Below are 55550 nucleotides of genomic sequence, written 5' to 3'. Positions count from 1 at the left end.
ATTGATGCTGGTCTTGTTGCGGAACAGAAGCACCAGGATCGCCAGACCGATGGCCGACTCGGCGGCTGCCACTGTCAGGATGAAGAACACGAACACCTGGCCGTGCATGTCACCCAGATAGCTGGAGAACGCCACGAAGTTGGTGTTGACGGCCAGGAGCATCAGCTCGATGGCCATCAGCAGCACGATCAGGTTCTTGCGGTTCAGAAAAATGCCCACGACGGAGAGCGCGAACAGCATGGCGCCCAGCGTCAGATAATGGCCCAAAGTCAACGTCATGCTTTTGTCTCCACGGCGGGGGTTGCCTCGGCGGCCGGTGCCTGCGGCGCCTGGGTGACCGGCACCTTGACCAGCTCGAGGCGATCCTTTGCGCGCACGCGGATCTGCTGGGCCGGGTTCACTGCCTTGCTGTCCTTGCGCTTGCGCAGGGTCAGGGCGATGGCGGCAATCATGGCCACCAGCAGGATCACGGCAGCGATCTCGACGGGGTACAGGTATTCGGTGTACAGCAGCTTGCCCAGGGCCTGGGTGTTGGAGTACTGCACGGTCTGGCCGGCAGCGTTGACCGTGGCCGCAATGGCCTTGGGCTCCTCGACGCCGCTGAAGCCGCCCATCAGCACCATGCCCATTTCAAAGGCAATCAGGGCGCCGATCAGGGCAGCGAAGGGGAAATGCTTCCAGAACCCCTGGCGCACGGCGTCGATGCGGATGTCCAGCATCATCACCACGAACAGGAACAGCACCATCACGGCGCCCAGGTAGACCAGCACCAGGGTCACGCCCAGGAACTCGGCCTTGAGCAGGAGCCAGATGCCGGCAGCCTGCGAGAAGGCCAGGATCAGGTTGAGCACGGCATGCACGGGGTTGCGCGCCGTGACGACCCGGAAGGCTGCAAAAAGCAGCACGACCGAGAACAGATAGAAGAAACCAGTTTTGGCGTCCATGGATCGAATCTTTTCAAGTGATCAAGGAGCCGCTTCAGCGGTACTTGGCGTCCGCAGCCTTGGCCGCGGCAATCTCGGGTTCGTAGCGATCGCCAACGGCCAGCAGCATGTCCTTGGTGAAGTACAGGTCGCCGCGCTTTTCTCCGTGGTATTCGAAGATATGCGTCTCGACGATCGAGTCCACCGGGCAGCTTTCCTCGCAGAAGCCGCAGAAGATGCACTTGGTCAGGTCGATGTCGTAGCGCGTGGTGCGGCGCGAGCCGTCGTCACGCACATCGGACTCGATAGTGATGGCCATGGCCGGGCACACCGCCTCGCACAGCTTGCAGGCAATGCAGCGCTCTTCGCCGTTGTCATAACGGCGCAGGGCGTGCAGTCCGCGAAAACGCGGCGACAGGGGTGTCTTTTCCTCGGGGAACTGCACCGTGACCTTGCGGCGGAAGGTGTAGCGGCCAGTCAGGGCCATGCCCTTGGCCAGTTCCCAGAGCATGAAGCTCTTGAGGAAATCTTTGATCGAAAATGGGGTAGCAGCAACCGCAGACATTCTTGCTCCGCTCAGTTCCAGATGTTCCAAGGCGAGTGCATCCAGCCACCCACGACGACCAGCCACACCAGGGTGACGGGAATGAAGATCTTCCAGCCCAGACGCATGATCTGGTCATAGCGAAAGCGCGGGAAGGTGGCACGGATCCAGATGAACATGGACACGACCAGGAAAGTCTTCGCCGCCAGCCAGATCCATCCGGGGATGAACGACAGGAAGTCGAACGGAGGCAGCCAGCCGCCCAAGAACATCACCACGGCCAGGATGGACACCAGCCACATGCTGGCGTATTCGGCCAGGAAGAAGATGGCAAAGCCCATGCCCGAGTACTCGACCATGTGGCCGGCCACGATTTCGGCTTCGCCTTCGACCACGTCGAAGGGGTGGCGGTTGGTCTCGGCCACGGCCGAGATCAGGTAGACCACGAAGATCGGCAGCAGCGGCAGCCAGTTCCACGACAGGACGCTGGCACCCATGCTGGCGAATTGGCCCTGGCCCTGGCTCAGCACGATCTGCGTCAGATTCATGCTGCCCGTGACCATGATCACCACCAGGAAGCAGAAGCCCAGCGCGATTTCATAGCTGACCATCTGCGCCGAGGCGCGCAGCGCGCCCAGGAAGGCGTACTTGGAGTTGGAGGCCCAGCCCGCAATGATCACGCCATAGACTTCGATGGACGTGATGGCCATGATCAGCAGCAGGCCGGCGTTGACGTTGGCCAGGGCCACGTCGGGACCGAAGGGGATCGCCACCCATGCCGCCAGGGCGGGCATGATGGCCATCACCGGGCCCACGTAGAACAGGCCCTTGGCAGCAGCCGTGGGCTGGATCAGTTCCTTGGTCAGCAGCTTCAGGCCGTCGGCCAGGGGCTGCAGCAGGCCGAAGGGACCCACGCGGTTGGGACCCATGCGAACCTGCATGAAGCCCAGCAGCTTGCGCTCCCACAGCGTCAGGTAGGCCACGGCGCCCATCAGCGGGGCGACGATGGCAACGATGCCCAGCAGGATCCAGAGCACGGGCCAGGCCACGTCGGTCCACCAGGGTGCAGCGATCAGGCCGGCACCGGCCGTCTTGAGTGCGTCAATCATGCGGCGCCTCCCTCACGAGCCTGACGTGCATCTGCCGTCAGTTGCAGCGATGTCGCGCGGCGCACGATGCTGTCGAGCTGATAAATGCTGGCCACCACGGGCGCGGCATGGCCGGCACCGTTGGCGATGGAATTCACGGCAGGCGCACCGTTGCCCAGCAGGTTGGCCGGCACGCCGGTGGCACCGGCGGTGGCGGCTGCGAGCACGTCCTGCGACGTCTCGTAGTCCACGCCCTGCACGCCCAGCAGGTTGGCCAGCACGCGCAGCACCTTCCAGCCCGGACGGGCTTCGGCCAGCGGCTTGACCACGGCGTGGAAGCTTTGCAGGCGGCCTTCGGCGTTGACGAAGCTGCCCGAGGTTTCCGTGAACGGGGCGATGGGCAGCAGCACGTCGCTGAATTCCATGTTGGCCTTGAAGGGGCTCAGGGTCACGACCATCTCGGCCTTGCCCAGTGCCTCTGCGGCGCGGGCGCCGGCAGCGGAGTCGAACACGGGCTCGTTGTTCAGCAGCAGCACGGCCTTGAGGCCGCCTGCCAGCATCTGGCCTGCATTCAGGCCCGAGGCGGCAGGCTGTGCGCCCACCCATTGCGCGCCCACCGTGTTGGCGGCTTCGGTCAGGTAGCCGACCGAGGCGCCGGTCTGCTCGGCAATCCAGTTGGCCAGCGACAGCAGGGTCGATGCCTGTGCGTGGTGCGCAGCGGCATTGCCCAGCAAGATGGCCTTGCGCTCGCCGCGCAGCAGCGCGGCAGCGATGGCCTGGGCCTCGGCATGCACGTTGGCGGCGGCCACGGGAGCGGCAACGCCCTTTTCCTGCGCCACGGCGGCGGCCACATCGGCCAGCGCCTGGGCCCAGTCCGGGGCAGCCACAATGGACGCCGTCACCGGCATGGCCCAGTCGTAGACACGCTCATTGATGGCGAGCACGGCGCAGCCCTGCTTGGCAGCCTGGCGGATGCGCTGCGCGAACAGCGGATGGTCCTTGCGCAGGTTCGAGCCCAGCACCAGGACGCCTTGCAGCTTGGACAGCGACGCGATGGGCGTGCCCAGCCACTGCACGCCCTGGGCGGCGATGAACTCGGCATTGCGCAGGCGGTAGTCGATGTTCTCGCTGCCCAGGCCGCGCACCAGCTTGCCGGCCAGGTACAGCTCTTCCAGCGTGCTGTGCGGGCTCACCAGCGAACCGATGGCGGAGGCGCCATGGTCGTTCTTGATCTGGCGCAGGCCGTTGGCCACGTATTCGAGGGCGGTCTGCCAATCGACTTCCTTCCACTCGCCGCCTTGCTTGAGCATGGGGCGGGTCAGGCGTTCGTCGCTGTTCAGGGCTTCGTAGGAGAAGCGATCGCGGTCGGCGATCCAGCACTCGTTGACCTCTTCGTTCTCGAAGGGCACGACGCGCAGAACCTTGTGGTTCTTGACCTGGACGATGAGGTTGGCACCCGTGGAATCATGGGGCGAGACCGACTTGCGGCGCGACAGCTCCCAGGTGCGGGCGCTGTAGCGGAAGGGCTTGCTGGTCAACGCGCCCACAGGGCAGATGTCGATCATATTGCCCGACAGCTCGGAGTCCACCGTATCGCCCACCACCGTGGTGATCTCGGAGTGCTCGCCGCGGTTGATCATGCCCAGCTCCATCACGCCGGACACTTCCTGTCCGAAGCGCACGCAGCGGGTGCAGTGGATGCAACGGCTCATCTCCTGCATGGAGATCAGCGGGCCCACGTCCTTGTGAAAGACCACGCGCTTTTCTTCCTCGTAGCGCGAGGCGGAGCTTCCGTAGCCCACGGCCAGATCCTGCAGCTGGCATTCGCCGCCCTGGTCGCAGATCGGGCAGTCCAGCGGGTGATTGATGAGCAGGAACTCCATCACCGATTGCTGTGCCTTGATTGCCTTCTCGCTCTTGGTGCGCACGATCATGCCCTGCGTCACGGGCGTGGCGCAGGCGGGCATGGGCTTGGGGGCTTTTTCCACATCCACCAGGCACATGCGGCAGTTGGCGGCGATGGAAAGTTTCTTGTGATAGCAGAAATGCGGGATGTAGGTGCCTGCCTTCTCGGCTGCATGCATGACCATGCAGCCTTCGGCGACCTCCACCTTTTTTCCGTCCAGTTCAATTTCAACCATATGCTTTTCTCGCGATCAGGCGGCGTGGACCGTCTGCTTGGAAGCGTTCTGGATCTTCGCTTCAAACTCGTGGCGGAAGTGCTTGATCATGGCGCGTACCGGCATGGCTGCCGCGTCGCCCAGCGCACAGATCGTGCGCCCCATGATGTTCACGGACACCGAGTCCAACAGCTCGATGTCTTCAGGACGGCCCTCGCCGTGCTCGATTCGGTTGACCACGCGCCACAGCCAGCCCGTGCCTTCGCGGCAAGGGGTGCACTGGCCGCAGGACTCGTGCTGGTAGAAGTAGGACAGGCGCAGCAGGCTCTCGACCATGTCGCGCGAGTCGTCCATCACGATCACGGCGCCCGAGCCCAGCATGGAGCCGGCCTTGGCGATGGAATCGTAGTCCATCGTGCATTCCATGATGATGTCGGCCGGCAGCACGGGCGAGGACGATCCGCCGGGGATCACCGCCTTGAGCTTGCGGCCCGTGCGCACACCACCGGCCAGCTCCAGCAGCTTGCTGAAGGGCGTGCCCAGCGGCACTTCGTAGTTGCCGGGCAGGTTCACGTCACCGCTGACCGAGAAGATCTTGGTGCCACCGTTGTTGGGCTTGCCGCACTCCAGGTACGCAGCGCCGCCGTTGCGGATGATCCAGGGAACGGCCGCAAAGGTTTCGGTGTTGTTGATGGTGGTCGGCTTGCCGTACAGGCCGAAGCTGGCCGGGAACGGCGGCTTGAAGCGCGGCTGGCCCTTCTTGCCTTCCAGCGACTCCAGCAGCGCAGTCTCTTCGCCGCAGATGTAGGCGCCGAAGCCATGGTGCGCGTGCAGCTGGAAGCTGAAGCTGCTGCCCATGATGCTGTCACCCAGGTAGCCGGCGGCACGGGCTTCCTCCAGCGCGGCCTCGAAGCGCTCATAGGCCTCGAAGATTTCGCCGTGGATGTAGTTGTAGCCCAGGGAGATGCCCATCGCGTAGGCGGCGATGATCATGCCCTCGATCACGATGTGCGGGTTGTGCACCAGGATGTCGCGGTCCTTGCAGGTGCCCGGCTCGCCTTCATCCGAGTTGCAGACCAGGTGCTTCTGGCCCGGGAACTGGCGGGGCATGAAGCTCCACTTCAGGCCCGTGGGGAAACCTGCGCCGCCGCGCCCGCGCAGTCCCGATTCCTTGACGGTGGCGATCACCTGGTCCTGGGTCAGGCCCTCGCTGCCATCCTTGCCCAGGATCTTGCGCAGCGCCTGGTAGCCGCCGCGTGCCTCGTAGTCCTTGATGGACCAGTTGGCGCCGGTCAGGTCGGCATAGATCTGGGGATTGATGTGGCGGTCGTGGAAGCAGGTCTCGCTGCCCGAAGAGGCAAACTTGGCCAGGACCGATTGTGCGGCGGCGTTCATGCCTTGCCCTCCGCGGCGCGCAGGCCGTCGATCAATTCGTCGAGCTTCTCGTTGCTCATGAAGCTGCACATGCAGCGGTCGTTCACCAGCATCACCGGCGAATCCGCGCAGGCGCCCAGGCACTCGGACTGCTGCAGCGTGAACATGCCGTCAGGCGTGGTCTCGCCCATCTTGATGCCCAGGCGGGATTCCAGATGGTGCAGCGCCTTGTAGCCGTCGCGCAGCTGGCAAGGCAGGTTGGTGCAGACGTTCAGCTTGTACGTGCCCGTGGGGCGCTGGTTGTACATGTTGTAGAACGTGGTGACTTCATGCACCGCGATCTCGGCCATGCCCAGGAACTCGGCAATCACGGCCTCGCTCTCGGCGCTGACCCAGCCCTGCTCCTGCTGCACGATGGACAGGCAGGCCATCACGGCAGACTGCTTCTGGTCGGCCGGGTACTTGGCCACCTCGCGCGCAAAGCGCTCCTTGGTCGCTTCGGTAATCATCGGTCAACGTCTCCAAACACGATGTCCAGGGTACTCAGCACCATCACGGCGTCGGCCAGCATGTGGCCTCGGCACAGTTCGTCCATGGCGGACAGATTGGCGAATCCCGGCGGACGGATCTTCAGGCGGTAGGGCTTGTTGGCCCCGTCGCTCACGATGTAGATGCCGAACTCCCCCTTGGGGTGTTCGATGGCCGCGTAAGCCTCGCCTTCGGGCACGCGGAAACCTTCGGTGAAGAGCTTGAAGTGGTGGATCAGCTCTTCCATGTTGGACTTCATGCCTTCGCGCGGCGGCGGAGCAATCTTGTGGTTGTCCACGATCACCGGGCCCGGATTGGCACGCAGCCAGTCCACGCACTGCTTGATGATGCGGTTGGACTGGCGCATTTCGGCCACGCGCACCAGATAGCGGTCGTAGCAGTCGCCGGTCTTGCCCACGGGCACGTCGAAGTCCATGCGGTCATAGACCTCGTAGGGCTGCGACTTGCGCATGTCCCAGGCCACGCCGGAGGCTCGCAGCATGGGGCCGGTCAGGCCCAGGTTCATGGCGCGCTCGGCCGTCACCACGCCGATGTCCACGTTGCGCTGCTTCCAGATGCGGTTGTCGGTCAGCAGGGTCTCGTACTCGTCCGCGCACTTGGGGAAGCGCTGCGTGAAGTCATCGATGAAGTCCAGCAACGAGCCGTGGCGGTTGCGGTTCATGATCTCGACCGAGCGCGCATTGCGCACCTTGCTGGCCTTGTACTGCGGCATGGTGTCGGGCAGGTCGCGGTAGACGCCGCCCGGACGGAAGTAGGCCGCGTGCATGCGGGCGCCAGAAACCGCCTCGTACATGTCCATGAGGTCTTCGCGCTCACGGAAGGTGTAGATCAGCGTCGTGGAGCTGCCCGCATCGTTGCCGCTGGAGCCCAGCCACATCAGGTGATTCATGATGCGGGTGATCTCCGAATACATCACGCGGATGTACTGGGCGCGGATGGGCACCTCGATGCCCAGCAGCTTCTCGATGGCCAGGCAGTAGGCGTGCTCGTTGCACATCATGGACACGTAGTCCAGCCGGTCCATATAGGGCAGCGACTGGATGTAGGTCTTGCTCTCTGCCAGTTTTTCTGTCGCGCGGTGCAGCAGACCGATGTGCGGGTCTGCGCGCTGCACCACTTCACCGTCGAGCTCCAGCACCAGGCGCAGCACGCCGTGCGCTGCCGGGTGCTGCGGACCAAAGTTCAGGGAATAGTTCTTGATTTCAGCCATGGTCGTCCATCAAAAAGGCGCCTGGAGCGCCTTCAGTGCAGGCCCCCGTAGTTGTCTTCGCGGATGATCCGCGGCGTGATCTCGCGGGGCTCGATGGTGACCGGCTGGTACACCACGCGCTGCTGCTCGGGGTCATAGCGCATTTCCACATGGCCCGACAGCGGGAAGTCCTTGCGGAAGGGATGGCCGATGAAGCCGTAGTCGGTCAGGATGCGGCGCAGGTCGTCATGGCCGTCGAAAACGATGCCGAACAGGTCGAACGCCTCGCGCTCGAACCAGTTCGCACCCGCCCAGACGGGAGTGACGGAAGCCACCACCGGGAAATCGTCGTCGCTGCAAAAGACACGGACGCGCAGGCGCTGGTTCAGGCTGATCGACAACAGGTGGGACACCACGGCAAAGCGCGGGCCTTCGCGGCCGACTTCTGCATAGGTGGAGTAGTCCACGCCGCACAGGTCCACCAGGACCTCGAACCGGCAATCCGGGGCGGTGTGCAGAACCTGCATGGCCTCCAGATACTGGGCGGCGGACACTTCAACCGTCACCTCGCCCAGGGCCACGGTCACGCTGCGCGCCTTGTCGCCCAAGGCAGCAGCCACCACATCCCGAAGCACTTCGGGGTGAATCGCAATAGCAGTCATCATCTAGCCCTTAGACGCGAGCGATGGTATGGGTGCGGCGGATCTTCTGCTGCAGCTGGATGATGCCGTAGATCAGGGCTTCCGCCGTAGGGGGGCAGCCAGGCACATAGACATCGACCGGCACGATGCGGTCACAGCCGCGCACCACGGAATAGCTGTAGTGGTAGTAGCCGCCGCCGTTGGCGCACGAGCCCATGGAGATGACCCAGCGGGGCTCGGACATCTGGTCATAGACCTTGCGCATGGCGGGCGCCATCTTGTTGCACAGGGTGCCGGCCACAATCATCAGGTCCGACTGCCGCGGGCTGGCACGGAAGACTTCCGAGCCAAAGCGACCGATGTCGTAACGCGCCGCCGCAGCGTGCATCATCTCCACCGCGCAGCAGGCCAGACCAAATGTCATGGGCCACAGCGAGCCCGTCTTGGCCCAATTCACCACAGAGTCGTAACTCGTGGTGATGAAGCCTTCTTTCATCACGCCTTCGATCATCGTGTTTCCTTAGTGAACCCGCTTCAGTCCCAGTCCAACGCACCCTTCTTCCATTCGTAGACAAAGCCCACGACGAGAACGGTCAGGAAAATAAGGACAGCGGCGAAACCGGCCCCACCCACGTCCCGAAGCGCAACGGCCCAGGGCAGCAGAAAGGCGATTTCCAAATCAAACAGGATGAACAGGATGGCGACGAGGTAGTAGCGCACATCGAACTTCATGCGCGCGTCTTCGAAGGCCTCGAAGCCACATTCATAGGGGGAGTTCTTGGCGGCATCGGGTCGGTTCGGACCCAGCACATACCCCAGTACCAGGGGGACCACGCCGACACCCATGCCGACGAGAATGAACAAAAGAACGGGAAGATACTGGTCGATGTTCATCGTGTGCGGCTACCTTGAAAGGCATGCCCGCACCGATCAGCCTGATCAGCAGGGCAGGCTCTTAGTTATATCTTGGTGCCGTCGGCGAGACTCGAACTCGCACAGCTTTCGCCACTACCCCCTCAAGATAGCGTGTCTACCAATTTCACCACGACGGCAAGTCTTGATTTCAGCTGGCTCTTTATCTTCGTTGCAAAGATTCTGCCTACCGAACAATCTCTAGATTCTACTCTGAAAAACCCTCGGACCCGAAGGACCGAGGACTTTGTTCGAAATTATTTCGTGGGGATCTGCGCGGCGCCTTCAGCACCGGCAGCAGGCGCCTGGCCTGCAGCAGGAGCGGGCACTTCGCCAGCAGCGCCTGCGGCCGCAGGCGCCGGCGCCGTGATGGGCGCGGCACCTTCCAGCACGCTGCCCGAGCTGACGGGACGCGCATTGCTCAGATAGGCCAGCGCCAGCGTGGCCACGAAGAACACCGTGGCCAGGCCTGCCGTGGAGCGCGACAGGAAGTTGGCGCTGCCGGAGGCACCGAACAGGCTGCCGGAGCTGCCGCTGCCGAACGAGGCACCCATGTCGGCACCCTTGCCATGTTGAATCAGGATCAGGCCGATCATGCCGAGAGCCGACAGCATCTGAACGGCGAGGATCACGCTTGCGAATGCATTCATTGGTTGTACCTGCTAGTAACGCGAGAGCTAAAAAAGCGAATGGAAAAACCGCCCCGGCCTACTGGGCCGCAGCGATGATGGTCAGGAAATCGGCTGCCTTGAGCGACGCTCCGCCCACCAGGCCACCATCAATGTCGGCCTGGGCCAGAAGCTGGGCTGCATTGGAGGCATTCATGCTGCCGCCGTACAGCAAGGCGATGCGATCGGCCTGCCGGCTGGCAGCCGCCAGCTGTGCGCGCAGCACGGCATGCACCTGCTGGGCCTGCTCCGGCGTGGCGGTCCTGCCGGTGCCAATCGCCCAGACGGGCTCATAGGCCACGACCAGCTCATTGATGCACTGGCCCACCTGGTGGATCACGGCCGCCAGCTGGCGCTTGACCACTTCTTCGGTCTGCCCCGCCTCGCGCTCCGCCAGCGTTTCGCCCACACAGACGATGGGCGTGACGCCCTTGGCCAGCGCGGCCTGCGCCTTCAGCGCCACCACGGCATCGGTTTCGCCATGGTACTGGCGACGCTCCGAGTGCCCGACCAGCGTATAGCGCACGCCAAAATCCCGAAGCATTGCCGCCGACAGCTCGCCCGTATAGGCACCCGATTCATGCTGCGACACGTCCTGCGCGGCCACGCCGATGGCCGAGCCCTCAAGCTCGGCCTGGGCCTGGGCCAGATAGACGGCAGGCACGGCCACAGCCACGCCCGCATTGCCCCCCTCGGGCAGCCCCTCCTTGAGGGCCTTGAGCAAAACGGCATTGGCAGCCAGGCTGCCATTCATCTTCCAGTTGCCGACGATGAGTTTCTTCTTCATGGTTACCACGTCAAAACGATTTTGCCGGTGTGCTGACTCGACTCCATCAGCGCGTGCGCCTTGTCGGCATCAGCGGCAGCGAAGGTGCTATGGATCACAGGACGAATGCCGCCTGCCTCGATGAGCGGCCAGACCTCGCGGCGCAGGGCCTGGGCAATGGCAGCCTTGAAAGCGACAGGCCGCGGACGCAGCGTGGAGCCCGTCACCAGCAGACGGCGACGCAGGACCAGGCCCGCGTCGAACTCCGCCTTGATGCCGCCCTGCACCGCAATGATGACCAGGCGGCCATCCTCTGCCAGGCTTTGCACCTCGCGCGCCACATAGCCACCCGCCACCATGTCAAGGATCACGTCCACACCCCTGCCTTCGGTGATGCGCTGCACCTCCGCGGCAAAGTCCTGGGTACGGTAGTTGATGGCATGGTCGGCACCCAGCTTCAGGCAGTCGGAGCACTTGGCATCGGAGCCAGCAGTCACGATGACCGTGGCGCCGCGCGCCTTGGCCAGCTGGATGGCCGTCACGCCGATGCCGCTGCTGCCGCCCTGCACCAGCAGGGTTTCGCCCGCCTGCAAGGCACCGCGATCGAATACATTGCTCCAGACGGTGAAGAAGGTCTCGGGCAATGCCGAAGCCTCCACCTCGCTGAGCCCTGCCGGGATGGGCAGGCACTGGGCCACGGGCGCAACGCAGTACTCCGCATAGCCACCACCGGCCAGCAGCGCGCACACGCGGTCTCCCACGCGCAGGCCTGCCAGCCGCATGGCTTCGTCATCGCCCGACACGATCACCCCGGCCACTTCCAGCCCGGGCAGATCGGAGGCGCCGGGCGGCGGAGCATAGTGACCCTTGCGCTGCAACACATCAGGGCGATTGACACCACTGGCCGACACCTGGATCAGCAACTCCTGCGCACCCGCAACGGGCAGCGGACGCTCGCCCAGGCGCAATACCTCGGGAGCACCAAAGTCCGTGAGTTCCACGGCACGCATGATTTGCTTTTCCATCTTTCGACCTCGCAATCCCTGTCAAAAATGCCACAAGCGCTGAACAGGTCAGCGCTTTTTGCCAGTCACCACATGCACCTGCAAGGCCACCCCCTTTTGGGGAATGGCCTTGCCGGGCATTACTGCTGCTGTTGCTGTTGCTGCTCGCCCTCGGCAGCCGGACGGCCGCCGTCACGGGGCTCGCGGGGCTCACGCGGCTCGCGGAACTCGCGCTGCTGGCGGGGCTCACGCGGCTGGCGGAACTCACGCTCGGCAGGCGCGGGGCGCTCGCTGCGCTCCATGCCGGCAGGGCGCTCGGTCAACGCCTTCAGCGACAGCTTGACACGACCCTTTTCGTCGGTCTCCATGACCTTGACCTTGATGATCTGGCCTTCCTGCAGGTAGTCGGCGACGCGTTCCACGCGCTCGTGGGCAATCTGGCTGATGTGCAGCAGACCGTCCTTGCCGGGCAGCAGGTTCACGAGAGCACCGAAGTCCAGGATCTTGGTGACCGGGCCTTCGTAGATCTTGCCGATTTCGACTTCGGCCGTGATCTCTTCGATGCGGCGCTTGGCTTCGTCGGCCTTGGCGGCATCGCTGGAGGCGATCGTGATGGTGCCGTCTTCGCCGATGTCGATCTGCGTGCCGGTCTCTTCGGTCAGCGCACGGATGGTGGAGCCGCCCTTGCCGATCACGTCACGGATCTTCTCGGGGTTGATCTTCATCGTGTACAGCTTGGGAGCGAAGGACGAGATCTCGGCCTTGGCTTCGCCCATGGCTTCCTGCATCTTGCCCAGGATGTGCATGCGCGCTTCCTTGGCCTGGGCCAGGGCGACCTGCATGATTTCCTTGGTGATGCCCTGGATCTTGATGTCCATCTGCAGCGCAGTGATGCCGCTGGTGGTGCCGGCCACCTTGAAGTCCATGTCGCCCAGGTGATCTTCATCGCCCAGGATGTCGGTCAGCACGGCGAAGCGGTTGTCTTCCTTGATCAGGCCCATGGCGATGCCGGCCACGTGGGCCTTCATCGGGACGCCTGCATCCATCATCGACAGGCAGCCGCCGCAGACCGAAGCCATGGACGAGGAGCCGTTGGACTCGGTGATCTCCGACACCACGCGGATGGTGTAGGGGAATTCTTCCTTGCTGGGCAGGCAGGCTGCCAGGGCGCGCTTGGCCAGACGGCCGTGGCCGATTTCGCGGCGCTTGGTCGAACCCATGCGGCCCACTTCGCCGGTGGCAAAGGGAGGCATGTTGTAGTGGAACAGGAAGCGGTCCTCGAACTCGCCAGCCAGCGCGTCGATGCGCTGCGCATCGCGCTCGGTGCCCAGCGTGGACACGACCAGGGCCTGCGTCTCGCCGCGCGTGAACAGGGCCGAGCCGTGCGTGCGGGGCAGCACGGAGTTGCGGATTTCGATGGGGCGCACGGTGCGCGTGTCACGGCCGTCGATGCGCGGCTCGCCGGCCAGGATCTGGCTGCGAACGATGCGTGCCTCGATGTCGAACAGCATGCCTTCGACCTTGACGCCGTCGAACTCCACGCCCTGGGCCGTCAGGCCGGCCTTCACGGCGGCGTAGGCTTCGCGGCAGGCCTGCGTGCGGCTTTGCTTGTTGCGGATCTGGTAGGCCGTGCGCAGGGCTTCATCGCCCAGTGCCGCCACCTTGGCGATCAGCTCTTCGTCCTTGGCGGGAGCAACCCAGTCCCAGACGGGCTTGCCTGCTTCGCGCACCAGCTCATGGATGGCTTCGATGGCGATGCGGCCTTGCTCGTGGCCAAAGACCACGGCGCCCAGCATCACGTCTTCAGGCAGTTGCTGCGCTTCGGACTCCACCATCAGCACGGCGGCTTCGGTACCGGCCACGACCAGATCCATCTGCGAATCCTTGCGCTGGGTCTGACCGGGGTTGAGCACGTACTCGCCATTGATGTAGCCCACGCGGGCAGCACCGATGGGGCCATTGAAGGGAATGCCCGACACGGACAGGGCAGCCGAGGTGGCGATCAGGGCGGCGATGTCGGCATCGACTTCGGGGTTCAGCGACACGGTGTGGATGACCACGTGCACGTCGTTGTAGAAACCTTCGGGGAACAGCGGGCGGATCGGGCGGTCGATCAGGCGGCTGGTCAGGGTTTCGAGTTCGCTGGGCTTGGCTTCGCGCTTGAAGAAGCTGCCGGGGATCTTGCCTGCGGCGTAGGTCTTCTCGATGTAATCGACGGTCAGCGGGAAGAAGTCCTGGCCGGACTTGGCCTGCTTGGATGCCACCACGGTGGCCAGCACCACGGTGTCATCGATGTTGACCAGCACGGCGCCGGAAGCCTGGCGAGCGATCTCGCCGGTTTCCATGGTGACCGTGTGCTGGCCCCACTGGAAGGTCTTGGTGACTTTGTTGAAGATGGACATTATTGCTCCTTTGGAATGGGCGGCCCGATGCACTCATCGGTCCATGATGGAGAGCAATTCAGAACACGATGCCATTCCAGTGCTGGATTCAACGCTATCAAATCAGCAGCACTGGAATGACACAGCTTCGCTCTGTCTTGCATTCTCCGAAGTAAAAAACGCCTGAGCTAGACAGGCTAACTCAGGCGTTTTGATCTCCCACCGTGCTTACTTGCGCAGGCCCAGCTTGGCGATCAGTGCGGTGTAGCGATCAGCGTCCTTGGACTTGAGGTAGTCCAGCAGCTTGCGACGACGGCTCACCATGCGCAGCAGGCCGCGACGACCGTGGTGGTCCTTGGCGTGTTGCTTGAAGTGAGGGGTCAGCTCGTTGATGCGTGCGGTCAGCAGGGCCACTTGCACTTCTGGGCTGCCAGTATCGTTGGCAGAGCGTGCGTTGGACTTGACGACTTCAGCCTTCACGGAAGATGCGATCATTTTTTTTCCTTGGAAATTGGCCCCTCACAGACAAGAGCAGGGAGGCAGCCTTGGTTACTTGCGCCGGGACTGGAAAGGCCCCGACGTGCGTCTTGCACCATGCAAAACCCTGGGATTATAACAAGCGCGCCCAGTCCAGCACCCACACATGCTTTGTGGCCCCGCGCCGCATCTGCCGACAGCCCGCCCAGAATGTCGCAAGGCCTGCAGACATTCCATAGATCACGGGAGGGCAACACCATGGCAATGCGTTCTTCATCCACCGCAGCAACCTGGCACGCACACCGGCAGCAATGCACCCTGCTGTGCCTGGTCGCGGCCCTTTGCCTGGCCCTGCCGGCCCAAGCGACCCCTCACCGCTCCGACACATCGGCGGCGCAAGGCGCCAAGCGCAAAAAGAGCGGACAGCGGGTCCGTGTTCCAACCCAGCGCAGCAGTTCCGAGGAATCGCCCGAGCAACGCGACAAGCGGCTGTACCGCGAATGCCAGGGCAGGCACAACGCCGGGGCATGCGCCGGATATACCGGGCAGCCACCCGGCAGACGCCAGCGCTGAGCATACTCCCGACAAAAACCGTCCTACCCCCGGAGACCGATAGCGGCAAAGCCGGCAATGCCTTGTCGCCATTGGATTTTTTGGACGCGTCCTCATGCCGGATGACCGTACACCAATGGCACGACTCCTAGTTGTTGAAGGTAGAAACAGATTTGTCTGAAAGACATGCACGAAGAACCCCAATAGATTGAGCGGCGCGCAAGAACCACCAGCGCTTCGCAAGCAGATCGACGGGGAGGGATTCAAGACATGTCATCGACCTGGCCTCAGGCTCGCCCGGGCGCAAAAGGCTTCACGGCCATCGAGCTGATGGTCGTCGTCGCCATCCTCGCCGTACTCACAACGCTGGCAGCCCCCAGCTTCAACCTCATCATCGAGCGATGGCGCGTTCGCCAGACCGTCGAGGGCCTGCAGTCGACGCTGCAATACGCGCGCTCCGAAGCCGTCCGGCGCGGGGGCGGCGTCTTCATCCAGAAACTCCCCCAAGGCACCAACGGCTGCACTCTGGCTGCACGTCACGCGGACTGGGGCTGTGGCTGGGTAGTGTTCGTTGACCGCAATGGCAACAGGCGCTGGGATCCCCGGGAAGAACTACAGCGCTTCGACACTCCTGCACGCACCCTTGTCACCCGCTCCAGATCCGCCGCCATCATCAGTGTGGACCGATGGGGGCAGATGGGTGGACTCACCGCCATGGGCTTCGCCATCGCCCCATCCTCCGCCGGCCTCGTCTCTGCCGCGGCGAAAGGCGTCTGCGTTTCGTCCGGCGGACGTATCCGGGTGGTCGGCCGGGAGGGCATTCCATGCGCCTGACAAGCACCCACGCTCGGCGCGCCAACGGCTTCACCCTGATCGAAACCCTGGTCGCCACCGTCGTCACGGCCTTGGGTGTTCTGGGAATCCTGAGCCTGCAGGTGCGCGCCCTGGTCGATACCCAAAGCGGCGTGCGCCGTGCTCAGGCGATCCGGCTGATCGAAGACTTCAGCGAGCGCACCCACGCCAATCCCAACTCTCTAGGGCAGATGGGCAACTACGAATCCGATTGGGATCACACCCCTGAATCCACCGCCGACTGCAGCGCCTCCCCCTGTGACGCGGAAACGCTGGCCAGCTACAACCTTGCGCTGTGGAAGGCTTCCGTGCCCCAACTGCTGCCAGGCGGAGCCGCCAAGGTCTTCCCTGCAACAGACGACGCCAGCAACGGACGCCAACTGGGCATCGTGATCAGCTGGCGTGAAAACGAGAAATCCAGCAAAGCCGGATACAAAAACCCCATCGGACTACATAGCGATGGCACACACGGCGACGAAGCCATGGCCTGCCCCACCGGCAGAACCTGCCACCTGCAATACATAGCGCTCAGCGCTCGCTGCGCGCCGTATCTTGCCAACAACGCAGTCCAGTTCTTCTGCGCAAGCCCATGAAGCACACCCGCATCGCCGCCGCGACCCTGGTGCAGCCAGGTCAACGCGGCCTGAGCCTGGTCGAACTGCTGGTTGGCCTTCTCCTTGGAATGCTGATCATCGCAGTGGCCCTGGGCGCACTCATGGCCTCACGCGCCGTCTCCGGCACCGTCAGCGATGCCAGCCATCTGCAGCAGCAGGCATCCCACATCTTCCGCGTCATGGGCCGGCAGATCCGGCAGGCAGGATCTCTTCGACTGCTTCTCTCGTCCTCAAACAAGGGAACAGACACCGTTGACATGGCGGATCCCGTTGCATTCGAGGCAAGCGCACAAGATTTCGACCCTGCGCACGACACCATCCTGGGCCTCGATGCGCCAGGCCGCGCTCAATACAAGCTCGCAGTGGGCTACAGCAACTACACGCAGCCGCTTCACGCCTCGGCCATCGAAACTTCACTGCAGCGCAATTGCCTGGGCCAGACCAACAGCCACAGCCTGATACTGAGCCGCTTTGCGCTGGACGCCAGCAAAAACACCCTGCGCTGCGCCGGAGCACCCTCGGCTGGAGCCCAGCCACTGGCCCAGAACGTCGCCAACTTCCAGGTGCGCTATCTGATCCAGTCGCCGAAGGGTGATGCACGCCTGCAGTACGTCAACGCAGCCGCCGTGGGCCAGGACTGGCCACGCGTCGTTGCCGCCGAGGTCTGTCTGGTGCTTTTCGGGATCGAAGTCATCAACATGCCCGCCAACAGCAGCTATACCGATTGCGCGGACAGTGACGGCACAGCCAGATCCATCGATATCACCACGCTGCCAGCGCCAAGGACCCGACGTTTGCACATGGTCTTCCGCAGCGTGTACCAGCTGCGCAGCCAGGGACTGGCCGGATGAACGCCAAGGCACCCAACATGCGGCCTGCGCACCGCTGCACGGCACAGCGCCAGCATGGCATTGCGCTGTTCATCGTGATTGCCGTGGTCATGCTGTCCATGCTGCTGGCACTCTGGGCATCGCGCAGCGCCCTGTTCAACGAAATGTTCGTGGGAAACGATGCCGACTACCAGCACGCACTCGAAGCTGCACAGGCCTTGTTGCAGGATGCAGAACTGGACGTTCGAGGCGAGCAGGCCAGCGGCGCGGCCTGCGCCGCCATCAGCAGCAATCCCTCCGTCTGCCGCAGCGGCGCAACCGTCACCCAGTTTCCCCAGGAAACCCAGGAAATTGGCTTGCTGCTGGCGAGCCTGAACCAAGCCACACCCACAAGCTGCAGAGACGCCCTGTGCACCAAGCGCACAGGGCCTCAGGACTTCTGGAACAACGTGGACGAGACCCAAGGGATCACGCTGAGCCAGATGACCGCCCCCGATGTAGCCGCGCGCTACGGCCAGTTCACGGGCGCCATTTCTGAAGGCAAGAGCAATCCCATCCTGGCAAACCGTGAGACAGGAAAAGGGGGCTGGTACTGGATAGAGATCCTGCCCTATGACGCCAACGCAGGGAATTCAGGTCTCATCGCCAACGACTCTCCACGTCTGGCCCTCTACATGCAACCCCAGGTGATCTATCGCATCACGGCCATCGCTCACGGCCGCAAGAGCGGCACCCAGGTGGTGCTGCAACAGACCTATGTCCGCCAGAAGCGCCGCGACTGATTCAGAACGTCTGACATGCCTTATCTCTTCCACCCTGGGCTCCGCCCCCTCCTGCTGCCAGCCTTGATAGCCGCAGTCCTGGCCGCGCAAAGCAGCCAGGCCCAACGTTTCTCCGGGGCAGGCACGCCAGTTTCCCTGGCGCAGAGAGAGGACAACGAATTTGCCACGCCCATTGAAGACTGCCCGACAGGCCAGCCAGCCGATGCCAAGGGCCGCAGCAGCTCCGCCACTTCCAGCGGCAGCGTGATTGCACAGGCGGGCGTGGACATATTCACGTCCCGCTACAGTGCCAAAGCCGCCTGGAGCGGCTGGATCAATGCAGAAACGGTCCAGGCCGACGGGAGCATCACCGCAGCAGCCGGCTGGCAAGGCAAAAGCACGGCTGACCACCTGGATGCACTCAGTGATCAACAGGTACTCAATGAACGCCTGATCCTGACCTGGAGTGACAGGCGGCAAAGGGGCGTGTCTTTCAAATGGCATGAGCTGGACAGCCCCCACAAGGCATCTTTCGGCGTCGATGCCGAAGGCAGGGCAGACCAACTGGGCAAGCACAGGTTCAACTTCATACGTGGCGACCGCCGAATGGAAGCTGCGGGACAACCGCCGCGCCCCGACCCGGCCCACCCTTTTCGCCAACGCAGCTCACGCCAGGGCGATATCGTCAACTCCCAGATCTGGCATACCGGCCGTCCCGTGGACAACTCGCCTTTGCCGGGCTATGCGGCCTATGCGCTCGCCCAGCAAAAGCGCCAGCCCATGATTTACGTGGGCGGCAACGACGGCATGCTGCACGGCTTTTCCGCCACAGACGGCAGCGAGAAGATCGCCTACATCCCCCGTGGCGTGATTTCGGGGCTGGCACGCCTTTCCGACCTCGACTACGACACCCGGCATCGCTACTTCGTGGACGGCTCCGCCATGAGCGGCGACATCAACTCGGGCACCCGTGCATCCCCGCAGTGGCGTACCGTGCTGGCAGGCATGGCGGGCGCCGGAGCCAAAGGCTACTTTGTGCTGGACATCACGCACCCAGAGGCTTTCAACGAGCACGGCGCCAGCACGCTGGTCCTGCTGGACCGCACCCAGACCCGCAACAGCCATCCCGGTGACTGCCCCCTCTCCGCCGCCCCCCGGCAGCGCACCGCTTGCCAGGAAGACAAGGACCTGGGCCATATCCTTGCAGCGCCCGTGCGGGACGATGCCAACCCGCAACGCAGCATCCAGATCACGCAGTTGAACAACAACCGCTGGGCTCTGGTGACTGGCAACGGCTATCACAGCACCAACCAGCGGCCCGTGCTGCTGATCCAGTACCTCGATGGCAACCAGGAACTGCTGCGCATCGTGGCCACAGGCGACATCCCGACCAGCACCACACCGGAGACCACCAACAACGGGCTCTCCGCCCCACGCCTCGTGGACATCAATGGCGATGGCCGGCCCGATGTGGTCTATGCGGGCGACCTCCAGGGCAATCTGTGGAAATTCATCATTGCCAGCGATGCCTCCTCCGCCTGGAGCGTGGCTTTCGACGGCCGGCCGCTGTACACCGCCACAGGCGGCAGTTCGCCAACGGCCTCTCGCGCGCTGCGCCAGCCCATTACCGCCCCTGCGTCCGTACGCGCCAATGACCGGTACAGCGTCACCACAGAAGCCGCAGGAAGCGACAAACGCGTGACTGCGGGCGGCATGCTGGTGGCATTCGGCACAGGACGCAACACCACCCAGCAGGACACTGGCAACACGGCGGTGCAGAGCATCTATTCCATCCTCGACAACACCCGCTACAAGCTGCTCGCGGACGGCCGTATACAGCCTTGCCCGGGTGACTCGGACTCTGAATGCAAGCTGCCTGCGGAACAGCGTCCAGCCCCTGTATCCGGCATCGGTGAGCTGGCCAAACGCTCGGTGACCCATCAGACGCAAGGGACCGTAGGCCGTGGCGCCTGGCGAGTGGACTCCACCACCGACCTCGACTGGACGCGGCACAAAGGCTGGTACATGGACCTTCCCCTGCCTGGCGAGCGCCTGCTCAAGCCGATGAGCTTCTACGACGGCAGCAACCTCCTCGCGATCTACAGCCAGATACCCGCCAGATCCTCCAGGCGCCCTGGTGAAACCACAAGCCCCGCGGACGCCTGCAATGTGAGCGGGGAAAGCCAATTTCTGACGCTCATGAACATCATGGATGGCAAGCGACCCGGTGTTCCATTGATGGACAGCAACGGCGACGGCGTCTACGACACGGCGGACCAGGAAACCTCGCGCACAGCCGTCTCAGGGGGAGCCCAGACATTGCTCAACAAAGGCCATCACGCCATTGGCTACGACACCGATGGCCACCGCAACGTACTCGCCCGCATGCCCGAGCAATCCCTGCGCCCCAGCTGGCGCCAAATGAAATGAGCCGCACAGTGCGCCGCCCTGCACCCCCGGGCTTCACACTTATAGAACTCATGATCGTCGTGGCCGTCATAGTCATTCTCGGCACCGTCGCCGTGCCCAGCTACAACGAATACATCCGTGGAGTCCACCGCGCCGATGCCCGCGCCGGCCTGCTGCAGGCCCAGCAATGGCTGGAGCGCGCAGCCACGGCCAACGGGGCCTACCCCACCACGCTCCCCGTCGATCTGACCTGGGCCCGCGACTCCAGCAAGCGCTACACCATCGAGTTTTTGGCAACCAGCGGCCACGACGACGACACCTACACCCTGATCGCCACGCGCCGCGGCTCCCAGCTCGGCGACCGATGCGGCGATTTCACACTGACCCATACGGGCGAGCGCGATGCACGGAACCTGGGTGCGAATACCAAGGCGATAGAGTGCTGGGGGCGGTAGCTGCGACCGCTTGCGACGCCTCAGGTTGAGCCATCCATGCCAAGCCGATCCGCTCCTACTTTCCGAAGAATCACCCGCAAGTCGTCGCCCACGCTTGCGACCGACTGGAATGACATGGCCTGCGCGTCGGCGAGCCTGCTCAAAGAGGGCATGTCGGCCCAACCGGCCCCGCCCCACAGAAGCTTGGGGGCCAGATAGGCCAACCACTCATCCACCAGCCCTGCCTCGGCAAGCGCTGCGTTGAGTCGATGACCCGCCTCGACATGCAGTTCATTCACTTCCAGCCTTGCCAGATCGTGGATCATGGCCTGGACATCCACACGCCCCTGTCCATCAGGCATACACAGCAACTGCGCTCCACGCTCCACCAGCGCAAGCGCTCGGTCTGACGCCAGATCAGTGGCGGCTGTGTAGATGACGACCTTGCGTTGCGCCGCAAACAGGGCTGCATCCGGAGGTGTCTGAAGCTGGCTATCCGCCACGATGAGCGTGGGCTGCCGGAATGTTTCGACCGCCCTGACATCCAGGCGAGGATTATCGGCAAGCACCGTGCCTATGCCCGTGAGAATCGCACAGGAGCGAGCGCGCCAGGCATGGCCATCATGTCGGGCTTCGGCAGAGGTGATCCACTGGCTCTGCCCATTGCTCAATGCAGTGATGCCATCCAGAGAGGCCGCCACTTTGGCGCGCACCCAAGGCCTACCCCGAAGCATGCGGCTGAAAAATCCCAGATTCAGCTCCCACGCCTGATCTGCGCCATCACCAATCTCAACCTCGACACCTGCGGCGCGCAGCCGCTCGAAGCCCTGGCCACCCACGCTGGGATTGGGATCCATCAACGACGCCACGACCTTGCCGATGCCGGCCTCCACCAGCGCATCGCAGCAAGGCCCCGTGCGGCCTTGGTGGGCGCAGGGCTCAAGGGTTACATAGGCAGTGGCGCCTCGAACGGAATGCCCCCGGGACTGGGCATCGCGCAAGGCCATGATTTCAGCATGCGGACCACCTGCACGCTGGGTGGCGCCTTGACCGATCACATGGCCGTGCACATCCATGATGCAGCACCCTACGCGAGGGTTTGGGGATGTGCGATACATGGCCTCCCGTGCTTGGCCAAGCGCTGCGACCATGGGTCCTGAAGCAGCGCCAGCAGCCAATTTGTCAAACATCTTCACCCTTTTCCTTCCATCCGCCTGAGCGGTCGATTTCCGCGCATGAACGGCAAAGACCCATGTATCTAAACGTTGGGCTCATGGATAGCATCGAATTATGAACCCACGAACCATGGACATGGCATCTTTGCGCCTGGCGCAATTGCGCCCGCGGCAACAAGGTTTCACTTTGATTGAAGTTCTGGTGGCCATTGTCGTTTTCTCGTTCGGCATGCTAGGCATGGTCGGCCTGCAGGCTGCTGCAATGCAGGCCAATCGTGAATCGCGCATGCAAAACCAGGCCACGGCTCTTGCACGTGAACTGGCGGAGATGATGCGAGGCAACAAGGTCATCGCCGTCAAAACAGCGGCCGCCGACAATCCTTATCTGGTGGAACTCTCCGTAGGAGCACTCACCATAGCTACGCCCTCTTATTGCCTGAGCGTATCCAATGCCGCCGACGGCTGCTCGTCACCTGCCGCTGTGGCGGCGGCACAGATGACGGACTGGCTGGCACGCCTGGACGCTGCGCTGCCTGGCGCGCAGGTTTCCGTTTGCTTTGACAGCGCGCCCTATGCGTCCACCGGCATGCCGCAATGGACATGCAACTCCACTGGCGCCAATGACATTGCCTTCATCAAGATAGGCTGGACACAGGGGTCCACCGACCGCACGCAGACAGGCAGCAACGCCTTCCAAACGGCATCCGATCGGCCCAACCTGGTCATCCCCGTCACCAGCGGCAATAGCGTATGAATCTCTTGCAAACACCGCAAATGCAGCGGATCGTCCCCAGACCCGCTCAAGCAGGCTTGACCTTGGTCGAGTTGTTGGTGGCAATGACGCTGGGCATGCTCATCGCACTGGCAGCCGCAGGCGTGCTCGTCGTTGCAAGACAGGGTTTCAGCAATGTGGATGGTGCTTCGCAACTGCGCGACAACGGCCGCTTCGTACAGGATCTTGTACAGCGGCTCGGGGCCCAGACAGGCTTCAAGAGCCTGCAGTTCGCAGCCACGGCGCGGCCGCCCGACACCGAAGGCGTGGATGCCAATCCTCCGCCGAATGTCTATGGTCTCAACAACGCCTCCCGCACGACCACCAATGACTGGGATGCAGGCACGGCCCGCAGCGCAGGGACCGTGGGCTATGGCAGCGACATTCTTGTTCTGCGCTACCAGACCAGTATTTCCACCCTGGGCTCCACAGAGTCAGACAGGACGATGATCGACTGTCGAGGCGTGGCATCCAGCACCGTTCCCAGCCAGCGAGACCAACGCCTGCTGAGCATTCTTCACGTAGGCAACAGCTCCGATGGAGAGCCTGCGCTGATGTGTACCTATATCGACCCCAGCGACTCCAGCCTCAAGTCGCTTCCATTGGTCAAGGGTGTTGAGAACTTCCAGGTTCTGTATGGCGTGGACGGTATAGGAGTCAGCAACACAAGCCCGCTCACCGCAGCTTCGGCCGACTCCATTCCCGAGCGCTATCTGCGCGCTGACCAGTTAACCGTCTCCGATGCACGGCTCGCCTATGCCAACTGGCAACGCGTACGCAGCCTGCGCATCGGACTCGTGCTGCGGGGCGCACCGCGCTCGGCGATTGACAGCACGAGTCAGACCTTCTATCCCCTGGGAATGACAAAGGGAGCGGCCGGCGGTAATGCTGGCTCTGCATTCGCAAGCAGCAATGACCCTGGCACGACCTACGCCCCTACCCCCGACGGCCGCCTGCGCCAGGTGGTGACCTTCACCGTACACCTGCGCAACTACCAGGAGGATCTGTGATGCCTGGCCAGTCCGCAATCCATGCCCGCCCTCAAGCGCGCTCCCAGCAAGGCGTCTCGCTGGTCATCGTGCTGATGATTCTCGTCATCGTCTCCATTCTTGGCGTCAGCGGCATACAGATCTCCATGATGGGCGAGCGCAGTGCGCGCAATGACCGGGATGCCCAGATCGCCTGGCAGGCCGGCGAAGCCGCTTTGATCGATGCCGAATTCGACATCGAAGGCCAGCCTGCATCCTCCAGCAGCAAGCGCAACACTATTTTTGCGCTGGGCAACACCGACATCGCCAAATTTGTCACCGACTGTGGAGCCTCGAGCACGCAAAGAGGCTTGTGCGCACTCAATCTGAGCGGCAAGCCCGCATGGCTCACAGTGGACTTCACCGCGACGGGTGATTCCGCACCCACCACAGCCTTCGGCACTTTCACGGGCCGCACTTTTCCATCCGGCGTCAAAGGAATACAGCCGACCAAGCCCCCGCGCTATGTGATCGAGGCCATTCCCGATCCAGAGAACGCCCGGACCGCCAAACCGACCGAACTGAAGTACATCTACCGCCTGACTGCCATGGGGTTCGGCCCCAATGCCGAGACGCAAGCCGTCCTGCAGTCGCTGTACCGCAACTGAGCCGAGTCCAAGAATGCCCAATGTCTTCATCCCGACCCTGCGCAGGCTGAACATCCTGCTGCCCAAAACACACCGATCCCGGCTGGCATGGATATGTGCGCCCTTGGCTATCGCGGCGTCGTTCCTTGCCACGGGCACGGGCACGCCACCCTCCATCCCGGCGATTCCATTGGCCCAGGAACCGCTGTATGCAGCCGTCACCGTGGACAAGCCGACAATTGCGCTGGCCCTGTCGGTGGAGTACCCCACGGTGGGTGCGCAGTATGTGACCGCATCCTCCACCGACAACACCTACAGCACGGCAACGGAGTATCTTGGCTACTACGACGCAGAAAGCTGCTACGCCTACAACGACGCGCCCACGGAAACCGTTCCATCCGGGATGACAGCGGCCGACTACAAGCGCTTTGACCGCACCGGGGCAGCCACTTCGCGCAAGTGCTCTGACGGATTCAGCGGCAACTTTCTCAACTGGGCCAGCAGCTCCGCAATCGACATGCTGCGCCTGTCGCTATCAGGAGGCGACCGCTACATCGATACTCCCAGCCTGACCGTGCTGCAGCGTGCGGTGTTGCCCAACGGCGATCCCGTTTGCATGTGGAACAGCGGAAACTTTCCCGCCAAACAACTCAGCCGAAGCAGCGGTGTAGCCAATGACTACTCCGGCGCCGTTCCCCAGGCCATGGTTACACAGGCCAATGGCAGCGATATATGGGTTGCCAACACCCTCAATCGCATTTACTTCGGCACCAGCAAGACGGGTAGCTGCAGCAATACAGGGGCATACACCCTTGGTGCCAGACAGTCTGCGCTGGGCCCCATCACTACATCGAACAGACTTCCTTCGGGAGCAAGCCTGTGTGCTGCAGAGAACGCCAGCTGCACCTCCACCGGCATACAGGAGATCTGGTACGGTGCACAGAACTCCTGGAAACGAGCCCCCCTCTCCGGGACTACAGCCTGTACCAACACTGTGTTTGGCGATCCACTGTCGGGTGCAAGCAAGGCCTGCTACCTGGTGGCCTATACCGGCTCATGGCAGCCATCGAACGCCACTGGACTCAATAGCGATGGATTTTTCTATTCGCGTGTGCAGGTCTGCAACAGCAGCGGCGGCACCTTGCTGGACAACCGCGACTACGGACTATGCCGTCAATATCCGAACGGCAATTTCAAGCCCACGGGCGCCATCCAGAAGTACAGCGACCAGATGCGGCTGGCGGCGTTCGGCTATCTGATGGACCAGACGCAAAGCTACAACAATGGCCGCTACGGTGGTGTGTTGCGCGCGCCCATGAAGTATGTGGGCACCAAGACTTTCAACATCAATGGCCAGGACAACACGCCCACATCGGGAAATGCCAAGGCGGAATGGAATTCCAGCACCGGTGTGTTCAATGCCAACCCGGAAGATGACCCGATGCAGATCAGCGGGGTCATCAACTACCTCAATAAATTCGGTCGCACAGGCCCCGTTCAGGGACGCTACAAGAGGTATGACCCGGTAGGAGAGCTGTACTACCAGAGCCTGCGCTACCTGCAAGGCCTGCAACCGACTCAGGATGCCATCAGCGGCCTCACAGACAACCTGAAGGATGGCTACCCTGTCTACACAAGCTGGACAGACCCCTACGGCGACGGCCGCAGTGACACAGCCGAATATTCTTGCCTGAAGAGCAATATCGTGGTCATAGGCGACGTCAACACCCACGATGGCAATTGGCGAAATATCGATACCACGGACAACAAGGCGGCCAATGTCCCCAATTTCCGTACCTGGCATGGCTATGTACAGTCCTTCGAGAAAAACCAGGCTGTCAGTTACAAGGATGGTCAAAACGTCACCAGGACCACGGGAAATCCCAACGGTGCCAACAACAGCGTTCCCAGCAGCTCGCAAACCAGCCAGATCATGGGTTATGCCTATTGGGCTCATACCCACGATATTCGGGGAGCGGACTGGACAATCAACCAGGGAGACAAACGCCGGCCGGGTCTTCGCGTGAAAACCTACGTCTTTGACGTCAATGAAAACGGCACGCAGAATTCAGAAAATACCCGCCGCTATGCCAATCAATTCTTCATGGCTGCCAAGTACGGCGGCTTCGAGAGTGATGCAGCCAACACTGGCACCAAGCCCTATAACACCTGGGGCAATCCTTTCAAGAAGCAGGACGCAACGAACGACAACAATGTCTGGCAGAAACAGACGACTCCCGGAGAAGCTTCGACTTACTACCTGCAAAGCAATGCACGCGGCGTGTTATCTGCTTTCGAGGAAATCTTCAGCCGTGCCGCCACCTCGGCCCGGAGTATTTCGGCACCGGCCATTCCTTCCAACACCGTCACCAGCACCAGCGGTGCCGTGTCGTATTCGGCCAAGTTCGACACCAGCAACTGGAGCGGCGATGTGGTGGCAGAGACCATCAGCGTGGGAAACAATGATTTGCTGACCGTATCGGCCCCCACGTGGAGCGCTTCCGAGCGCCTCACGGCTATGACATCCCCAGCCACGAATCGCAAAATCTTCGTAGGGGCAGGATCCGCCATCAGCAATCCAACGGCGACGACCTTTACGTGGGGAGCCATTGGTGCGACCTTGAAAGAACAACTCAATAAATCCACGCCTACAGCCACTGCGGACAGCAAAGGGGAGTTGCGACTCAACTACCTGCGTGGTGACCGCAGCCTGGAAGGTGCACCATTCCGCGTCCGCAGTTCGCTGCTGGGGGACATTGTCAATTCCAACGTGGTTTATTCAGGAGCACCCTCCAAAAATTATTCGGGCACGGGCTATGCTGCCTTTCGCACCAGCTATGACAGCCGTACTGCTGCAGTTTTTGCGGGTGCCAACGACGGCATGCTTCATGCCTTCAATGCCACCAACGGTGACGAGTTGTTCGCCTATGTTCCCAGTTGGATGGGTCCCAAGCTTCCCGCACTGACGGACCCCAGCTTTGCCAACAACCACCAAAGCTATGTCGACGCTCCACTGGAAGTGGGCGAAGCTCAGGTCGCTTTCGCAGGAGAGGCCTCCGACTGGAAGACCGTCCTCGTCGGCGGCACAGGCGCTGGCGGGTCAGGTGTCTTTGCACTGGATGTCAGCAATCCCTCCAGTTTCGCAGCCAGCAATGTGATGTGGGAATTCACACGTGCCGACGACGCAGATCTGGGCCAGGTCATTGGCCAGCCCTACCTGATCAAGCTCAAGGTCACCAACGCCGATGCCGCCACAGGCACTGCAGCCACCTACCGCTGGTTCGCAGCAGTAGCCAGCGGCGTCAACAACTATGCGCCCGAAACCACGGACGGCCCCTACAGCTCCACCGGCAACCCCGCGATATTTCTGCTGGCCCTGGACAAGGCGGTCGGTTCGGCCTGGGCACAGGGCACGAACTACTACAAGATCACCTTGCCTGCCGACTCTTCATTGACCGCAACCCAGGCCACGGGACTGGCCAACTTCTCACCGCTTTATGGAGCCAATGGCGAGGTCACTGACATTTTTGCGGGCGATCTGCATGGCAATGTGTGGAAGTTGACCTTTGGCGATGTCACGCCCAATAACTGGAGCATCAACAACCTCTCCTACTTCAAGAGCGGCAACAACGCCATTCCCATGTATGTAGCGCGCGACGGCAGCAGCACCCCGAAGGTCCAGCCAATCACCGCTCCTCCTGGACTTTTCGCAGGTCCCAGGGTGAACGGCAAGGACACTTTCTATGTCGCCATAGCCACCGGCAAATACCTGGAATTGGCAGACGCACGCAACACGAATACCAACAGCTTCTATGTACTTTTTGACAACGGCTCGCCCAATGCCGACAGTTCATCGCCGGCGACGGGTGCCATCAGCGGGCGAGGCCGTCTGGCTGCGGGCACGGTCAACACGACCACGCGCGCCGTCAGTGTCTCCGCGTTCAAGTGGGGAAGGCCTGCCACAAGCTCAGATAACTCTGTACGCTCAGGCTGGTATTTCGATATGCCCGACTCCGGAGAGAGAGCCATCAGCAAGATTGCGGCCTTCGGCTCATTGTCCGCTGCATTCAACTCGCTGATTCCGGGGTCGGCGAATGCCGCCGCAGGCAGTTGCAACAATAGCCAGGGAAGCGGCAATGCCTACGTGCTCAATATTGGAAATGGAGCAGCCAACTACACGCCGTCCACCGTGGGCGTGCTGGGACCAGCTATCGGCATCGTCAAAAAGGAAGATATCACCGTGACCATCAGCGACAGCACGGGTAGACGCATACGCACCACTCCCACGCGGTCCATGAACACGGGTCAGGGAGGAGTGACACAGGGGCAGAAGACCGAAATCAAGCAGGTTGTGGGCCGCCTCAGCTGGCGCCAGATCTTCGACTACCAGGAAATGAAGAACAATTAGCCATGAAATCCTCCATGCGCAAACTCCGTGGTTTTACCCTGATCGAGTTGATGATCGTCGTCGCTGTGATCGGAGTGCTAGCCGCCATTGCCTATCCAGCCTACAAGGACTCGATCCTCAAGGGGCGCCGTGCCCAGGCGCGGGCCGCGCTGGCAGAACTGCTTCAACAGCAGGAACGCTACATGACCCAGAACAACTGCTATCTGGGATTCAGCAACAGCAATGGCGTCGCCAGCGCATCGGCGCCTAGCCCGAACACAGCCTGCGGCGGCGTCACCGCCTCCAGCGTTCCGTTCAAGAACTTCGCGGGCGAAACCTTGGCGAATGCGAGCTACATGCTGTCCGCCACCGTCTGCCCGGGTGCGAGCAATGCGACACTGTCCATTGCAAGTTGCGTCAAACTGGTGGCCACGCCCATCCGCTCGGACCCCGCTGTTGCCAACCTTGAAATCACCAGTTCGGGGACCAAAACCTGCACGGGCACGGCGTCATCCAGCAACTTTCGGCTGTGCTGGCCATGACCTGCACCAAGCCTTCAACCGCACGCGGCTTCACCCTGATCGAACTCATGGTGACGTTGTCCATCCTGGTAATTCTGGCCACCCTGGCGGCGCCCAGTTTCGTCGGTTTCCTGCGCAATTCGGAACTCACGTCATTCACCAACAAGTTGGTGGCCGCTACAAATACCGCGCGCAGCGAAGCGATGAAAACCGGTCGCAACGCCTACATCATTCCGGCCAGCGATGCATCTTGGAGCAAGGGCTGGCGGGTCTTCGTGGATATGAACAGCAATGGCAGCTTTGACGAAGGCACCGACATCACTGTTCTGGCCGAGCCAGCACCACCGTCCTACATCGAGATAGCGGGCACCAACAATGCGGGGGCAGACACGCCCTATGTAGGCTTCGGCAACTCTGGCTATGCCCGCAGCAAAGCGGGCGACGGAGATGCCAATGCCGTGGTGACCATCAAGCGCAACGACGTGACGTCCGCTGCCGCTGCCGCGGAAACGCGCAGAGTCATCATTGCGCTGACCGGCAGAGTACGTGCCTGCCGCCCTTCCACGGACCAAGGTTGCACAGCGAACGCCACGGACTGACCGTTTAGAGTCTCAGCGCAAGGTACTTGCCCGGTCATGTCCGACAGCAGCCGCGCCGCACTGAGGCTATACCGTAGGTGCTGCATTGCCCCCACACCTATGTACCCTGCCATCCGTTGTCTATTCCGTGCCGGAGAGACTTATGCCATTCAGCGAAAAACTGCATGGCTGCTGCCTCTTGTGGTCGCCCTGTCAGGCTGTGCACCCAGCTTGCCCACACAGCTGCACAGGCCTGTATCCACCGCCTTCGCAGAGCCTCAAAACACATCGCTGGGCACCTTGCTCATGCAGGGAAAGCCACCCGGCGCCACCCGACCTCAAACCTCCGCCTTCACCCTCCTGTCCGGAGCCCAGGCCGCCTATGGCGCCCGGCTGGCCTTGGTCGAGGGAGCGCAGCAGACACTGGACCTGCAGTACTACGCCATCCATGCCGACGAGAGCACGCAGCGCCTGCTGCGCGGCGTGGTCGAGGCGGCACGGCGTGGTGTGCGGGTGCGGGTGCTGCTCGACGATTTCCACAGCACGGGCGCGAATGCGCAGGTCATGCGCCTGGCCTTTGTGCCGGGCATCGAGATGCGCATGTTCAACCCTCTGGCGGGCGCGCGCAGCTCGGCTCTGGGGCGGGCCTATACGCTGCTGACGGATTTCCAGCGGGCCCAGCAGCGCATGCACAACAAGCTGTTCATCGCCGACAACGCCATGGGCGTGATCGGGGGGCGCAATCTGGGCGATGCCTATTTCGATGCAGACAGCGCCAGCAATTTCGTGGACCTCGACGTGCTGGCGGCGGGGCCGGTGGTCAACGACCTGTCACGCAGCTTCGACAGCTATTGGAACAACCAGCGCGCCTATCCCGTCCAGTCGCTGATCAGCCTCAAGGAGCTCAAGCAGTTGCGTGAGCGCTTTGCGGGCGATGATGACCAGGCGCAGGAGGACGACCCCACGCCTGCCGTTCCCCTGAAGGAGGCAAAGGCAGATGATCAGACGGCTGAACAGCGCCGGATCATCTGGGACCAGCAGCCCATGGATTTGCGCAAGGCTCGCTGGACCTGGGCATCGGCCGCCGTGCTGGTGGATGAGCCCGCCAAAATTCCGCTGGACAGGGATGACGGCCCGGGCCCCGGCACAAGCGCTGGCGCGGATGCGTCCGCCCAGGCCGGCCCCGCACCGAACGGCCAGCAGTCCAGGCCTGCCGGCACGCTGCCCATGGGCCAGCCGGCTGGCGCCCTGCGCCAGGCGGCGCGTCCGGTGCTGGAGGCCGATTCGGTGGTCGATGGCCTGCTGGCCCTGGTGCGCAAGACCCGGCGCGATCTGCTGGTAGTGTCGCCTTACTTCGTGCCGGGTCCGGACATGATGGAGGCGTTTCGAGGCGCACGGCAACGCGGAGTGCGCGTGCGGATTCTGACCAATTCGCTGGCCTCCAACGATGCACCTTTGGCCCATGCCGGCTATGCGCGCCACCGCAAGGCGTTGCTGGAGATGGGCGTTGAACTCTACGAGATGCGCAGCACGGCGGCCAGTGTCCGCTCTGCGTTCGGCGCTGGCAGCACGGGCGGTGGCGGCCCTTCCGGCTCGACAGGCGCCTCGCGTGCAATGCTGCACTCCAAGCTGCTGGTGGTGGATGGGCATCTGGTGGCAGTCGGCTCGATGAACCTGGATCTGCGCTCCCAGTTGCAGAACACCGAGATTGCCCTGCTCATCGCCAGTCGCGAGTTCGGCCGCCTGGCCACGCAAAGCATCGACGAGGGCCTGCAGGATGGCAGCTGGCGTGTCGAGATCGACAAGGATGGCGAGCTGGTATGGCGGGCCTCGGAAGACAGCGAGCGCGGTGACGAGCACAGCGAGCCCGACGCCAGCTGGGGCCTGCGCCTGATGCTCAAGCTCATTGGCCCGCTGGCGCCCGACCATCTGCTGTAGCCGGGCGCTTGCGCTATAGCCCGGCCCACTCCTGGCGCCGCGCCAGCGCCTGAACCCACAGCGTGATCTCGCGCTGGTCAGTCTGCGTGCGCACTTCCTGGTAGGCCTGCTCGGCTTCGGGAAAGCGGCGGCGCAGCAGGTTCAGCCATTGCTTGAGGCGGCCTGCGCGCTGGCGCGGCTCCAGGTCCTCGCAGACCATGTCCCAGAAACGCTGGACCTGCGGCACCAGATCGCTCCAGAACACCTGTGCCGCAACCTGTTCCGCTGGTGCCGGCCCGCCTTCCACGGCAGAGCGAATGGCCAGCGCCAGCCCTGGGTCGGCAACGATCCCCCGGCCCAGCATCAGATCGCCACAGCCCGATTGCTCGCGGCAGCGCAGCGCATCCTCCACCGTCCAGATCTCGCCATTGGCCACCACGGGCACGGACACGGACTCGCGGATGCGCGGGATCATGTCCCAGTAGGCAGGCGGACGGTAGCCGTCAAGCTTGGTGCGGGCGTGGACGACGATTTCGCAGGCGCCACCGGCCTGCATGGCCTGGGCGCATTCGGTCATCAGGGCAGTGTCGTTGAAGCCCAGGCGCATCTTGGCCGACACAGGCATGGCCGCCGGCACGGCTGCACGCACGGCACCCACCACGCGCGCGATCTGCCCTGGGTCCTGCAGCAGCGCAGCACCGCCGCCATGGCGGTTGACCACCTTGGCGGGGCAGCCGAAGTTCAGATCGATGCCCTCCGGGCCCAGGCGCGCCAGATTGGCCGCATTGACCGCCATGCTGTCCGGGTCCGAACCCAGCAGCTGCGCGCGCACGGGCACACCGGCCAGCGTCCGGCTGCCATTGTTGAGCTCCGGCATGGTGCGCAGGAATACCTTGTCGGGCAGCACCGTTCCCGTGACGCGGATGAACTCCGAGACACAGCGGTCTGCACCGCCCACGCGCGTGAGCACATCGCGCAGCACGAAATCAAGCAAGCCCTCCATGGGCGCCAGCAACAGTCTCATCACCTATGTCGCGAGGCCTGTGCCCCGTCTTCCTGTTACAGATCAAACAATATTCCCGCGACCGGCATCGGCCGCCAGCACCTGGAAATCAGCGCCCGCCCACGCGATGGCAGGCGATTGTGCGCTTGCCGCAGAACACCGGGCGGACCAGTTGTCACGGCTTCTTCACGCCACGGTCATTCATGTAACGTGCAATCGGGGCTTGTCGGACTCCCTGCCCCCACCATGCTGCTGCAAAAAACCGCCAAGGCCCTTGAAGAGCTGCAGCCCGGCCGCCGCAGCCTGCCGCTGCGCGAGCGCTCGGTGCTGCTGATGGCCGATGGCCGCACCCAGGAGCAGTTGCAGCAGGTCCTGGGTGCACAAGCCGGTGAACTGATCGAGCAACTGATCGCCAGCGGCCACCTGCAGCGCCTGGCTGGCCAGGCCGCCGAATCATCGCCCCAGGCTCAGGCCCAAGTCCCCTCCATGGCACCGGCCGCCACGAAGGAATACTCCCCGCCCGGCCCCGCTGCCACGCTGAATCTTGCCGGCACACGCATGTACCTGTTCGATATGTGCGAGCGCATGTTCGCCAACCGCCATGAGGACAAGGCCCAGGTGCTGCGCCATCTGCTGCGCGAAGCGCGCGATCTTGAGGCACTGCAGGCGGCCGCCCTGCAGCTGCTGCAGACCGTGCAGGAACATGCGGGCGAAGAGCGCGCCGATGCCCTGCGCGAGCGCCTGCGGCATCTGCTGCCCCAGGAGGCAACGACGGCACAGGGCGCCTAGACGAATCGAAGGGTGGACGCGCGCGCGATCAGCGCGGCGCCAGGCGCCACAGCGAGGTGAGCTCGGCGGCGCGCGCCGCGTGCAGCGGGTCGGTGGAGTCCGCAGCCTTTCCATGGCGCGGGCGGATGTCCTCGCGGCCCAGGACCTGCAGGCCTGCGGCATCGATCCAGCCCAGCAGTTCCTCGCGCGAGCGCAGCTGCAGGTGCTCGGCCAGATCCGACAGGATCAGCCAGCCTTCGCCGCCCGGCAGCAGATGTGCAGCAAGGCCCTCGACAAAACCGCGCAGCATGCGGCTGCCTTCGTCATAGACGGCCTGCTCCAGCAGGGAGCTGGCCTTGCCCGGCAGCCACGGCGGATTGCAGACCGCCAAGGCGGTCCGGCCTTCAGGGAACAGGTCCGCCTTGCGCAGGCTCACGCGCTGCGCCAGACCCAGCCGCTGCAGGTTGTCCTGCGCGCAGGCCAGTGCCCGATCGCTCAGGTCGGTGGCCACCACCTGCCGCACGCCACGGTGCAGCAAGAGAGCGGAAAGCACGCCCGTGCCCGTGCCGATATCCCAGACGGCGGCGTCGGCCTGCTGGGCCACGGCGGGCAGGGGCGCCTGGGCCACCAGATCCAGGTACTCGCCGCGCACCGGGGAGAACACGCCGTAGTGCGGGTGAATGCTGAACTCCGGCATGCCCGGCACGGCCAGGGCCACGCCCTTCTTGCGCCACTCATGTGCGCCCAGGGCACCCAGCAGTTCACGCAGGGGAACGATCACGCTGTGCGCACCCTGGTCGGCGGGAATCTCGCCCCAGGCTTCGCGACAGGCTTCGCTCCAGTCCGGTGCGCGGCGCAGGGCACAGTGCCAGCGGGTATCGAGCTCGATCATCACGCTGGCCAGGATGCGCGCACGCTGCGCCAGTGCCTGGCGGTGCAGGTGGAAGGCGTGGGGAAAGACCGGCTTGGCGTCTTCCTTGCCGGCGCGGCGCTGGCGCGCCTTGGCGGAAGTCTCACGTGCGGGCTTGTCGAGGCGGCGGCCCAGGGCCGACAGCAACTGCCGGGCATTCTGGAAATCGCCGCGCCACAGCATGGCCTGGCCTTCGCAGGCCAGGCGGTAGGCGCTGTCGGCGGCCAGGCTGTCATCAGCGATGACGATGCGGCGCGGTGCGGTCATGGTGCTGTCCGCGCGCCACAGGGCAACCTGGGTGGCCTCGTGCTCCTGCCACTGCAGCAGGGACCAGTTCTGGGAAGAGGACAAGGCCTGCTGCTCCGTGAGTGATGGGTGGATGGTTTGGCGAATCGATCAGTTCAGTGCGCGCTTGAGCCGCACTTCCTCGATCTTGAGAGCGCCGACCTGGGCCGTCTTGGCGGTGGACATTTCGCGCTTGAAGCCGGCGAGCTCATGGAAGCGCAGCGCGCGTTCATTGCGCAGCGGCACCCACGAGGTGACATTGGTGCAGCCTTCTTCGAGCAGGCCGTCGCGTGCGGCGTCCCACAGGGCCACGCCCACACCCTGATTCCAGTGCGTGGGAGAGGCATAGATGGCCCAAATTTCACCGGTGGTCTGGCGCGACTTCTCATCGCGCGAGCGGTCGAAACCGACGAAGCCGACGATCTTGTCGCCGTCGATGGCGACCTGAACCTGGGGTTCGCAAAATTCGATGGCTTCGCGCCAATAGGCCTGGCGTTTTTCTACCGACGACATGCTCTTGAGCTGGTCATCGGGAACCAGACCGCGATAAGCCTCCATGGCGGAAGCAGTATGGATCTGGGCAATCGCTTTTGCATCGCGGAGAGTGGCTGGACGAACCTGGATACTAGACATGGAAAAACCGAAACGAAAACAGGTGAAAATAGAAGGGCGTGATTTTCACAGGAATCGCGCTTTTTGCGTGCGTTGCGGCTCTTAGCCATGCACGCAAGTACGGCTGTGCTCGTTTTCTTGCCCTCGGCATTGGGATGTGCTATGTGCTCTCCAAAAAAGAGCAGCTGGCGCACGCGACACAAGGCTTGGCAAGGAATCAGTTGACAATTTCTCACGATGCAGGCAAGCCCGGCAACGGCGAGAAATCGCCACCTCGCTCACAGCCAGCGGCGCATCAACTCCATGATGCGGTCGAACTTTGCGCCATAGGGCGGATACAGCATCGAAGCCCCCGACCAGCGCGACTGCACGAACACCGCCTTCTGATGGCTCAGCCGTGCAAAACCCTGCTCCGAATGGTAGGCCCCCCAGCCGCTGTCGCCCACGCCGCCAAAGGGCAGGTTCTCGTGGGCGAAGTGCAGCAGGGTGTCGTTGACCGTCACCCCGCCGCTGATGGTGCGTGACAGCACGGCATCACGCACTTTCTCATCGCGGCCGAACCAGTACAGCGCCAGCGGCCTGGGCCCCGCGTTGATGGCCGAGACCACGTCATCCAGCCTGTCGTAGCTGATCACGGGCAGGATGGGGCCGAAGATCTCCTCCTGCATGAGCTGCATCTGGCTGGTGGCATTGAAGACCAGGGCCGGCGCCATCTGGCGCTCCACCGCATCGCCCCAGGCCATGTCGGCGCTCTCCTGGCCGGCTCCGCCATCCTCCATCCATTCGACATGCGCCCCCATGCCCTGGGCCTGGCGCAGCATCTGCCGCAGACGCGCGAGGTGGCGCTTGGTGAGGATGGCCGCATAGTCCGGATTGCCGGCAAAGCGCGGGAACAGCCGCCGCGCCGCGGTGCGGAAGGCCTCGGCAAACTCCGCCTCCTGCCCGCGCGGCAGCAGCACGTAGTCGGGGGCGATGCAGGTCTGGCCCGCGTTGACGAGCTTGCCATGTGCGATCTTGAGGGCGGCCTCCTTCAGGTCGCAGTCGGTGGAGATGATGCAGGGCGACTTGCCGCCGAGCTCCAGCGTCGTCGGCGTCAGGTGTGCCGCCGCCGCCTGCGCCACGCGGCGGCCCACGGCGGTCGAGCCGGTGAACAGCAGATGGTCGAAGTGCAGGCCCGAGAACTGCGTGGCGATGCTCACATCGCCTTCGATGACGGCGAATTCCTCGGGCGCGAAAAACTGCCCCACCAGCGCCGCCAGCTGGGCCGAGGTGTGCGGCGTGAGTTCGCTGGGCTTGAGCATGACGCGGTTGCCCGCCGCCAGGGCCGTGATGGCCGGCCCCAGCGCCAGTTGCACCGGATAGTTCCACGGGGAAATCACCCCCACCACGCCCAGCGGCTGGCGCTCTATCCAGCCCCGGCCGGGCATGAGCATCAGCGGCGTTCGCACCCGCTGGCGCCCCGACCAGCGCGCCAGGTGGCGCAGCGTGTGCTTGAGCAGGTTGCGCAGCACGAACAGCTCCACCATCTCGGTCAGCCGTGGCGAGCGCATGCCGAAATCGGCCTGCACGGCGGCGGCCAGCACGGGGCCGTGTTCGTCCAGCAGCTTTTGCATGCGCAGCAGGCGCTCGCGGCGTACCAGCAGGGGTACGTCCACCTGCGCCCGGCTGGCCTGGTACTGAAGGTCGAAGACGCGGTGGAGGTCCAGCTGGGTCATAGGCTCAATGGTAAGAAGACACTTGCATGTGCCGCATTCACGGATACGTCGCGGCACATGCTGGCATGCAGCGGCAGGAAAAAAAAGGGAGCCTTGCACGGGCTCCCGAGGGTTTCAGACTATACGGGCCACCAGGCGCGGCCTGGACGCGAAGATGCGCAGGCCGCGTAAAGGCTGCAGCAAGACGCTTCAGGGCTCGCGCACTTCACGGGGCTGAACGTCGGTCACCTCGCCCGCGCCCGGCAGCACGCCGGCACCGGCGCGGCGGCCACCGCCCTCGGCAGCGCCATAGGCGCGCTGCGGGCGCTGAGCCATCCACTCGGAGCCGGAGCGATACACCGTCTGCCAGCCCGCCCGCGGGCTCATGCGCATGGCCCAGGGCATCACCGGCTGGCCGGTGAGCCTGGCCCACAGCGCCCTTACGGCCCAGACCAGGGCCAGTAGCGCCGCGGCGGTCAGCAGGCTGACAAAGAAGACCAGGCCCACAAGCATCAGCAGGATGCGAACGGCCCAGCGGGTCAGGGTGGCGACAAAATCGTTCAAAGCAAAGCCTTTCTTGGCTGGCCCGGTGCGTCAGGCGGGGTCTGCCGCATCGAACCGGAATACGCCCGGCTCCTGTACCGGGTCCACATGTACCGCAATCGTGCTCTTGGGCGGGAAGCGCCCTTCGAGCAGCAGTTTCGACAGCGGATTCTCGATCCGCTGCTGTATCGCGCGCTTGAGCGGCCGGGCTCCGAAAACGGGATCGAAGCCCACCTTGGCCAGTTCGGCCAGTGCCTGATCGGACACCTGCAGCGCAAGGTCCATTTTCTCCAAACGACGCTCCAGCAGCTTGAGCTGAATCCTTGCGATCGACTCGATATTCTTCGCGTCGAGCGCGTGGAAGACCACGGTTTCGTCGATGCGGTTGAGGAATTCGGGTCGGAAATGGTTCTTGAGTTCCCCCCAGACCGCATCTTTCACATCATCGTAATCCTCGCCGACCATGGCCTGGATCAGCAAGGAGCCTATGTTGCTCGTCATCACGATGACCGTGTTCTTGAAGTCCACGGTGCGGCCCTGGCCGTCGGTCAGGCGGCCATCGTCCAGCACCTGCAGCAGCACGTTGAACACGTCGGGATGGGCCTTTTCAACCTCATCGAGCAGCAGCACGCTGTAGGGCTTGCGGCGCACGGCCTCGGTCAGGTAGCCGCCTTCCTCGTAGCCCACGTAGCCGGGCGGCGCGCCGATCAGGCGGGCCACGGAATGCTTTTCCATGAACTCGCTCATGTCGATGCGCACCAGATGGTCCTCGCTGTCGAACAGGAAGCCGGCCAGCGCCTTGCACAGTTCGGTCTTGCCCACGCCCGTGGGGCCCAGGAACAGGAAGGAGCCCGTGGGCCGGTTGGGATCGGACAGGCCCGAGCGCGAGCGGCGGATGGCATTGGCCACGGCCGAGATGGCCTCGTCCTGCCCGACGACGCGGTCATGCAGCCGGTCTTCCATGCGCAGCAGCTTGTCCTTCTCGCCCTGCATCATCTTGGCCACGGGAATGCCCGTGGCACGGCTGACCACTTCGGCAATTTCCTCGGCGCCGACATGGGTGCGCAGCAACCTGTGGGCGGGCGCGCCGCCCTGCCCCTGCTCGTTGGCCTGGGCTTCGTTGAGCTGCTTTTCCAGCGAAGGCAGCTTGCCGTACTGCAGCTCGGCCACCTTGTTGAAGTCGCCCTTGCGCTTGAGCTCCTCGATCTGGATGCGGATCTGGTCGATCTCCTTGCGGATCTGCTCGGAGCCCTGGGCGCTGGCCTTCTCGCTCTTCCAGACCTCTTCCAGGTCGGCGTACTCGCGCTCCAGGCTGCCGAGCTCCTCCTCGATCAGTTGCAGGCGCTTTTGCGAGGCCTCGTCCTTTTCCTTCTTCATGGCCTCGCGCTCGATCTTGAGCTGGATCATGCGGCGCTCGAGCTTGTCCATGACCTCGGGCTTGGAGTCGATCTCGATCTTGATCTTGGCCGCAGCCTCGTCGATCAGGTCGATGGCCTTGTCGGGCAGGAAGCGGTCGGTGATGTAGCGGTGGCTCAGCTCGGCCGCAGCCACGATGGCCGGGTCGGTGATGTCCACGCCATGGTGGGCCTCGTAGCGCACCTGCAGTCCGCGCAGGATGGCGATGGTGTCCTCCACGGAAGGCTCTTCGACCAGCACCTTCTGGAAGCGCCGCTCCAGTGCCGCATCCTTTTCGATGTACTTGCGGTATTCATCGAGCGTGGTCGCACCGATGCAGTGCAGCTCGCCGCGCGCCAGGGCCGGCTTGAGCATGTTGCCCGCGTCCATGGCGCCGTCGGCCTTGCCGGCGCCGACCATGGTGTGGATCTCGTCGATGAACAGGATGATGCGGCCCTCTTCCTGGGCCACTTCCTTGAGCACGGACTTCAGGCGTTCCTCGAAGTCGCCACGGTATTTGGCGCCGGCCAGCAGGCCCGCCATGTCCAGCGACAGCACGCGCTTATTCTTGAGGCTTTCGGGCACCTCGCCGGCCACGATGCGCTGGGCCAGGCCCTCGACAATGGCGGTCTTGCCCACGCCGGGCTCGCCGATGAGCACGGGATTGTTCTTGCTGCGGCGCTGCAGCACCTGGATGGAACGGCGGATTTCGTCGTCGCGCCCGATCACCGGGTCGAGCTTGCCGATGCGCGCGCGCTCGGTCAGGTCCATGGTGTATTTCTTGAGGGCCTCGCGCTGGCCTTCGCCTTCGGCGCTGTCCATGGTCTGGCCGCCGCGCACGGCGTTGATGGCCGACTCCAGGCTGGAGCGCGTCACGCCGCTTTCCTTGAGCAGTTGGCCTGCGCGCGTGGACGAGCCGCTGCTGTCGGTCAGCGCCAGCAGGAACAGCTCGCTGGCAATGAACTGGTCGCCGCGCTTGAGGGCTTCCTTCTCGGTCGCCTGCAGCAGCCGGCCCAGCTCGGAGCCGACCTGCACCTGGTCCTGGTGCTGCACGCGCGGCAGATCCGCCAGGGCCTTCTCGGCCGCGGCCTGCAGCTGGCCCACGTTGGCGCCGGCGCGCTGCAAGAGCGAGCGCGGACCATCGTCCTGGCGCAGCAGCGCCACGAGCAGGTGCAGGGGTTCGATATTGGATTGGTCACCGCCCAGGGCCAGCGTTTGCGCGTCGGCCAGGGCTTCCTGGAACTTGGTTGTCAGTTTGTCGATTCGCATGGTGTTTCTTTTCGCTCCTGAAACAGGGTCATTGCGATTTATCTGATACCGGCAGGGCGAATTTCAAGCCATGACCGGCCTGCAAGGACACAAGCTTGCGCCAGATCAAGGCCGGTGAGGCCGGCCATCCTTCTCAAGCATTGCGCTGAAAGATCGAGAACTGCGTAGGCGTAACGCCCAAATGCGCCCGGAAGCTGCGCACCAGGTGGCTGGCGCTGGAAAAACCGCAATCCAGCGCCACCTCGGCAAGCGGCGGCACGTTGCGCGCAGCCAGGGCGCGCCGTGCCCGGGCCAGGCGCTGCTGCAGCACCCATTCGTGCACCGTGCAGCCCATGCTCTGGCGGAACATGCGTGCGAAATGGAATTCGGAGAGGCAGGCCTGTCTCGCCAGTGCCGGCAGCGACACGGCCTTGGAGTCATGCAGATGCGCCTCGACATGGGCCAGCACCCTGCGCCGCATGGCCGCAGAAAGCCCGCCCAGCGGCCGCTGCAGCGCCTGCAGCTGGCGCGGCGTGGCGGACTGCAGCACCAGCCGGTCCACCAGCTGCTGGCCGATGGCATCGGCCGCCAGTTGCTGCTGCGGGTCCTGCCAGTCCAGCTGCATCAGCGCACGGGCACCGGCGTGGAAGGCCTGATCGTCCCCGTAGATCTGCGCACGCAAGGTGCGCGAGCGGGGCTCGGCATCCAGCATGCGGACCACGCGCCCTGCCCAGGCCAGGTCGGACACATACAGGTGCAGGAACTGCACGGGCGAGCGCACCAGCCAGTGCGATTCGTCCTCTGGCGTGAAGATGCAGATGCGCCCCGGCGCCCCCATGGCCTCGGGCCGCGCCTTGAGCTGCGAGCCCTCGCCGCCGGCCAGGTAGACCGACAGCGTGTGGTGGCCCGGCTGGCAGTAGCGCACCTCGTCGTCCACATTGGCCCAGACGGCCAGCTCCACCCCCTCGCTCAGGCGCACGCGCCGCTGCAGCCGGGCCTTGGAGCGTGACAGCACCTGGCACAGGTGGCTGGAGGGCAGCTCGGGCAGCGGCGTGGGCGTCATGGCAGCGATTGTGGTCCCGCAGCCATACCGACGCACGCCGCCAGGCCATCAAACCGCAGGAATCTGCCATGCCCGCCCAGCCTGCGGCGCGATCATCACCGGCCATGACTGCCACCCTCTATGCCCTGGTCGTGCTGATCTGGGGTTCGACCTGGATCGCCTTGAAGCTGCAGCTGGGCACTGTGCCCGTGGAGCTGTCCATTGCCTACCGCTTTGCGCTGGCCGCCGTGCTGATGTTCGCCTGGCTGGCCTGGTCGCGCCAGCTGCGCGTGCCACGCGGCCCGGCGCTGCCGCGCGTGCTGGCCCAGGGCCTGTGCCTGTTCAGCTTCAACTTCGTGTGCTTCATGCATGCCAGCGAAACGCTGGCCAGCGGCCTGGCCGCCGTGGTGTTCTCCAGCGCCAATCTCTGGAACGCGCTGCTGGCGCGCATCATCCACGGCCGCAGGCTGGCGCCCCATGTGCTGGCCGGCAGCCTCTTCGGCCTTGCAGGCCTGGTGGCGCTGTTCTGGCCCGAGCTGCGCGCAGGCCGGCATGCCAGCTTGCCTGGCCTGGCCTGGGCGGTGCTGGGCACGCTGTGCTTTTCCTGCGGGAACATGCTGTCTGCCTCGCTGCAGTCCATGGGCTGGCGGCCCGCACAGACCAATGCCTGGGGCATGCTGGCCGGCACGCTGCTGCTGTCCGGCTATGCGCTGGTGGCGGGCCTGCCCTGGCGCTTCGATACCGGCTGGACCTATGTGGGCTCCTGGCTGTACCTGGCCATTCCAGGCTCGGTGATTGCGTTCACGGCCTACCTGACCCTGGTGGGCCGGCTGGGCCCGGAGAAGGCGGCCTATGCGACGGTGCTGTTCCCCATTGTTGCGCTCAGCATCTCGGCCCTGTTCGAGGGCTATGTCTGGACGCCGCTGGCCGTGGGCGGGCTGCTGCTGGTGATGTTCGGGAACCTGCTGGTGTTCCGCCCGCCGCAATGGTTGCGGGGGGCCGCACTGCGCAAGGCCTGAAGCGTCAGCTCACTGGCGCCAGCGCGCCAGCGCCTCTTCGTCGCTGACGCGTGCATCCACCCAGCGCGCGCCCTCGGGCGTTTGCTCCTTCTTCCAGAAAGGCGCCAGCGACTTGAGGTAGTCCATGATGTATTCGCAGGCCTGGAAGGCCATGCCCCGGTGCGATGCGGTGACGGCCACGAGCACGATCTGGTCCTGGGGCTGCAGCGGGCCGATGCGGTGGATGACACGCGCGCCATGGATGCCGAAGCGCTGGATTGCCTCGTCGATGATGGCCTCGATGGATTTCTCGGTCATGCCCGGGTAGTGCTCCAGCTCCATGCTGGCCACGGCGGCGCCCTCGTTGCGGTCACGCACCGTGCCGATGAAGCTGCAGACCGCGCCCACGCGCGCGTCGCCGCCGCGCAGGGCGGCGAGTTCGGCCGATACGTCGAAATCCTCGGTCTGGATGGATACACGGGCTGCTTGCATGCCCGCATTGTCGCAGGGCGGCGGCGCACCAGGGCGCACCAGGGACTGGCGAACGCGGTAGCATTGCCCTCCCCCGCCGCCTGCCTTTTGCTGCAGCGGGCCATGCATGGCCACACTCACGATCACCACCCCCGAATACACGCTCTACCCGTCGCCGCGCAACGAGCAGCGCGTGGTCTACGAGCACCAGCTGTTCGTGTCCCATCCCTACACCATCATCCATCTGCCCGACTACAACTTTCGCGGCAAGGCCACGCTGTTCGCAGCCCACCGCCTGGCCGACGGCAAGATGGGCCAGCTCGTGAGCTGCGAGCTGGCCGAGGACCTTGCACGCTTCGAGCGCCTGTTCGAACCCGATTGAGGCGCGCCATGGACGAGACCAGCCAGATACAGCCGCCGCCGAGCTTTGCCGCCCTGTATGCCGACCGGCACGGCCGGCTCAAGGCATCGATTGCAGACGTGGTCGGGCGTTATGAACTGTGCGAGGACCTGGCCAGCCACCTGGTCGAGCAGGCGCAGACGCTCTATCACTCCGGCAATTCCTCGGAGCAAGGCGTGCTGCTGGGCATGCACGCCGGCCTGGCGGCCGAGGGCTCCATCGTCAGCCCTGGCGAGGCGCGCTGGATCGTGCAGCGTCTGGCCGAGCTGCTGGAGTGGCAGGCACCGCTGCTGCCCGATGCATCACCCCCTCCCGGCGCCGACGGCGCAGCCTGAAGGCCACCCTCAGGCGCGCTACACTGCGCGCCATGCCTGCAATCTTTGCCTTCCCCACATGCCACGGTGATGCCGTGCGCCTGTGCCTGGGCAAAGCCTGCAAACCCCAGCTCGTCTGACCGGAGCTGAGGTTCCGTCCAGATGAGCGACGGAACCGGCCCGGCAGCCTCCATCTCCCCTTCCCGCATCCCTTCAGGCGCCTGCCTTTCCGCCCTCGGTCTGGCCGGTGGCTGCGTCCGGTCGTTCATTGTTTGAATCACCCGAAGGGATCTTCCATGTCTTTGCCTTCCACCACCTCGCCGCAAGCCCGATTCCAGGGGCTGTGGCTTCCGCTGGTCACGCCCTTTCTTCCTGGAGATGGAGATGAGGCGGCGGTGGACCACGGGGCGCTGCGTGCCCTGGTGCAGCACTACAACGCCACCGGCATCGCCGGCTACGTGGCCTGCGGCTCGACCGCCGAGGCCGCCGCGCTGAGCGAAGCGGAGCACGATGCCGCCCTGTCCACCATCCTCTCAGCGGCCCAGGGCATGCCCGTGGTCATGGGCTTTTCGGACTGCCACCTGGGGCATGCGCTGGCCCGTGTTCAGGCACTGAACGCCCTGCCGCTGGCCGGCATTCTGGTGCCCGCGCCGCATTACATACGCCCGTCGCAGGCGGGCCTGCTGCAGTGGTTCACGGCGATTGCCGAGCGCAGCGTCCATCCGGTCATCGTCTACGACATTCCCTACCGCACCGGCGTGGTGCTGGAGCTGGCCACGCTGCGCGCGCTGGCCGCCCATGAGCGCATCGTGGCCATCAAGGATTGCGGGGGCGATGCCGCCAAGACCCAGGCACTGATCGCCGATGGGCAGTTGCAGGTGCTGGCCGGCGAAGACGCGCAGATCTTTTCCACGCTGGCCCTGGGCGGTGCGGGAGCGATTGCTGCCAGCGCGCACGCGCATACAGGGCACTTCGTCGAGTTGATGCAGTGCCTGGAGCGCGGCGACCTGCCCGCTGCACGTGCACTGTGGCAGCCGCTGCAGCCGCACATCGCCGCCTGCTTTGCCGAGCCCAATCCCGCACCCATCAAGGCCTTGCTGGCGCAGCAGGGCCGAATGCGGGCAACGCTGCGGGCGCCCATGCAGCCGGCATCGGCCGCGCTGGCGCAGCGGCTGGCCGGGATTCAGCTGCCGCTGCTGTCGTCTGCTGACGGTGTTGCCGGGCGCAGGTCGGCATAGCGGTTCAGGATGCGTTGCACCTGACCGTGCGTCCACTCGCCGCCCCGGGCCGCGGCAATGCCGCGCGCATTGAGTTCGGCGGCCATGGCGCGGTGCGTCAGACCGCGCGCCTGCAGTTCGGCGAACAGCGCCTCATGCTGCTGGGCGAAGGCATCGGCCGTGGATTTGCGCTTTTCCACGGTAGCGCGCAGGTTGTCTGCACCTGCGCGGCCCAGTTGCACGCCACGCGCCTTGGCTTCGGACAGGGCCTTGCGCGTGCGTGCGCTGATCGCCTGGTCCACGGGCTTGTCGGTGGTCATGGGGGTCAACCTCCGGTCACGGGAGGGAAGAAAGCCACCTCGTCCCCCTGGCGAATGGCGGCACCGGCATCGCACAGGACCTGGTTCAGCGCCATGCGCACGGCCTTGCCAGGGGCCAGCGCTTCGGCGGCTGCACCGCCACGCGCAATCAGTTCCTCACGCAGCGCGCCCACGGTGGCGGCCTCGGTGGACAGGGTTTCGCTGCCCGTGCCCAGGGCTTCGCGGATGGAGGCGAAATAGCGCACGGTGATGGTAATGGCGATGGGGACGGCCTGGCTCATGACAACAACTCCGAAAAGGCGATGAAGCGCACCCTGTCGCCCGGCGCAATGGCCTGGCCTGGCGGATTGTCCACCACGCCATCGCCCCAGGCCGCCGAGGTCAGCACGCCAGAACTCTGGTTGCGGAACAGCTCCAGCCCGCCGCTGTCGTTGTAGCGCACGCGCAGGAATTCGCGGCGCTTGTCCCCGCGCGGCCAATGGAAGTCGGCGCGCACCTCGACCGAGCGCGGCAGCGCCTGCTGCACGCCCTGCAGGCGCAGCACGAAGGGGCGCACCAGCAAAAGGAAGGTGACGAAGCTGGAGACCGGATTGCCGGGCAGGCCGATGAAGTGGGCAAAGCCTTCGCCCTCGCGGTTCACGCGGCCATAGGCGAAGGGCTTGCCGGGCTTGACGGCGATCTGCCAGAGATCGAGCTGGCCCAGCGCCTGCACGGCGGGCTTGACATGGTCTTCTTCGCCGACGGAGACACCGCCGCTGGTCAGGATCAGGTCATGCGCGCGGGCCGCCTCGCGCAAAGCATCCACAGTGGCTTCGCGCCGGTCGGGGACGATGCCGAAGTCGGTGACCTCGCAGCCCATGCGCTGCAGCAGGGCGCGAAGGAAGAATCGGTTGCTGTTGTAGATGCTGCCGGGCGGCATCTGCTCGGGCGCCACGGTGCCCGGCATGACCAGTTCGTCGCCTGTGGAGAACAGGGCCACGCGCGGCTTGCGCGCCACGCACAAGGAGGCCAGGCCGATGCTGGCAGCCAGCCCCAGCTCGGCAGGCGACAGGCGCGTGCCGGCCGCGATGACGGTGGCGCCGCGCCGGATGTCTTCGCCCGAGCGGCGTATCCATTGCCCGGCCTCGGGACGCGCCTTGATGCGCACCCGGCCGTCTTCCAGGACTTCACAGTCTTCCTGCATGACGATGGCATCGGCACCTTCGGGCACCGGGGCGCCCGTGAAGATGCGCGCCACCGTGCCCACGGCCAGCGGCTGGCCCACGGCGCCTGCGGGGATGCGCTGCGAGACGGGCAGCTCGGCATTGCCCTGCGTGCATTCGGCGCTGCGCACGGCGTAGCCGTCCATGGCACTGTTGTCCTGGGGCGGCACTTGCAGCGGAGAGACGGCATCGGCCAGCAGCACACGGCCATCGGCATCGAAGCTGTCCACGGTGTCATTGCCGGCCAGCGGCAGTGCCTGGACCAGCAATTCGGCCAGCGCTTCGTCAAGGGGCTTGAGCGGGGCTCGCATGGTGTTTTCCTAATTTCAAGAGAGGCCTGGGGCACGGTAGCGCAGTTGCTGCGCATGCTCCAGCAGCCATTGCAGTATCTGCCCTGGCGCATTGAGATCGAGCACGGGCTGGCGCGGCGGCTCTGGCAGGCGCTGCGGTGCGTCAGTGGCAATGGCCAGCACATGGGGGTCGTGCGGATAAAGGGGCGCCTGGGTCTTGCCGGCGCTGGCGCGCTCGGGCTGGTCGCGCCAGATCTCTATCTTGGGCAGGTCGGCGTGCTTGAAGCCTTCGACCAGCACCCAATCCACGCGCGGATCGAGTTCGGCCAGCATGTCATGCACCGACAGCTCCGCGGGACGGGGGAATTCGCGCATCAGCGCCAGACGGCGATCCGAGGCCAGCACCACTTCATAGGCGCCCGCCTTGCGGTGGCGCCAGCTGTCCTTGCCCTCGTGATCGACATCGAAATGGTGGTGGGCATGCTTGACCACCGAAACGCTGAGCCCCTGCGCACGCATCAGCGTGATCAGGGGCTCCACCAGGCTGGTCTTGCCCGAGCCGGAGTAGCCGGCGAAGCCGATGACCTTCATCGCCATGCACTCCTGCTGCGGACCTTTGGACAGCCCGGCTGCGGCATCAGTCGCAATGCCGGGCGATATACGCCTTGACCTGCTCGGCGTCGGCCGGCAAGTCGGTCACGCGCTTGGGCAGGTCCTCGATGCCTTCGAACTTGGCCGGGCGATCGGGCAGGCGGCCCAGCGCCTCCTCGATGGTGGCGGCGAACTTGATGGGCAGTGCCGTCTCCAGCACGATCATGGGCACGCCGGCCTGCAGCTGCTCGCGCGCCACCTTGACGCCGTCGGCCGTGTGCGTGTCGATCATGGTGCCGAAGCGCTCGAAGGTATCGCGGATGGTGGCCAGGCGGTCGGCATGCGTGCTCTTGCCGCTGACAAAGCCGTAGCGGGCAGCAGCTTCCTGGAACAGCGGGTTGCCGCCCAGGTCGAAGCGGCCCTGGCGTGCCACGCCCTCGGCGAACAATTCGCGCGTGGCCTGGCCATCGCGGCCCAGCAGGTCGAACACGAAGCGTTCGAAGTTGCTGGCCTTGGAGATGTCCATCGAAGGGCTCGATGTCTCGTAGGTGTGCTCGCTGCCGCGCACCACGTAGGCGCCCGTGCGGAAGAACTCGTCGAGCACGTCGTTCTCGTTGGTCGCCACCACCAGGCGCGCTATCGGCAGGCCCATCTGGCGCGCCACGTGGCCGGCGCAGATGTTGCCGAAGTTGCCGCTGGGCACCGTGAAGCTGACCTTCTGGTCATTGCTCTGCGTGGCCTGCAGGTAGCCGGCGAAGTAGTAGACGACCTGGGCCAGCAGGCGGGCCCAGTTGATCGAGTTGACCGTGCCGATCTTGTACTTCGCCTTGAAGGCATGGTCGTTGGAGACGGCCTTGACGATGTCCTGGCAGTCGTCGAACACGCCCTCGATGGCGATGTTGTGGATGTTGGCGTCCTGCAGGCTGAACATCTGGGCCTGCTGGAAGGGGCTCATGCGGCCGCGCGGGCTGGTCATGAACACGCGCACGCCCTTTTTGCCGCGCATGGCGTACTCGGCCGCGCTGCCGGTATCGCCACTGGTGGCCCCCAGGATGTTGAGTTCCTCGCCACGGCGGCCCAGTTCGTACTCGAACAGGTTGCCCAGCAGCTGCATGGCCATGTCCTTGAAGGCCAACGTGGGGCCGTTGGACAGGGCTTCGAGCCACAGGCCGTCTTCCAGCGGGCGCAGCGGCGTGATCTCGGCCGTGCCGAACACCTGCTGCGTATAGGTCCTGGCGCACAGGGCGCGCAGATCCTCGGCCGGGATGTCGTCGATGTACAGGCTCAGGATCTCGAAGGCCAGGGCAGCGTAGCCCTGCTCCTGGTAGATGCTGCGCAGCTCGCCCAGGCGGGCGGCATCGATCTGCGGATAGTGCTCGGGCAGGTACAGCCCGCCATCGGGCGCCAGGCCCTCGAGCAGGATGTCGCAAAAGCGCTTGCGGTCCGCGTGGCCGCGCGTGGAAAGGTACAACATTTGAATTCCTTGTCAGTGGCCTCAAGGCGCTGCGCATGAAACCGGCGTGGCCCAAGCCGGGGACGCCGAGCAAGGGCCGCCCCGCAGCGAGGGCGTCGTCCCCCTCCCTCGCGAAGCGAGCAGAGAGGGGGAAGGCGCGCAGCGCCTCAGGGGGAGCCTATCAGTTCAACTCTTCCTTGCGGATGCGGTTGATAGGGGCCAGCACCGTGGGCAGTTGCTGGATCTGGGCCAGGGCCGTGTCCATATCGCCTTCGCGCGTGGCATGGGTCAGGATGATCAGGTCGGTCTGCGGCACGCCCTGGCTGCCTTCGCTGTCGCCGCTCACTTCGCCGGCCTCTCGCTGCAGCAGGGCGTCGATGCTGATGCCCATGCCCGCGAGGATGCTGGTGATCTTGGCCAGCACACCGGCTTCGTCGGCCACGCGGATGCGCAGGTAGTAGCTGGTGACCACCTCGCTCATGGGCAGCACGGGCAGTTCGCCACCTGCGGCGACCAGCGTGTTCGACTGGAAGGCCAGCGGGGGCACGCGATGCTCGGGGTCGGCCGTATGCAGGCGGGCGATGTCCACCAGATCGGCGATCACGGCGCTGGCCGTGGGCTCGGAGCCCGCGCCCTTGCCGTAGTACAGCGTGGTGCCCACGGCGTCGCCATGGACGACGACGGCATTCATCGCGCCTTCCACATTGGCGATCAGGCGCTTGGTCGGCACCAGGCTGGGGTGCACGCGCAACTCGATGCCCTTGTCCGTGCGCTTGGTGATGCCCAGCAGCTTGATGCGGTAGCCCAGTTGCTCGGCGTACCTGATGTCGGCCGCAGACAGCTTGGTGATGCCTTCCACATGGGCCTTGTCGAACTGCACGGGAATACCGAAGGCGATGGCGCTCATCAGCGTGACCTTGTGGGCGGCGTCCACGCCTTCGATGTCGAAGGTCGGATCGGCTTCGGCATAGCCCAGGCGCTGGGCTTCCTTGAGCACCACGTCGAAGTCCAGGCCCTTGTCGCGCATCTCGGACAGGATGAAGTTGGTCGTGCCGTTGATGATGCCGGCCACCCACTGGATCTGGTTGGCCGTCAGGCCTTCGCGCAGCGCCTTGATGATGGGGATGCCACCGGCCACGGCCGCTTCGTAGGCCACCATCACGCCCTTCTCGGCAGCGGCCTTGAAGATTTCACTGCCATGCACGGCCAGCAGGGCCTTGTTGGCCGTGACCACATGCTTGCCGGCGGCAATGGCCTCCAGCACCAGGGCCTTGGCAATGCCGTAGCCGCCGATCAGCTCGATCACCACGTCGATCTCGGGGTTGGCGATGATCTCGCGCGCATCGCCGACCACCTTGGCCGTGTCGCCCACGACGGAGCGGGCGCGTTCCGTATCCAGGTCGGCCACCATGGCAATCTCAATACCGCGGCCCGCGCGGCGGCGGATCTCTTCCTGATTGCGCTGCAGCACGTTGAAGGTGCCGCTGCCCACGGTGCCAATGCCCAGAAGGCCTACTTGGATCGGTTTCATAAACTACTTGCCAGTCAAAAAACGCTGCGGCGCCCAGAGGGTGCGCGCCGGCAGCCGGTAAAAAGCAATGGCCGGCGGAAGGCCCTCTCCTCCACCGGCCCGCACAGCTCAGCCGCGGTCCGTGCCGTGGCGCTTGCGGTATTTCTCGAGGAACACTGCGAGACGGCGGATGGCCTCGCGCAGGTCGGTGTCGTGCGGCAGGAAGACGATGCGGAAATGGTCCGGGTGCGGCCAGTTGAAGCCTGTTCCCTGCACCAGCATGACCTTGGTCTCTTGCAGCACTTCCAGGAAGAACGCCTGGTCATCCTTGATCGGGTAGATCTCGGGGTCCAGGCGCGGGAACATGTACAGCGCGGCTTGCGGCTTGACGCAGCTCACGCCGGGGATTTCGGTGATCAGCTTGTGGGCCAGGTCGCGCTGCACGCGCAGCCGGCCGCCCTCCTGCACCAGCTCGTCGATGCTCTGGTGGCCGCCCAGCGCCGTCTGCACGGCCCATTGGCCAGGCACATTGGCACACAGGCGCATGTTGGAGAGCATGTTCAGGCCCTCGATATAGTCCCGGGCCGCTTTCTTGTCGCCCGAGACCACCATCCAGCCGGCGCGGTAGCCGCAGCTGCGATAGGCCTTGGACAGCGAGTTGAAGGTCAGCGTCAGCACATCGGTGGACAGGCTGGCCAGCGGCGTGTGCACGACATCGTCGTACAGCACCTTGTCATAGACCTCGTCGGCAAAGATCACCAGGCCATGCTCGCGGGCCAGCGCCACGATGCTTTGCAGCAGCTGCTTGCTGTACAGGGCGCCCGTCGGGTTGTTGGGATTGATGACGACGATGCCCTTGGTGCGCGGCGTGATCTTGGCGCGGATGTCGTCCAGGTCGGGCATCCAGCCGTTGGACTCGTCGCACATATAGTGCACGGGCGTGCCGCCCGACAGGCTGGTGACGGCGGTCCACAGCGGATAGTCGGGCGCCGGCAGCAGCATCTCGTCGCCGTCGTCCAGCAGCGCGTTCGTGGCCAGGCTGATCAGCTCGGATGCGCCATTGCCCAGGTAGATATCGTCCAGCGTCACGCCCAGGATGCCCTGGCGCTGGGTCTCGTGCATCACGGCCTTGCGCGCCGCGAAGATGCCCTTGCTGTCCGAGTAGCCTGCCGAATTGGGCAGGTTGCGGATCATGTCCTGCTGCACTTCCTCGGGGGCATCGAAGCCGAACACGGCCAGGTTGCCGATATTGAGCTTGATGATCTTCTGCCCGTCCTCTTCCATCTTCTTCGCCGCGTCCATGATGGGCCCGCGGATGTCATAACAGACGTTGGCTAGTTTTGCGGATTTGAGAACGGTTTTCATGCTGAGAATATGAAAGTGGCCGGCGCGGGCTTGCGGCCTTCATGCACGCCAAAGTGCCCCATGCACCCTGGTGAAACCTATAATTTGACCACAGTTCCGCATTGCAGCATCGCCCTGGCCCCGCCCCATGTGGCGGCCAACCCCATCGCGCAGACCGCGCCACCCTCATCCATGAAATTCCACGCCGACAAATCCGAAGCACAGAGCATCACGGGCTATGGCCCCGGCTGGGTCGCCGTGGACCGGGAAAAGTTCGAACACAGCCTGCTTGTCGGCGCCAAAGGCCTGCGCCAGGCCTGGGACTGTGCCCGCTTCGAGGACCTGACGCCCGAGCATTTCGAGGCCCTGTCCCAGCTGGATGCCGAGGTCATCATCCTGGGCAGCGGCCAACGCAACCGCTTCCCGCCGGCCGCCTGGCTGCGCCCCCTCATGGCCCGGCGCATAGGACTGGAAAGCATGGACACGCAGGCCGCGTGTCGCACCTACAACATCCTTGCCAGCGAAGGCCGTAACGTCGTCGCGGCCCTACTCTTGGAGTAGACTCCTGCCCCCCTGATTGGGTGAAATCCCGTTTTCAGGGTAAAATTGCAGGTTGCGGTTGGGGGCATTTCCGATAAAAGCAAAAACACAAACACGGCCCTCGGCATTTCAACGACTACACCCGAGAGATATAAGCGCATGGCGATCGTTGTCAACAAACCCCTTCCCGAATTTGAAGCCAACGCTACCGGCGGGATCAAGGTGACCAACACCTCCCATACGGGCCAGATTCTGATCCTGTATTTCTACCCAAAGGACAATACGCCTGGCTGCACCACTGAAGCCATGCAGTTCCGCGACAAGTACAAGGACTTCGTGAAAGCTGGTGCCACCGTGTTTGGCGTCTCGCGCGACAACATGAAGTCGCACGACGACTTCAAGGAAAAGCTGGAACTGCCGTTCGAGCTCATCGCCGATACGGAAGAAAAGATGTGCCACATGTTCGGCGTGGTCAAGAACAAGATCATGTACGGCAAGAAGGTGAAGGGCATCGAGCGCTCCACCTTCCTGGTGGGCACCGATGGCCTGCTGGTGCAGGAATGGCGCGGCCTGAAGGTCCCCGGCCACGTTGACGAGGTGCTCAAGGCTGTCAAGACCCTGAAGGCACTGAAGCAGGCCGCCTGATAGCAACAATCTGACAGGCGACAAAGCGCCGGCCGACATATTCAGGCCATCGGCCTATGCATAATGGGACGATGCCTCTTAGCAAAGACGCTTTTCCCTGTCACCCCACCAAAGCCGCCTCGGTTTCCAGGCGGCTTTGTGCTTTTTGATCCCTGTTGAGGAACGGTTCGTCCACTATGCCCCTGCCCCCCGCACCCGGCCGCCGTGCCGCCAAGCTCTCCCCCGAAGCCTTTCTTCCCGTGCGCGGTGCCCAGCACGCAGACCCCCTGCCCGCTGACGATCTTCCCGATGCAGCCGAGGCCGCAGCTGCCGCCGCGCCACGCAAGCGCAAGCCAGCTCCCGCCTCCAACAACACCGCCACAGCCGCAAAGCCGGCACCGGCGCGCGGCCGCAATGCCAAGCCCGCATCACCGGCACCAGCTCCTGCGGCCACGACTGCAGCCCCGTCCAGCCGGCAGCGCCGCGCAACCGACAATTCCACCGCAACGGCAGCGCCGTCCAGCACCCGCTCGGCCAACAAGTCGTCCACAGACGCGAAGCCGGCAGCACTGCTGGCAGCACCGGTTCGTCCACGCCGTGCGCGCACGGGACCGAAGACGCTGTTCGTGCTCGACACCAACGTGCTGCTGCACGACCCGACCAGCCTGTTCCGCTTCGAGGAACACGACATCTTCCTGCCCATGGTGGTGCTGGAAGAACTCGACGGCCACAAGAAGGGCATGACCGAAGTGGCGCGCAACGGCCGCCAGGTCAGCCGCACGCTGGATTCGCTGGTCGCCTCCCAGCCCTCCGAGACGCTGGACAAGGGCCTGCCGCTGAATGCCACGGGCCAGCGCAGCGCCACCGGCATGCTGTATTTCCAGACCGAACCGCTGGAGACCTCGCTGCCCGACAGCCTGCCCCAGGGCAAGGCGGACAACCAGATCCTGGGCGTGGTCGCCGCGCTGCGCAAGAAGTTCAGCGAACGCGAAGTCGTGCTGGTGTCCAAGGACATCAACATGCGCGTCAAGGCACGCGCGCTGGGGCTGGCGGCCGAGGACTACCAGAACGACAAGGTACTGGACGACGGCGACCTGCTGTACGCAGGCGCCCTGGCCCTGCCCCAGGACTTCTGGGCCAAGGCCGGCAAGAACGTAGAGAGCTGGCAGGAAGGCGCCATCACCTACTACCGCATCAGCGGCGCCATCGTCGACCAGCTGATGATCAACCAGTTCGTCTACCACGAGGCGCCGGGCGAGCCCAGCCTGTTCATGCGCGTGACCGAGATCCGCGACAAGACGGCCGTGCTCAAGACGCTCAAGGACTTCGGCAATCCCAAGTACGCCGTCTGGGGCGTCACGGCGCGCAACCGCGAACAGAACTTCGCGATGAACCTGCTGATGAACCCGGACATCGACCTGGTCACGTTGACCGGCACGGCCGGCACGGGCAAGACCCTGCTGGCCCTGGCCGCCGGCCTGTCCCAGGTGCTGGACGATCGCCGCTACACCGAGATCATCATGACGCGCGCCACGGTCAGCGTGGGCGAGGACATCGGCTTTCTGCCCGGCACCGAGGAAGAGAAGATGGGCCCCTGGATGGGCGCCCTCGACGACAACCTCGAATTCCTGGCCAAGGGCGATGGCGGCAATGCCGGCGAATGGGGCCGCGCGGCCACCAATGAGCTGATCCGCAGCCGCATCAAGATCAAGAGCATGAACTTCATGCGCGGCCGAACCTTCCTGAACAAGTACGTCATCATCGACGAGGCCCAGAACCTGACACCCAAGCAGATGAAGACCCTGATCACGCGCGCCGGCCCCGGCACCAAGATCATCTGCATGGGCAATCTGGCGCAGATCGATACACCCTACCTGACCGAAGGCTCCTCGGGCCTGACCTACGCCGTGGACCGCTTCAAGGGCTGGCCGCACAGCGGCCACATCACGCTGGCGCGCGGCGAGCGTTCGCGCCTGGCAGACTTCGCCAGCGAGGTGCTCTGAGCCATGGCGATCAGCTGGATCACCGCGTTGAAGCTGGTGCCCTGGGGCGATGTCATCGAGGCCACGCCCCAGGTCGTCAAGGCCGCCAAGAACCTGCTGCGCAAGAAGGACGCTGCGCAGGAGATCGATGCACAGCAGCCTGCGGCCGTCGAGCCGCTGGCACCGCCGCGCTCGGCTGGCGAACAGGCGCTGCAGCTGATCCAGGCCCAGGACGCACGCATCGTGCAACTGGAACAATCCCAGCGCCAGTCGCTGGAGTTGATCGAAAAGCTTGCGGAGCAGAACGCCCAGATCGTGGCCACCGTGGGCGCGCTGCGCACGGGCGCCCAGCGGCTGGCCTGGGCCTGCGCCATCCTCGGCGTCTGCGTGGCGGGCCTGCTGATCCAGGTCTGGCGCATGTAGATCGCCAACCACCCAAAGCAAACGGCCCCTCGGGGCCGTTTTTCATTGCCGGCACAAAGCCTGGGTATACCGGTCAGTACTCGTCGCCGCCACCGTAGCCCACGGCCAGATTCTCGAAGCGCGTCTGGTTCTTCTGAAAGAAAACTTTCACCGTCCCCGTGGGACCGTTACGCTGCTTGCCGATGATGACTTCGGCAATGTTGGGCTCCTTGCTGTCCTTGTTGTAGTAGTCATCACGGTAGATGAACATGATGATGTCGGCATCTTGCTCGATGGCGCCCGATTCGCGCAGGTCGGACATCATGGGACGCTTGTCGG

56 protein-coding genes and 1 tRNA gene (2 of these 57 running past the window's edge) are annotated in these 55550 nt (G+C 64.2%); 23 read left to right on the top strand and 34 right to left on the bottom strand.

Annotated elements, in window-relative coordinates:
* From nuoK to rpsO, 17 genes are all read right to left on the bottom strand, one after another.
* Window positions 1-279, bottom strand: partial view of an NADH-quinone oxidoreductase subunit NuoK gene (gene nuoK / locus ACFPFG_RS26330; protein WP_012206969.1) — the 5' portion only. Its footprint begins 30 nt before the window's first position; 279 of the gene's 309 nt are visible here — the first part of the coding sequence; its start codon is at window positions 277-279; its stop codon lies beyond the left edge, outside the window.
* Window positions 276-944, bottom strand: coding sequence for an NADH-quinone oxidoreductase subunit J (locus tag ACFPFG_RS26325; protein WP_012206970.1), 669 nt, complete (start codon window positions 942-944; stop codon window positions 276-278). The genes nuoK and ACFPFG_RS26325 overlap by 4 nt, the downstream gene beginning before the upstream one ends.
* 34 nt (window positions 945-978) lie before the next feature.
* On the bottom strand, window positions 979-1488 hold the full coding sequence (nuoI, locus tag ACFPFG_RS26320) for an NADH-quinone oxidoreductase subunit NuoI (RefSeq protein ID WP_012206971.1): 510 nt from the start codon (window positions 1486-1488) through the stop codon (window positions 979-981).
* A gap of 11 nt (window positions 1489-1499) precedes the next feature.
* Window positions 1500-2576, bottom strand: a complete 1077-nt coding sequence (nuoH, locus tag ACFPFG_RS26315) for an NADH-quinone oxidoreductase subunit NuoH (RefSeq protein WP_012206972.1) — start codon at window positions 2574-2576, stop codon at window positions 1500-1502.
* The gene (nuoG, locus tag ACFPFG_RS26310; protein ID WP_380108865.1) at window positions 2573-4696 is read right to left on the bottom strand and encodes an NADH-quinone oxidoreductase subunit NuoG; all 2124 of its coding nucleotides are present in this window, start codon (window positions 4694-4696) and stop codon (window positions 2573-2575) included. Before nuoG ends, nuoH begins: the two co-directional genes overlap by 4 nt.
* A gap of 15 nt (window positions 4697-4711) precedes the next feature.
* A complete protein-coding gene (gene nuoF / locus ACFPFG_RS26305) occupies window positions 4712-6070 on the bottom strand; it encodes an NADH-quinone oxidoreductase subunit NuoF (protein ID WP_183019791.1) in 1359 nt (452 codons plus the stop codon).
* Window positions 6067-6558, bottom strand: a complete 492-nt coding sequence (gene nuoE / locus ACFPFG_RS26300; RefSeq protein WP_012206975.1) for an NADH-quinone oxidoreductase subunit NuoE — start codon at window positions 6556-6558, stop codon at window positions 6067-6069. The genes nuoF and nuoE overlap by 4 nt, the downstream gene beginning before the upstream one ends.
* Complete coding sequence (locus ACFPFG_RS26295; RefSeq protein WP_012206976.1) at window positions 6555-7808, bottom strand: NADH-quinone oxidoreductase subunit D; 1254 nt, start codon at window positions 7806-7808, stop codon at window positions 6555-6557. Before ACFPFG_RS26295 ends, nuoE begins: the two co-directional genes overlap by 4 nt.
* Before the next feature lie 32 nt (window positions 7809-7840).
* A complete protein-coding gene (locus tag ACFPFG_RS26290; RefSeq protein ID WP_312372980.1) occupies window positions 7841-8449 on the bottom strand; it encodes an NADH-quinone oxidoreductase subunit C in 609 nt (202 codons plus the stop codon).
* Between the two features lie 10 nt (window positions 8450-8459).
* Entirely contained in the window at window positions 8460-8939 is a 480-nt protein-coding gene (locus ACFPFG_RS26285) for a NuoB/complex I 20 kDa subunit family protein (RefSeq protein WP_012206978.1), read from the bottom strand.
* A gap of 23 nt (window positions 8940-8962) precedes the next feature.
* Window positions 8963-9322, bottom strand: a complete 360-nt coding sequence (locus ACFPFG_RS26280) for an NADH-quinone oxidoreductase subunit A (protein WP_012206979.1) — start codon at window positions 9320-9322, stop codon at window positions 8963-8965.
* Between the two features lie 73 nt (window positions 9323-9395).
* Window positions 9396-9480 (bottom strand) — tRNA-Leu (locus tag ACFPFG_RS26275).
* Window positions 9481-9597: 117 nt separating this feature from the next.
* Complete coding sequence (gene secG, locus ACFPFG_RS26270) at window positions 9598-9990, bottom strand: preprotein translocase subunit SecG (protein WP_183019793.1); 393 nt, start codon at window positions 9988-9990, stop codon at window positions 9598-9600.
* Between the two features lie 58 nt (window positions 9991-10048).
* The gene (tpiA, locus tag ACFPFG_RS26265) at window positions 10049-10795 is read right to left on the bottom strand and encodes a triose-phosphate isomerase (RefSeq protein WP_197955447.1); all 747 of its coding nucleotides are present in this window, start codon (window positions 10793-10795) and stop codon (window positions 10049-10051) included.
* 2 nt (window positions 10796-10797) lie between these two features.
* Window positions 10798-11799 carry an NAD(P)H-quinone oxidoreductase gene (locus ACFPFG_RS26260; RefSeq protein WP_380108860.1) on the bottom strand — a complete coding sequence of 334 codons (1002 nt, stop codon included), beginning with the start codon at window positions 11797-11799 and terminating at the stop codon, window positions 10798-10800.
* Between the two features lie 119 nt (window positions 11800-11918).
* Window positions 11919-14180, bottom strand: coding sequence for a polyribonucleotide nucleotidyltransferase (gene pnp / locus ACFPFG_RS26255; RefSeq protein WP_013801059.1), 2262 nt, complete (start codon window positions 14178-14180; stop codon window positions 11919-11921).
* A 207-nt stretch (window positions 14181-14387) separates the two neighbouring features.
* Complete coding sequence (rpsO, locus tag ACFPFG_RS26250) at window positions 14388-14654, bottom strand: 30S ribosomal protein S15 (RefSeq protein WP_012206984.1); 267 nt, start codon at window positions 14652-14654, stop codon at window positions 14388-14390.
* A gap of 240 nt (window positions 14655-14894) precedes the next feature.
* On the opposite strand from rpsO, the gene ACFPFG_RS26245 reads away from it, so the two are divergent.
* The 7 genes from ACFPFG_RS26245 (at window position 14895) to ACFPFG_RS26215 (ending at window position 21109) form a co-directional block, all read left to right on the top strand.
* Window positions 14895-15209, top strand: a complete 315-nt coding sequence (locus ACFPFG_RS26245) for a hypothetical protein (RefSeq protein ID WP_183019795.1) — start codon at window positions 14895-14897, stop codon at window positions 15207-15209.
* A 249-nt stretch (window positions 15210-15458) separates the two neighbouring features.
* Entirely contained in the window at window positions 15459-16022 is a 564-nt protein-coding gene (locus tag ACFPFG_RS26240) for a GspH/FimT family pseudopilin (RefSeq protein WP_183019796.1), read from the top strand.
* Entirely contained in the window at window positions 16013-16633 is a 621-nt protein-coding gene (gene pilV / locus ACFPFG_RS26235) for a type IV pilus modification protein PilV (protein WP_183019797.1), read from the top strand. Before ACFPFG_RS26240 ends, pilV (ACFPFG_RS26235) begins: the two co-directional genes overlap by 10 nt.
* Window positions 16630-17505: a PilW family protein gene (locus ACFPFG_RS26230; protein ID WP_183019798.1), complete on the top strand. Its 876-nt coding sequence runs from the start codon at window positions 16630-16632 to the stop codon at window positions 17503-17505. Before pilV (ACFPFG_RS26235) ends, ACFPFG_RS26230 begins: the two co-directional genes overlap by 4 nt.
* Window positions 17502-18266 (top strand): pilus assembly PilX family protein, encoded by a 765-nt coding sequence (locus ACFPFG_RS26225; RefSeq protein ID WP_380108856.1) that lies wholly within the window; start codon window positions 17502-17504, stop codon window positions 18264-18266. Before ACFPFG_RS26230 ends, ACFPFG_RS26225 begins: the two co-directional genes overlap by 4 nt.
* A gap of 63 nt (window positions 18267-18329) precedes the next feature.
* Complete coding sequence (locus tag ACFPFG_RS26220) at window positions 18330-20675, top strand: pilus assembly protein (protein ID WP_380108854.1); 2346 nt, start codon at window positions 18330-18332, stop codon at window positions 20673-20675.
* A complete protein-coding gene (locus ACFPFG_RS26215) occupies window positions 20672-21109 on the top strand; it encodes a type IV pilin protein (protein ID WP_380108852.1) in 438 nt (145 codons plus the stop codon). The genes ACFPFG_RS26220 and ACFPFG_RS26215 overlap by 4 nt, the downstream gene beginning before the upstream one ends.
* A gap of 20 nt (window positions 21110-21129) precedes the next feature.
* Here the strand turns inward: ACFPFG_RS26215 and ribD are convergent, their stop codons facing one another.
* Window positions 21130-22278 (bottom strand): bifunctional diaminohydroxyphosphoribosylaminopyrimidine deaminase/5-amino-6-(5-phosphoribosylamino)uracil reductase RibD, encoded by a 1149-nt coding sequence (gene ribD, locus ACFPFG_RS26210; protein ID WP_380108850.1) that lies wholly within the window; start codon window positions 22276-22278, stop codon window positions 21130-21132.
* Between the two features lie 100 nt (window positions 22279-22378).
* Here ribD and pilV (ACFPFG_RS26205) point away from each other — a divergent pair, with 100 nt between their 5' ends.
* The 7 genes from pilV (ACFPFG_RS26205) (at window position 22379) to ACFPFG_RS26175 (ending at window position 32074) form a co-directional block, all read left to right on the top strand.
* A complete protein-coding gene (gene pilV, locus ACFPFG_RS26205; RefSeq protein WP_183019802.1) occupies window positions 22379-23017 on the top strand; it encodes a type IV pilus modification protein PilV in 639 nt (212 codons plus the stop codon).
* On the top strand, window positions 23014-24045 hold the full coding sequence (locus ACFPFG_RS26200) for a PilW family protein (protein WP_380108848.1): 1032 nt from the start codon (window positions 23014-23016) through the stop codon (window positions 24043-24045). The genes pilV (ACFPFG_RS26205) and ACFPFG_RS26200 overlap by 4 nt, the downstream gene beginning before the upstream one ends.
* Window positions 24045-24671, top strand: a complete 627-nt coding sequence (locus tag ACFPFG_RS26195; protein ID WP_183019803.1) for a pilus assembly PilX family protein — start codon at window positions 24045-24047, stop codon at window positions 24669-24671. Before ACFPFG_RS26200 ends, ACFPFG_RS26195 begins: the two co-directional genes overlap by 1 nt.
* 13 nt (window positions 24672-24684) lie before the next feature.
* Complete coding sequence (locus ACFPFG_RS26190; RefSeq protein WP_183019804.1) at window positions 24685-29058, top strand: pilus assembly protein; 4374 nt, start codon at window positions 24685-24687, stop codon at window positions 29056-29058.
* A gap of 2 nt (window positions 29059-29060) precedes the next feature.
* The gene (locus ACFPFG_RS26185; RefSeq protein ID WP_269670914.1) at window positions 29061-29579 is read left to right on the top strand and encodes a type IV pilin protein; all 519 of its coding nucleotides are present in this window, start codon (window positions 29061-29063) and stop codon (window positions 29577-29579) included.
* Window positions 29576-30157 carry a GspH/FimT family pseudopilin gene (locus ACFPFG_RS26180; protein WP_183019805.1) on the top strand — a complete coding sequence of 194 codons (582 nt, stop codon included), beginning with the start codon at window positions 29576-29578 and terminating at the stop codon, window positions 30155-30157. Before ACFPFG_RS26185 ends, ACFPFG_RS26180 begins: the two co-directional genes overlap by 4 nt.
* 285 nt (window positions 30158-30442) lie before the next feature.
* On the top strand, window positions 30443-32074 hold the full coding sequence (locus ACFPFG_RS26175; protein ID WP_380108845.1) for a phospholipase D family protein: 1632 nt from the start codon (window positions 30443-30445) through the stop codon (window positions 32072-32074).
* A 13-nt stretch (window positions 32075-32087) separates the two neighbouring features.
* On the opposite strand, the gene ACFPFG_RS26170 is transcribed toward ACFPFG_RS26175, so the two are convergent.
* The gene (locus tag ACFPFG_RS26170; RefSeq protein ID WP_183019807.1) at window positions 32088-33077 is read right to left on the bottom strand and encodes a tRNA dihydrouridine synthase; all 990 of its coding nucleotides are present in this window, start codon (window positions 33075-33077) and stop codon (window positions 32088-32090) included.
* Window positions 33078-33302: 225 nt separating this feature from the next.
* On the opposite strand from ACFPFG_RS26170, the gene ACFPFG_RS26165 reads away from it, so the two are divergent.
* Window positions 33303-33845, top strand: coding sequence for a hypothetical protein (locus ACFPFG_RS26165; RefSeq protein WP_312372948.1), 543 nt, complete (start codon window positions 33303-33305; stop codon window positions 33843-33845).
* Between the two features lie 28 nt (window positions 33846-33873).
* On the opposite strand, the gene ACFPFG_RS26160 is transcribed toward ACFPFG_RS26165, so the two are convergent.
* The 6 genes from ACFPFG_RS26160 to ACFPFG_RS26135 form a co-directional block, all read right to left on the bottom strand.
* Window positions 33874-35085 carry a methyltransferase gene (locus ACFPFG_RS26160; RefSeq protein ID WP_380108843.1) on the bottom strand — a complete coding sequence of 404 codons (1212 nt, stop codon included), beginning with the start codon at window positions 35083-35085 and terminating at the stop codon, window positions 33874-33876.
* Window positions 35086-35130: 45 nt separating this feature from the next.
* Window positions 35131-35652 (bottom strand): GNAT family N-acetyltransferase, encoded by a 522-nt coding sequence (locus ACFPFG_RS26155; RefSeq protein ID WP_013801040.1) that lies wholly within the window; start codon window positions 35650-35652, stop codon window positions 35131-35133.
* Window positions 35653-35909: 257 nt separating this feature from the next.
* Window positions 35910-37346 carry a coniferyl aldehyde dehydrogenase gene (locus ACFPFG_RS26150; RefSeq protein ID WP_183019810.1) on the bottom strand — a complete coding sequence of 479 codons (1437 nt, stop codon included), beginning with the start codon at window positions 37344-37346 and terminating at the stop codon, window positions 35910-35912.
* A 189-nt stretch (window positions 37347-37535) separates the two neighbouring features.
* On the bottom strand, window positions 37536-37889 hold the full coding sequence (locus ACFPFG_RS26145; RefSeq protein WP_012207005.1) for a hypothetical protein: 354 nt from the start codon (window positions 37887-37889) through the stop codon (window positions 37536-37538).
* A gap of 30 nt (window positions 37890-37919) precedes the next feature.
* On the bottom strand, window positions 37920-40532 hold the full coding sequence (gene clpB, locus ACFPFG_RS26140) for an ATP-dependent chaperone ClpB (RefSeq protein WP_034396613.1): 2613 nt from the start codon (window positions 40530-40532) through the stop codon (window positions 37920-37922).
* A gap of 133 nt (window positions 40533-40665) precedes the next feature.
* Complete coding sequence (locus tag ACFPFG_RS26135) at window positions 40666-41574, bottom strand: AraC family transcriptional regulator (RefSeq protein WP_183019811.1); 909 nt, start codon at window positions 41572-41574, stop codon at window positions 40666-40668.
* 68 nt (window positions 41575-41642) lie between these two features.
* On the opposite strand from ACFPFG_RS26135, the gene ACFPFG_RS26130 reads away from it, so the two are divergent.
* Entirely contained in the window at window positions 41643-42572 is a 930-nt protein-coding gene (locus ACFPFG_RS26130) for a DMT family transporter (RefSeq protein WP_197955439.1), read from the top strand.
* Between the two features lie 9 nt (window positions 42573-42581).
* Here the strand turns inward: ACFPFG_RS26130 and ACFPFG_RS26125 are convergent, their stop codons facing one another.
* Window positions 42582-43043, bottom strand: a complete 462-nt coding sequence (locus tag ACFPFG_RS26125) for a molybdenum cofactor biosynthesis protein MoaE (RefSeq protein WP_183019813.1) — start codon at window positions 43041-43043, stop codon at window positions 42582-42584.
* 106 nt (window positions 43044-43149) lie between these two features.
* Here ACFPFG_RS26125 and ACFPFG_RS26120 point away from each other — a divergent pair, with 106 nt between their 5' ends.
* From ACFPFG_RS26120 to ACFPFG_RS26110, 3 genes are all read left to right on the top strand, one after another.
* Entirely contained in the window at window positions 43150-43404 is a 255-nt protein-coding gene (locus tag ACFPFG_RS26120; RefSeq protein WP_012207010.1) for a hypothetical protein, read from the top strand.
* A gap of 8 nt (window positions 43405-43412) precedes the next feature.
* Window positions 43413-43757: a hypothetical protein gene (locus ACFPFG_RS26115; RefSeq protein ID WP_012207011.1), complete on the top strand. Its 345-nt coding sequence runs from the start codon at window positions 43413-43415 to the stop codon at window positions 43755-43757.
* A gap of 275 nt (window positions 43758-44032) precedes the next feature.
* Window positions 44033-44974, top strand: a complete 942-nt coding sequence (locus tag ACFPFG_RS26110; protein ID WP_380108838.1) for a dihydrodipicolinate synthase family protein — start codon at window positions 44033-44035, stop codon at window positions 44972-44974.
* Here the strand turns inward: ACFPFG_RS26110 and ACFPFG_RS26105 are convergent.
* From ACFPFG_RS26105 to ACFPFG_RS26075, 7 genes are all read right to left on the bottom strand, one after another.
* The gene (locus ACFPFG_RS26105; RefSeq protein WP_183019816.1) at window positions 44920-45273 is read right to left on the bottom strand and encodes a recombinase family protein; all 354 of its coding nucleotides are present in this window, start codon (window positions 45271-45273) and stop codon (window positions 44920-44922) included. The genes ACFPFG_RS26110 and ACFPFG_RS26105 overlap by 55 nt on opposite strands.
* Window positions 45274-45278: 5 nt before the next feature.
* Window positions 45279-45554: a molybdopterin converting factor subunit 1 gene (gene moaD / locus ACFPFG_RS26100; RefSeq protein ID WP_013801032.1), complete on the bottom strand. Its 276-nt coding sequence runs from the start codon at window positions 45552-45554 to the stop codon at window positions 45279-45281.
* Entirely contained in the window at window positions 45551-46786 is a 1236-nt protein-coding gene (locus tag ACFPFG_RS26095) for a molybdopterin molybdotransferase MoeA (protein ID WP_380108835.1), read from the bottom strand. The genes moaD and ACFPFG_RS26095 overlap by 4 nt, the downstream gene beginning before the upstream one ends.
* Before the next feature lie 15 nt (window positions 46787-46801).
* Window positions 46802-47356, bottom strand: a complete 555-nt coding sequence (mobB, locus tag ACFPFG_RS26090) for a molybdopterin-guanine dinucleotide biosynthesis protein B (protein WP_380110338.1) — start codon at window positions 47354-47356, stop codon at window positions 46802-46804.
* 46 nt (window positions 47357-47402) lie between these two features.
* Window positions 47403-48830 (bottom strand): threonine synthase, encoded by a 1428-nt coding sequence (gene thrC / locus ACFPFG_RS26085; RefSeq protein ID WP_183019819.1) that lies wholly within the window; start codon window positions 48828-48830, stop codon window positions 47403-47405.
* A 160-nt stretch (window positions 48831-48990) separates the two neighbouring features.
* Window positions 48991-50340 carry a homoserine dehydrogenase gene (locus ACFPFG_RS26080; protein ID WP_183019820.1) on the bottom strand — a complete coding sequence of 450 codons (1350 nt, stop codon included), beginning with the start codon at window positions 50338-50340 and terminating at the stop codon, window positions 48991-48993.
* A 108-nt stretch (window positions 50341-50448) separates the two neighbouring features.
* Window positions 50449-51684 (bottom strand): pyridoxal phosphate-dependent aminotransferase, encoded by a 1236-nt coding sequence (locus ACFPFG_RS26075; RefSeq protein ID WP_013801028.1) that lies wholly within the window; start codon window positions 51682-51684, stop codon window positions 50449-50451.
* A gap of 171 nt (window positions 51685-51855) precedes the next feature.
* Here ACFPFG_RS26075 and ACFPFG_RS26070 point away from each other — a divergent pair, with 171 nt between their 5' ends.
* The 4 genes from ACFPFG_RS26070 (at window position 51856) to ACFPFG_RS26055 (ending at window position 55232) form a co-directional block, all read left to right on the top strand.
* Window positions 51856-52224, top strand: coding sequence for an Mth938-like domain-containing protein (locus tag ACFPFG_RS26070; RefSeq protein WP_017407848.1), 369 nt, complete (start codon window positions 51856-51858; stop codon window positions 52222-52224).
* A 138-nt stretch (window positions 52225-52362) separates the two neighbouring features.
* Entirely contained in the window at window positions 52363-52848 is a 486-nt protein-coding gene (locus ACFPFG_RS26065; RefSeq protein ID WP_013801026.1) for a peroxiredoxin, read from the top strand.
* Between the two features lie 176 nt (window positions 52849-53024).
* Complete coding sequence (locus ACFPFG_RS26060; protein ID WP_183019821.1) at window positions 53025-54830, top strand: PhoH family protein; 1806 nt, start codon at window positions 53025-53027, stop codon at window positions 54828-54830.
* 3 nt (window positions 54831-54833) lie between these two features.
* On the top strand, window positions 54834-55232 hold the full coding sequence (locus ACFPFG_RS26055) for a hypothetical protein (protein WP_183019822.1): 399 nt from the start codon (window positions 54834-54836) through the stop codon (window positions 55230-55232).
* A 73-nt stretch (window positions 55233-55305) separates the two neighbouring features.
* On the opposite strand, the gene dnaB is transcribed toward ACFPFG_RS26055, so the two are convergent.
* Window positions 55306-55550: the 3' end of a replicative DNA helicase gene (dnaB, locus tag ACFPFG_RS26050; RefSeq protein ID WP_183019823.1), read on the bottom strand. Its footprint extends 1189 nt past the window's final position; only the last 245 of its 1434 coding nucleotides appear in the window; the start codon falls outside the window, past its right edge — the gene reads right to left on this strand; the stop codon is at window positions 55306-55308.

It is taken from the genome of Delftia deserti, from assembly GCF_042653485.1.
In the GTDB taxonomy this organism is placed as follows: domain Bacteria; phylum Pseudomonadota; class Gammaproteobacteria; order Burkholderiales; family Burkholderiaceae_C; genus Comamonas; species Comamonas acidovorans.
Note: the sequence above shows the minus strand (reverse complement) of the source record. Positions and strands in the feature narration are given on the sequence as shown.

Bases quoted from the DNA above. Each gene is read 5' to 3' on its own strand.
- ACFPFG_RS26325 (WP_012206970.1), bottom strand. From the start codon at position 944: ATGGACGCCAAAACTGGTTTCTTCTATCTGTTCTCGGTCGTGCTGCTT.
- nuoI (WP_012206971.1), bottom strand. From the start codon at position 1,488: ATGTCTGCGGTTGCTGCTACCCCATTTTCGATCAAAGATTTCCTCAAG.
- nuoH (WP_012206972.1), bottom strand. From the start codon at position 2,576: ATGATTGACGCACTCAAGACGGCCGGTGCCGGCCTGATCGCTGCACCC.
- nuoG (WP_380108865.1), bottom strand. From the start codon at position 4,696: ATGGTTGAAATTGAACTGGACGGAAAAAAGGTGGAGGTCGCCGAAGGC.
- nuoF (WP_183019791.1), bottom strand. From the start codon at position 6,070: ATGAACGCCGCCGCACAATCGGTCCTGGCCAAGTTTGCCTCTTCGGGC.
- nuoE (WP_012206975.1), bottom strand. From the start codon at position 6,558: ATGATTACCGAAGCGACCAAGGAGCGCTTTGCGCGCGAGGTGGCCAAG.
- ACFPFG_RS26295 (WP_012206976.1), bottom strand. From the start codon at position 7,808: ATGGCTGAAATCAAGAACTATTCCCTGAACTTTGGTCCGCAGCACCCG.
- ACFPFG_RS26290 (WP_312372980.1), bottom strand. From the start codon at position 8,449: ATGACTGCTATTGCGATTCACCCCGAAGTGCTTCGGGATGTGGTGGCT.
- ACFPFG_RS26285 (WP_012206978.1), bottom strand. From the start codon at position 8,939: ATGATCGAAGGCGTGATGAAAGAAGGCTTCATCACCACGAGTTACGAC.
- ACFPFG_RS26280 (WP_012206979.1), bottom strand. From the start codon at position 9,322: ATGAACATCGACCAGTATCTTCCCGTTCTTTTGTTCATTCTCGTCGGC.
- secG (WP_183019793.1), bottom strand. From the start codon at position 9,990: ATGAATGCATTCGCAAGCGTGATCCTCGCCGTTCAGATGCTGTCGGCT.
- tpiA (WP_197955447.1), bottom strand. From the start codon at position 10,795: ATGAAGAAGAAACTCATCGTCGGCAACTGGAAGATGAATGGCAGCCTG.
- ACFPFG_RS26260 (WP_380108860.1), bottom strand. From the start codon at position 11,799: ATGGAAAAGCAAATCATGCGTGCCGTGGAACTCACGGACTTTGGTGCT.
- pnp (WP_013801059.1), bottom strand. From the start codon at position 14,180: ATGTCCATCTTCAACAAAGTCACCAAGACCTTCCAGTGGGGCCAGCAC.
- rpsO (WP_012206984.1), bottom strand. From the start codon at position 14,654: ATGATCGCATCTTCCGTGAAGGCTGAAGTCGTCAAGTCCAACGCACGC.
- ACFPFG_RS26245 (WP_183019795.1), top strand. From the start codon at position 14,895: ATGGCAATGCGTTCTTCATCCACCGCAGCAACCTGGCACGCACACCGG.
- ACFPFG_RS26240 (WP_183019796.1), top strand. From the start codon at position 15,459: ATGTCATCGACCTGGCCTCAGGCTCGCCCGGGCGCAAAAGGCTTCACG.
- pilV (WP_183019797.1), top strand. From the start codon at position 16,013: ATGCGCCTGACAAGCACCCACGCTCGGCGCGCCAACGGCTTCACCCTG.
- ACFPFG_RS26230 (WP_183019798.1), top strand. From the start codon at position 16,630: ATGAAGCACACCCGCATCGCCGCCGCGACCCTGGTGCAGCCAGGTCAA.
- ACFPFG_RS26225 (WP_380108856.1), top strand. From the start codon at position 17,502: ATGAACGCCAAGGCACCCAACATGCGGCCTGCGCACCGCTGCACGGCA.
- ACFPFG_RS26215 (WP_380108852.1), top strand. From the start codon at position 20,672: ATGAGCCGCACAGTGCGCCGCCCTGCACCCCCGGGCTTCACACTTATA.
- ribD (WP_380108850.1), bottom strand. From the start codon at position 22,278: ATGTTTGACAAATTGGCTGCTGGCGCTGCTTCAGGACCCATGGTCGCA.
- pilV (WP_183019802.1), top strand. From the start codon at position 22,379: ATGAACCCACGAACCATGGACATGGCATCTTTGCGCCTGGCGCAATTG.
- ACFPFG_RS26200 (WP_380108848.1), top strand. From the start codon at position 23,014: ATGAATCTCTTGCAAACACCGCAAATGCAGCGGATCGTCCCCAGACCC.
- ACFPFG_RS26195 (WP_183019803.1), top strand. From the start codon at position 24,045: ATGCCTGGCCAGTCCGCAATCCATGCCCGCCCTCAAGCGCGCTCCCAG.
- ACFPFG_RS26190 (WP_183019804.1), top strand. From the start codon at position 24,685: ATGCCCAATGTCTTCATCCCGACCCTGCGCAGGCTGAACATCCTGCTG.
- ACFPFG_RS26185 (WP_269670914.1), top strand. From the start codon at position 29,061: ATGAAATCCTCCATGCGCAAACTCCGTGGTTTTACCCTGATCGAGTTG.
- ACFPFG_RS26180 (WP_183019805.1), top strand. From the start codon at position 29,576: ATGACCTGCACCAAGCCTTCAACCGCACGCGGCTTCACCCTGATCGAA.
- ACFPFG_RS26175 (WP_380108845.1), top strand. From the start codon at position 30,443: ATGCAGGGAAAGCCACCCGGCGCCACCCGACCTCAAACCTCCGCCTTC.
- ACFPFG_RS26170 (WP_183019807.1), bottom strand. From the start codon at position 33,077: ATGAGACTGTTGCTGGCGCCCATGGAGGGCTTGCTTGATTTCGTGCTG.
- ACFPFG_RS26165 (WP_312372948.1), top strand. From the start codon at position 33,303: ATGCTGCTGCAAAAAACCGCCAAGGCCCTTGAAGAGCTGCAGCCCGGC.
- ACFPFG_RS26155 (WP_013801040.1), bottom strand. From the start codon at position 35,652: ATGTCTAGTATCCAGGTTCGTCCAGCCACTCTCCGCGATGCAAAAGCG.
- ACFPFG_RS26150 (WP_183019810.1), bottom strand. From the start codon at position 37,346: ATGACCCAGCTGGACCTCCACCGCGTCTTCGACCTTCAGTACCAGGCC.
- clpB (WP_034396613.1), bottom strand. From the start codon at position 40,532: ATGCGAATCGACAAACTGACAACCAAGTTCCAGGAAGCCCTGGCCGAC.
- ACFPFG_RS26135 (WP_183019811.1), bottom strand. From the start codon at position 41,574: ATGACGCCCACGCCGCTGCCCGAGCTGCCCTCCAGCCACCTGTGCCAG.
- ACFPFG_RS26130 (WP_197955439.1), top strand. From the start codon at position 41,643: ATGCCCGCCCAGCCTGCGGCGCGATCATCACCGGCCATGACTGCCACC.
- ACFPFG_RS26125 (WP_183019813.1), bottom strand. From the start codon at position 43,043: ATGCAAGCAGCCCGTGTATCCATCCAGACCGAGGATTTCGACGTATCG.
- ACFPFG_RS26120 (WP_012207010.1), top strand. From the start codon at position 43,150: ATGGCCACACTCACGATCACCACCCCCGAATACACGCTCTACCCGTCG.
- ACFPFG_RS26115 (WP_012207011.1), top strand. From the start codon at position 43,413: ATGGACGAGACCAGCCAGATACAGCCGCCGCCGAGCTTTGCCGCCCTG.
- ACFPFG_RS26110 (WP_380108838.1), top strand. From the start codon at position 44,033: ATGTCTTTGCCTTCCACCACCTCGCCGCAAGCCCGATTCCAGGGGCTG.
- ACFPFG_RS26105 (WP_183019816.1), bottom strand. From the start codon at position 45,273: ATGACCACCGACAAGCCCGTGGACCAGGCGATCAGCGCACGCACGCGC.
- moaD (WP_013801032.1), bottom strand. From the start codon at position 45,554: ATGAGCCAGGCCGTCCCCATCGCCATTACCATCACCGTGCGCTATTTC.
- ACFPFG_RS26095 (WP_380108835.1), bottom strand. From the start codon at position 46,786: ATGCGAGCCCCGCTCAAGCCCCTTGACGAAGCGCTGGCCGAATTGCTG.
- mobB (WP_380110338.1), bottom strand. From the start codon at position 47,356: ATGAAGGTCATCGGCTTCGCCGGCTACTCCGGCTCGGGCAAGACCAGC.
- thrC (WP_183019819.1), bottom strand. From the start codon at position 48,830: ATGTTGTACCTTTCCACGCGCGGCCACGCGGACCGCAAGCGCTTTTGC.
- ACFPFG_RS26080 (WP_183019820.1), bottom strand. From the start codon at position 50,340: ATGAAACCGATCCAAGTAGGCCTTCTGGGCATTGGCACCGTGGGCAGC.
- ACFPFG_RS26075 (WP_013801028.1), bottom strand. From the start codon at position 51,684: ATGAAAACCGTTCTCAAATCCGCAAAACTAGCCAACGTCTGTTATGAC.
- ACFPFG_RS26070 (WP_017407848.1), top strand. From the start codon at position 51,856: ATGAAATTCCACGCCGACAAATCCGAAGCACAGAGCATCACGGGCTAT.
- ACFPFG_RS26065 (WP_013801026.1), top strand. From the start codon at position 52,363: ATGGCGATCGTTGTCAACAAACCCCTTCCCGAATTTGAAGCCAACGCT.
- ACFPFG_RS26060 (WP_183019821.1), top strand. From the start codon at position 53,025: ATGCCCCTGCCCCCCGCACCCGGCCGCCGTGCCGCCAAGCTCTCCCCC.
- ACFPFG_RS26055 (WP_183019822.1), top strand. From the start codon at position 54,834: ATGGCGATCAGCTGGATCACCGCGTTGAAGCTGGTGCCCTGGGGCGAT.